48 protein-coding genes and 1 riboswitch are annotated in these 52,358 nt (G+C 45.0%); of the genes, 16 read left to right on the top strand and 32 right to left on the bottom strand.

Annotated features, from left to right (window positions below):
- Nucleotides 1-364: 364 nt before the first annotated feature.
- The 6 genes from fre to trxA all read right to left on the bottom strand — a co-directional run bounded on the left by fre (nt 365) and on the right by trxA (nt 6,185).
- Entirely contained in the window at nt 365-1,078 is a 714-nt protein-coding gene (gene fre / locus R7P35_RS20550; protein ID WP_005382872.1) for an NAD(P)H-flavin reductase, read from the bottom strand.
- Between the two features lie 14 nt (nt 1,079-1,092).
- Complete coding sequence (locus R7P35_RS20545; RefSeq protein ID WP_009696789.1) at nt 1,093-1,362, bottom strand: 2Fe-2S iron-sulfur cluster-binding protein; 270 nt, start codon at nt 1,360-1,362, stop codon at nt 1,093-1,095.
- Nucleotides 1,359-3,212, bottom strand: coding sequence for a 4-hydroxy-3-polyprenylbenzoate decarboxylase (gene ubiD, locus R7P35_RS20540; protein WP_318092543.1), 1,854 nt, complete (start codon nt 3,210-3,212; stop codon nt 1,359-1,361). The genes R7P35_RS20545 and ubiD overlap by 4 nt, the downstream gene beginning before the upstream one ends.
- A gap of 91 nt (nt 3,213-3,303) precedes the next feature.
- Nucleotides 3,304-4,296 carry a hypothetical protein gene (locus R7P35_RS20535; RefSeq protein ID WP_005378756.1) on the bottom strand — a complete coding sequence of 331 codons (993 nt, stop codon included), beginning with the start codon at nt 4,294-4,296 and terminating at the stop codon, nt 3,304-3,306.
- Between the two features lie 106 nt (nt 4,297-4,402).
- Nucleotides 4,403-5,662, bottom strand: a complete 1,260-nt coding sequence (gene rho / locus R7P35_RS20530) for a transcription termination factor Rho (protein WP_005378757.1) — start codon at nt 5,660-5,662, stop codon at nt 4,403-4,405.
- 196 nt (nt 5,663-5,858) lie between these two features.
- Entirely contained in the window at nt 5,859-6,185 is a 327-nt protein-coding gene (trxA, locus tag R7P35_RS20525) for a thioredoxin TrxA (RefSeq protein WP_004745500.1), read from the bottom strand.
- A gap of 111 nt (nt 6,186-6,296) precedes the next feature.
- On the opposite strand from trxA, the gene rhlB reads away from it, so the two are divergent.
- The 3 genes from rhlB (at nt 6,297) to R7P35_RS20510 (ending at nt 10,946) form a co-directional block, all read left to right on the top strand.
- On the top strand, nt 6,297-7,616 hold the full coding sequence (gene rhlB / locus R7P35_RS20520) for an ATP-dependent RNA helicase RhlB (RefSeq protein ID WP_005378764.1): 1,320 nt from the start codon (nt 6,297-6,299) through the stop codon (nt 7,614-7,616).
- 20 nt (nt 7,617-7,636) lie between these two features.
- Entirely contained in the window at nt 7,637-9,130 is a 1,494-nt protein-coding gene (gene gppA / locus R7P35_RS20515; RefSeq protein WP_005382885.1) for a guanosine-5'-triphosphate,3'-diphosphate diphosphatase, read from the top strand.
- A gap of 172 nt (nt 9,131-9,302) precedes the next feature.
- On the top strand, nt 9,303-10,946 hold the full coding sequence (locus tag R7P35_RS20510; RefSeq protein ID WP_205461610.1) for a sugar nucleotide-binding protein: 1,644 nt from the start codon (nt 9,303-9,305) through the stop codon (nt 10,944-10,946).
- Between the two features lie 222 nt (nt 10,947-11,168).
- Here R7P35_RS20510 and R7P35_RS20505 read toward each other — a convergent pair whose 3' ends face one another.
- The 3 genes from R7P35_RS20505 to recQ all read right to left on the bottom strand — a co-directional run bounded on the left by R7P35_RS20505 (nt 11,169) and on the right by recQ (nt 14,228).
- Entirely contained in the window at nt 11,169-11,843 is a 675-nt protein-coding gene (locus tag R7P35_RS20505) for a 7-cyano-7-deazaguanine/7-aminomethyl-7-deazaguanine transporter (protein ID WP_005378770.1), read from the bottom strand.
- 234 nt (nt 11,844-12,077) lie between these two features.
- Nucleotides 12,078-12,383, bottom strand: a complete 306-nt coding sequence (locus tag R7P35_RS20500; protein ID WP_005378772.1) for a DUF3630 family protein — start codon at nt 12,381-12,383, stop codon at nt 12,078-12,080.
- Between the two features lie 9 nt (nt 12,384-12,392).
- Nucleotides 12,393-14,228: an ATP-dependent DNA helicase RecQ gene (gene recQ / locus R7P35_RS20495; protein ID WP_213905068.1), complete on the bottom strand. Its 1,836-nt coding sequence runs from the start codon at nt 14,226-14,228 to the stop codon at nt 12,393-12,395.
- Between the two features lie 178 nt (nt 14,229-14,406).
- Here recQ and rarD point away from each other — a divergent pair, with 178 nt between their 5' ends.
- The 4 genes from rarD to ggt all read left to right on the top strand — a co-directional run bounded on the left by rarD (nt 14,407) and on the right by ggt (nt 18,822).
- Entirely contained in the window at nt 14,407-15,324 is a 918-nt protein-coding gene (rarD, locus tag R7P35_RS20490) for an EamA family transporter RarD (protein ID WP_047102542.1), read from the top strand.
- 71 nt (nt 15,325-15,395) lie between these two features.
- Nucleotides 15,396-16,193 (top strand): AraC family transcriptional regulator, encoded by a 798-nt coding sequence (locus R7P35_RS20485; RefSeq protein WP_213905069.1) that lies wholly within the window; start codon nt 15,396-15,398, stop codon nt 16,191-16,193.
- Between the two features lie 91 nt (nt 16,194-16,284).
- Complete coding sequence (locus tag R7P35_RS20480) at nt 16,285-16,944, top strand: LysE family translocator (protein WP_258458388.1); 660 nt, start codon at nt 16,285-16,287, stop codon at nt 16,942-16,944.
- A 111-nt stretch (nt 16,945-17,055) separates the two neighbouring features.
- On the top strand, nt 17,056-18,822 hold the full coding sequence (gene ggt, locus R7P35_RS20475; RefSeq protein ID WP_047102545.1) for a gamma-glutamyltransferase: 1,767 nt from the start codon (nt 17,056-17,058) through the stop codon (nt 18,820-18,822).
- A 982-nt stretch (nt 18,823-19,804) separates the two neighbouring features.
- On the opposite strand, the gene uvrD is transcribed toward ggt, so the two are convergent.
- Complete coding sequence (uvrD, locus tag R7P35_RS20470; protein WP_005378778.1) at nt 19,805-21,979, bottom strand: DNA helicase II; 2,175 nt, start codon at nt 21,977-21,979, stop codon at nt 19,805-19,807.
- 281 nt (nt 21,980-22,260) lie between these two features.
- On the opposite strand from uvrD, the gene R7P35_RS20465 reads away from it, so the two are divergent.
- From R7P35_RS20465 to R7P35_RS20450, 4 genes are all read left to right on the top strand, one after another.
- Nucleotides 22,261-22,521, top strand: coding sequence for a DUF2282 domain-containing protein (locus R7P35_RS20465; RefSeq protein WP_005378779.1), 261 nt, complete (start codon nt 22,261-22,263; stop codon nt 22,519-22,521).
- A gap of 99 nt (nt 22,522-22,620) precedes the next feature.
- On the top strand, nt 22,621-23,493 hold the full coding sequence (locus R7P35_RS20460; protein WP_318092537.1) for a DUF692 domain-containing protein: 873 nt from the start codon (nt 22,621-22,623) through the stop codon (nt 23,491-23,493).
- Nucleotides 23,490-24,248, top strand: coding sequence for a DNA-binding domain-containing protein (locus tag R7P35_RS20455; protein ID WP_025768965.1), 759 nt, complete (start codon nt 23,490-23,492; stop codon nt 24,246-24,248). Before R7P35_RS20460 ends, R7P35_RS20455 begins: the two co-directional genes overlap by 4 nt.
- 10 nt (nt 24,249-24,258) lie before the next feature.
- The gene (locus tag R7P35_RS20450; protein ID WP_005378784.1) at nt 24,259-24,714 is read left to right on the top strand and encodes a DoxX family protein; all 456 of its coding nucleotides are present in this window, start codon (nt 24,259-24,261) and stop codon (nt 24,712-24,714) included.
- A gap of 31 nt (nt 24,715-24,745) precedes the next feature.
- Here R7P35_RS20450 and R7P35_RS20445 read toward each other — a convergent pair whose 3' ends face one another.
- Nucleotides 24,746-25,027: a hypothetical protein gene (locus R7P35_RS20445; protein ID WP_005378786.1), complete on the bottom strand. Its 282-nt coding sequence runs from the start codon at nt 25,025-25,027 to the stop codon at nt 24,746-24,748.
- 91 nt (nt 25,028-25,118) lie between these two features.
- Nucleotides 25,119-26,312 (bottom strand): multidrug effflux MFS transporter, encoded by a 1,194-nt coding sequence (locus R7P35_RS20440; protein ID WP_213905066.1) that lies wholly within the window; start codon nt 26,310-26,312, stop codon nt 25,119-25,121.
- 107 nt (nt 26,313-26,419) lie between these two features.
- On the opposite strand from R7P35_RS20440, the gene R7P35_RS20435 reads away from it, so the two are divergent.
- On the top strand, nt 26,420-27,361 hold the full coding sequence (locus R7P35_RS20435; protein WP_005378791.1) for a LysR family transcriptional regulator: 942 nt from the start codon (nt 26,420-26,422) through the stop codon (nt 27,359-27,361).
- 203 nt (nt 27,362-27,564) lie between these two features.
- A complete protein-coding gene (locus R7P35_RS20430) occupies nt 27,565-29,355 on the top strand; it encodes an aminopeptidase P family protein (RefSeq protein WP_318092536.1) in 1,791 nt (596 codons plus the stop codon).
- A gap of 132 nt (nt 29,356-29,487) precedes the next feature.
- On the opposite strand, the gene thiH is transcribed toward R7P35_RS20430, so the two are convergent.
- The 10 genes from thiH to R7P35_RS20380 form a co-directional block, all read right to left on the bottom strand.
- Nucleotides 29,488-30,600, bottom strand: a complete 1,113-nt coding sequence (gene thiH, locus R7P35_RS20425; protein WP_025768963.1) for a 2-iminoacetate synthase ThiH — start codon at nt 30,598-30,600, stop codon at nt 29,488-29,490.
- Nucleotides 30,601-30,634: 34 nt separating this feature from the next.
- Nucleotides 30,635-31,402: a thiazole synthase gene (locus tag R7P35_RS20420; RefSeq protein WP_318092535.1), complete on the bottom strand. Its 768-nt coding sequence runs from the start codon at nt 31,400-31,402 to the stop codon at nt 30,635-30,637.
- A 5-nt stretch (nt 31,403-31,407) separates the two neighbouring features.
- The gene (gene thiS, locus R7P35_RS20415) at nt 31,408-31,662 is read right to left on the bottom strand and encodes a sulfur carrier protein ThiS (protein WP_054575515.1); all 255 of its coding nucleotides are present in this window, start codon (nt 31,660-31,662) and stop codon (nt 31,408-31,410) included.
- A 38-nt stretch (nt 31,663-31,700) separates the two neighbouring features.
- On the bottom strand, nt 31,701-32,474 hold the full coding sequence (locus tag R7P35_RS20410; RefSeq protein ID WP_213905065.1) for a HesA/MoeB/ThiF family protein: 774 nt from the start codon (nt 32,472-32,474) through the stop codon (nt 31,701-31,703).
- Nucleotides 32,461-33,879, bottom strand: a complete 1,419-nt coding sequence (locus R7P35_RS20405; protein WP_025768961.1) for a thiamine phosphate synthase — start codon at nt 33,877-33,879, stop codon at nt 32,461-32,463. Before R7P35_RS20405 ends, R7P35_RS20410 begins: the two co-directional genes overlap by 14 nt.
- Complete coding sequence (gene thiC / locus R7P35_RS20400; RefSeq protein WP_025768960.1) at nt 33,879-35,819, bottom strand: phosphomethylpyrimidine synthase ThiC; 1,941 nt, start codon at nt 35,817-35,819, stop codon at nt 33,879-33,881. Before thiC ends, R7P35_RS20405 begins: the two co-directional genes overlap by 1 nt.
- Before the next feature lie 163 nt (nt 35,820-35,982).
- Nucleotides 35,983-36,081: riboswitch (TPP riboswitch) on the bottom strand.
- Between the two features lie 60 nt (nt 36,082-36,141).
- Nucleotides 36,142-36,525, bottom strand: coding sequence for a fluoride efflux transporter CrcB (gene crcB, locus R7P35_RS20395; RefSeq protein ID WP_213905064.1), 384 nt, complete (start codon nt 36,523-36,525; stop codon nt 36,142-36,144).
- 123 nt (nt 36,526-36,648) lie between these two features.
- On the bottom strand, nt 36,649-38,031 hold the full coding sequence (locus R7P35_RS20390) for a multicopper oxidase family protein (protein ID WP_025768959.1): 1,383 nt from the start codon (nt 38,029-38,031) through the stop codon (nt 36,649-36,651).
- Between the two features lie 423 nt (nt 38,032-38,454).
- Entirely contained in the window at nt 38,455-39,327 is an 873-nt protein-coding gene (locus R7P35_RS20385) for a hypothetical protein (protein ID WP_258489465.1), read from the bottom strand.
- Nucleotides 39,324-40,091 (bottom strand): HipA family kinase, encoded by a 768-nt coding sequence (locus tag R7P35_RS20380; protein WP_104975702.1) that lies wholly within the window; start codon nt 40,089-40,091, stop codon nt 39,324-39,326. The genes R7P35_RS20385 and R7P35_RS20380 overlap by 4 nt, the downstream gene beginning before the upstream one ends.
- A 174-nt stretch (nt 40,092-40,265) precedes the next feature.
- On the opposite strand from R7P35_RS20380, the gene R7P35_RS20375 reads away from it, so the two are divergent.
- Nucleotides 40,266-40,475, top strand: a complete 210-nt coding sequence (locus R7P35_RS20375; RefSeq protein ID WP_262657943.1) for a DUF3892 domain-containing protein — start codon at nt 40,266-40,268, stop codon at nt 40,473-40,475.
- Nucleotides 40,476-40,668: 193 nt separating this feature from the next.
- Here R7P35_RS20375 and R7P35_RS20370 read toward each other — a convergent pair whose 3' ends face one another.
- The 5 genes from R7P35_RS20370 to R7P35_RS20350 all read right to left on the bottom strand — a co-directional run bounded on the left by R7P35_RS20370 (nt 40,669) and on the right by R7P35_RS20350 (nt 45,722).
- Nucleotides 40,669-43,551 (bottom strand): DNA polymerase, encoded by a 2,883-nt coding sequence (locus tag R7P35_RS20370; RefSeq protein ID WP_318092534.1) that lies wholly within the window; start codon nt 43,549-43,551, stop codon nt 40,669-40,671.
- 193 nt (nt 43,552-43,744) lie between these two features.
- Nucleotides 43,745-44,020 (bottom strand): hypothetical protein, encoded by a 276-nt coding sequence (locus tag R7P35_RS20365; protein ID WP_017084385.1) that lies wholly within the window; start codon nt 44,018-44,020, stop codon nt 43,745-43,747.
- Nucleotides 44,021-44,039: 19 nt separating this feature from the next.
- Nucleotides 44,040-44,501: a hypothetical protein gene (locus R7P35_RS20360; protein ID WP_262657936.1), complete on the bottom strand. Its 462-nt coding sequence runs from the start codon at nt 44,499-44,501 to the stop codon at nt 44,040-44,042.
- A 462-nt stretch (nt 44,502-44,963) separates the two neighbouring features.
- On the bottom strand, nt 44,964-45,158 hold the full coding sequence (locus R7P35_RS20355) for a hypothetical protein (RefSeq protein ID WP_262657960.1): 195 nt from the start codon (nt 45,156-45,158) through the stop codon (nt 44,964-44,966).
- Nucleotides 45,159-45,455: 297 nt separating this feature from the next.
- A complete protein-coding gene (locus R7P35_RS20350; protein WP_017086930.1) occupies nt 45,456-45,722 on the bottom strand; it encodes a hypothetical protein in 267 nt (88 codons plus the stop codon).
- 264 nt (nt 45,723-45,986) lie between these two features.
- On the opposite strand from R7P35_RS20350, the gene R7P35_RS20345 reads away from it, so the two are divergent.
- Nucleotides 45,987-46,868 (top strand): WYL domain-containing protein, encoded by an 882-nt coding sequence (locus R7P35_RS20345; RefSeq protein ID WP_104975708.1) that lies wholly within the window; start codon nt 45,987-45,989, stop codon nt 46,866-46,868.
- A gap of 601 nt (nt 46,869-47,469) precedes the next feature.
- Here the strand turns inward: R7P35_RS20345 and R7P35_RS20340 are convergent.
- The 5 genes from R7P35_RS20340 to R7P35_RS20320 form a co-directional block, all read right to left on the bottom strand.
- Nucleotides 47,470-47,910 (bottom strand): DUF2787 family protein, encoded by a 441-nt coding sequence (locus R7P35_RS20340; RefSeq protein WP_031779442.1) that lies wholly within the window; start codon nt 47,908-47,910, stop codon nt 47,470-47,472.
- Nucleotides 47,911-47,970: 60 nt separating this feature from the next.
- A complete protein-coding gene (locus R7P35_RS20335; protein ID WP_031779441.1) occupies nt 47,971-48,399 on the bottom strand; it encodes a hypothetical protein in 429 nt (142 codons plus the stop codon).
- A 12-nt stretch (nt 48,400-48,411) separates the two neighbouring features.
- Nucleotides 48,412-48,795 (bottom strand): hypothetical protein, encoded by a 384-nt coding sequence (locus R7P35_RS20330; protein WP_262603110.1) that lies wholly within the window; start codon nt 48,793-48,795, stop codon nt 48,412-48,414.
- 82 nt (nt 48,796-48,877) lie between these two features.
- A complete protein-coding gene (locus R7P35_RS20325; RefSeq protein ID WP_262657933.1) occupies nt 48,878-50,113 on the bottom strand; it encodes a site-specific integrase in 1,236 nt (411 codons plus the stop codon).
- A 76-nt stretch (nt 50,114-50,189) separates the two neighbouring features.
- Nucleotides 50,190-51,113, bottom strand: a complete 924-nt coding sequence (locus tag R7P35_RS20320) for an FRG domain-containing protein (protein ID WP_063517808.1) — start codon at nt 51,111-51,113, stop codon at nt 50,190-50,192.
- Nucleotides 51,114-51,565: 452 nt separating this feature from the next.
- Between R7P35_RS20320 and R7P35_RS20315 the strand changes: the two genes are divergently transcribed.
- A complete protein-coding gene (locus tag R7P35_RS20315) occupies nt 51,566-51,988 on the top strand; it encodes a DUF6530 family protein (RefSeq protein WP_063517809.1) in 423 nt (140 codons plus the stop codon).
- Nucleotides 51,989-52,358 lie beyond the last annotated feature (370 nt).

Below are 52,358 nucleotides of genomic sequence, written 5' to 3'. Positions count from 1 at the left end.
TGAAGCCGAAGCTTCTAATTGGATTATCATCAACGAGTGCCCACACAGATTGATAGGTCTATATTGTTAAAGAGCTTGCTTTGCGAGAAGTTTTTCTTCTCAAAGCGGAGGTGCATTCTAGCGATTTAATTGACAGTGTCAAACACTTTTTCAATTTTATTTTTCGTAGAAGCTTTCACCTCTCCGACCCTGCTGAAGCCTTATCGCGTCTGCCGTGTCGGTGGATGCGCATTATAGGGAACTCAGTTCCGTTCGCAACCCTTTTTTGAAAAAAAATGGAAAAAAATGACTGTTCGATGACTATTTCATCAAAAAAGCAAAAAAGAGGGTAAAAAACCCTCTTTTTCTGCCTTAAAAGCCGTATTTAAATGAATGCGTACGCGTCTGCGAACATACGTTCGCTCTTCGCTTTCTTGTTCTGAGTGAACTGTTCACGTGCTGCGCCAGCCATTTCAAAACGACCTGCAATATAGATATCGTAGTTTTCTAAGCTTTCGAAATCTTCAGCTACAGCTTGTAGCACGTTACCAACTTTACCTTGCCAGTCTGCAGGAGCTTCTTCTACTACTGGCACAAAATGAACATTGGCAAACTTGTCGGCAATCTCGACCAGTTCGTCTTTAGCATAAAGCTGGCAGTTATCGCGCGCGCCCCAATATAAATAGATAGGATTGGTTTTATTCTGCGCTACGCAGTGATCCAGAATCGAGCGAACGTAACTGAAGCCTGTACCACCAGCAATTAATAATAATGGGCGTTCGCTTTCTTCTTGAACCCAAGCATCGCCATGTGGCGCATCAATTTCAATCTGACCATCAGTTTCAAGCGCCGCTTGCATTGCTTCGACAACTTCTTGTGCATAAGCGTTGTGTTCCGCAGCACCGATGTGCAGTTCAAGTTCACCTTCATGACGACAAGGGCTGCTTGCGATAGAGAAAGGACGTTTGTCTTTTTCACCCATCACCACCATTAGGTACTGACCCGCTTTAAAAGGCACTGGTGATTCTGGATGAAGAAGGATTTGGTAAGTATTACAAGCTAACGGCTGAATAGACTTTACTTTACATTGGATGGTCATGGTGTTCCTCTCGCTTACTCGTCAAAAGTAAGCACTAAATTACTTTCTGTATAGGCTTGGCAAGGGAATATCCAACCTTGCTGTTGCTCTTTTTCGGTTAGCATAGGTTCGAGGTGATAGCTCACCTCGCCCGTTAGCTTTTTACACATGCACATGGCGCAAGCGCCAACTTGGCAACGGTGTGGGAAGCGAATATTGTTGTTGAGCGCAGCTTCCAACACCGTCTCCCCTTCTTTTACTTGGAATGTAACGTCCATTGGTAGAAGGTGGACTTGATGACTCATAGAATACCTAACTGGTCCCAAATCTCATCGACTTTAGCCACAAGTTTAGGATCTTTTTTGATAGGCGTACCCCACTCGCGCGTGACTTCAGATTCGAACTTGTTGGTCGCATCCAGTCCTAATTTGGATGAACTCTCAGTCTTACCAAGCACTTGAATCGTGTCTCTATCTGGGTCCATTCGAGTTGTCACCGCCCAAATGATGTCATTCCAATCTCGTGCATTAACGTCATCGTCGCACAAAATGATGAATTTGTTATCCGTGTACTGAACAAAGAAGCCCCATAGATGTTCCATCAATTCTTGGGATTGACCAGCTTGGTCTTTCTTCATAGTCACGACAGCAAATTGGTTGTTTGCTGTAACTGGAAGATAGACGTCAACAATCTCAGGGCGTTGCTGTTTCAACTCATTTAGTTCTGCTTCGGTAATCGCTTTGCTGTCTCGCTCAGTAACCTCGGTTCGCGTCGCCAGCTCGGCATCCCATTTAATGGTCGCATCCAAGCCCATTTTGGAGCCAAGCCCAACCACTGGTGAAGCAAAGTCGAGCGAGTCGATTGGCGTGTTATCTATCATCAAGGTATCACGTACAGGATCCATATGCTCTGACATGGCTTTCACGACATCATTCCAATCTCGTGCGTTTACCGATTCATCGCACACAATAACAAACTTGGTATACATGAATTGACGTAAGAAAGACCACACGCCCATCATTACGCGCTTGGCATGTCCTGGGTACTGCTTCTTCATGGTGACGACGGCCATTCGGTACGAACAACCTTCTGGCGGAAGATAGAAGTCTTCAATCTCTGGGAATTGCTTTTGCAGAATAGGCACAAACACTTCGTTTAATGCCACACCCAATACAGCTGGTTCATCTGGCGGACGACCTGTGTAGGTGCTGTGATAAATAGGGTCTTTACGCATAGTAATGTGCGTAATAGTAAATACGTGGTGCTTTTCTTTTTCGTTATAGTAGCCAGTGTGGTCACCGTAAGGACCTTCATCAGCAAACTCGTTCGGGTCGATATAGCCTTCCATCACGATTTCCGCGCTCGCTGGCACTTCCAAATCGTTGCTGACTGACTTCACGACTTCCGTTTTGCTTCCACGTAGCAAACCTGCAAATGCGTATTCCGATAGCGTATCTGGCACTGGTGTTACTGCGCCAAGAATGGTTGCTGGGTCTGCACCAAACGCGACCGAAACTGGGAAAGGTTTACCTGGGTTGGTTTCCATCCAATCGCGCAGATCAAGCGCACCACCACGATGGGCTAACCAACGCATGATGATTTTGTTCTTGGCAATTTTCTGCTGACGGTAAATGCCTAGGTTCTGACGTTTCTTATTTGGACCTTTGGTTACGGTTAAGCCCCAAGTAAGCAGCGGCGCTACATCTTCTGCCCAGCAGCTCATTACCGGAATTTTATCCAAGTCGACTTCATCACCTTGCCAAACAATGTCTTGGCATGGTGCTTTACGTAAACGCTTAGCCGGCATGTTCAATACTTGTTTGAACACTGGCAGTTTTTCTAAAGCGTCTTTGAAGCCTTTTGGTGGCTCAGGTTCTTTTAAATAAGCCAGCAGCTTACCGACTTCTCTTAATTCTTTAACATCTTCACGTCCCATACCGATTGCGACACGCTCTGGTGTACCAAACAGGTTAGTCAAAACAGGTACGTCGTAGCCGATTGGGTTCTCAAACAACAGCGCAGGTCCACCAGCACGCAAGATGCGGTCGCTGATTTCTGTCATTTCATAAGCGGGATCGACAGGGTGAGTGATGCGTTTAAGTCGACCTTTCTGTTCTAGGTGGTCGATAAATTCGCGTAAATCCTTAAAACTCATAGGCCTTCATGCTGGCTGATTAAACTGTCCGCAGTATAACAAATAGGAGGACGCTAAGATCCTCCTATTTTGTGTGGGTATGTGAGCCAGATTACTTTAATACTTGTTCAATCTGCCGAGTCTTTATCTGATGGTTCGAAGATACTAACTCTTCCAACCAGGTTTGATGCCCTTGTTGAGCAAGCTCTCGAGCAACCATGGTTGCTTCTTCTGATAACGCCATTTTTCTAACTAGAAACTGCTTTACTTGCGGAGATAGAGGGTTAGATTTTGTAAGTAGACTAATAGCTTCTGGCTTGAGTGATGGGTTAACTGTGGCATTCATCAATTGCTGAATGGAAAAAACGTCTCCAACCGCAGCTAAACGCTCAAGCTCGGACTGGCTGTTGTAATCGGCTTTCATCCGCCAGAGTAAGTTGTACACTTCCTCATCCTGACTAACTTGTGCCAACCTGACTATCACGGCCGTCGAGGGTAACCAACTGGTCACATTTGCTTTGGTTAACTGGGCCGTTAATGCAGCAAGCGCGTTGGGTGATAAACTGTCTAACTCTCGAATCAAAAGCGCTTCACGCGCTTGAGCTTGTTGAGATGGCCCTGTAAGCCATTGCTTTAAGTTAAGCTCTCTTCGTTCAGCTTGTAAGACAAAGTCCAAGGTACTTTGGTCTTGTTTCCAACGCTTAATCAAGCGACTCGCAATAACGGGAAAGTTAAAAGCGGGTACACTAAATTCATACCCATCACCTCGCTCTAACACTTGATAAGTCGGGGTCATACGGATCTGGGACTCAACAAACAGAGCCATTCGAGGCGTGAGAATCACATCTTGCTTTTCAAGCTTTTCCAACAATTGAAAGCGCACCACCTCTTGTTGAGGCAAAGCAAGTCGATCAAGGGCAAATTTAAGCGAGTCGACTTCATCTCTGACAGCGTAATCAAGCAGTTCAGAGACTTTAGTCTGTATTTGAGTATCCTGAAGCCACTGTTCTACTACAGACTCATGCATTTCCTTGGCAGATAATGTCGCAGGTAGAGTGATAAGTGACAAGCTCAGGAGTAATGACGACAACATTCCTTGTTGCATGTTAACCTCCCGATAACATTTCCTTCATTCTGATACTTCTATCGGGAGAAAGCAATAAAAAAGCCACCGATATACGGTGGCTTTTCGCAGAATAACTTATCTGAGACTATTGACGACGCATCGCATCGAAGAACTCATCGTTGGTCTTCGTCATCGCTAGCTTATCGATTAGGAACTCCATTGCGTCGATTTCGCCCATTGGGTGAACGATCTTACGCAGAATCCACATCTTCTGTAGTTCGTCAGTCTTCGTCAGTAGCTCTTCACGACGTGTACCTGAGCGGTTAAAGTCAATCGCAGGGAATACACGCTTCTCAGCAATCTTACGGTTCAAGTGCAATTCCATGTTACCTGTACCCTTGAACTCTTCGTAGATAACTTCATCCATTTTAGAACCAGTATCTACTAGTGCCGTTGCAATGATAGTTAGGCTGCCGCCTTCTTCTACGTTACGTGCAGCACCGAAGAAACGCTTAGGACGATGTAATGCGTTTGCATCCACACCACCTGTTAGTACTTTACCTGATGAAGGCACTACGGTGTTGTAAGCACGAGCTAGGCGAGTGATAGAGTCAAGCAAGATAACCACGTCTTTCTTATGTTCAACAAGACGTTTTGCTTTCTCGATCACCATTTCCGCTACTTGTACGTGACGAGATGCTGGCTCATCGAAAGTCGACGCAACCACTTCACCTTTAACTAGGCGTTGCATCTCGGTTACTTCTTCTGGACGTTCGTCGATAAGAAGAACCATCAACTCACACTCTGGGTGGTTGTACGCGATGCTTTGCGCGATGTTTTGCAGAAGCATTGTTTTACCCGCTTTAGGCGGAGCAACAATCAGACCACGTTGACCTTTACCGATTGGCGATGCCAAGTCTAAAACACGTGCTGTAATGTCTTCTGTTGAACCGTTACCACGCTCCATCACCATGCGCTCATTCGCATGTAGAGGGGTAAGGTTTTCAAATAGGATCTTGTTACGGGCGTTGTCTGGTTTATCGTCGTTAACGGTATTGACTTTTAGAAGGGCAAAATAACGTTCACCGTCTTTTGGTGGACGAATTTTACCAGCGATAGAGTCACCAGTACGTAGGTTAAAGCGACGAATCTGACTTGGTGATACGTAGATATCGTCCGGACCCGCAAGGTATGAACTATCTGCACTGCGTAGGAAACCAAAGCCGTCTTGCAGAATTTCCAGAACCCCATCGCCAAAGATGTCTTCGCCGCCTTTAGCGTGCGCTTTTAAAATCGCGAAGATGATGTCTTGTTTTCTTAAGCGAGCTAGGTTCTCTAATCCTAAGCTTTCGCCCAGTTTTACAAGGTCAGACACAGGTCTGTTCTTCAGTTCGGTAAGGTTCATGGTGGTGGATTCTTGTTTAGTCAAAATAAGATCTGTTTTCTAGTTAAGATGGATTTGGTCTCAGGATCGACCAAGAAGAGAAATTTGTTCAATTAACGCGCGATAAGTTAGCACTAATTAGTATTCTAGTCCAGAGTTAGAAAAACAAAACCGTGCATTGTAACTTTGCACGGTTTTATCTGTAATCACTTGGTGATTATAAGTTTGCGTCTAGGAACTCTTTTAGTTGAGTTTTAGACAGAGCACCTACTTTCGTTGCCGCTACGTTACCATCTTTAAATAGTAATAGCGTTGGAATGCCGCGAATACCAAACTTAGGTGGTGTACCTGCGTTATGGTCGATGTTTAGTTTACCGATAGTGAGTTTGCCTTCGTACTCGTCTGCGATTTCGTCCAAAATAGGAGCGATCATTTTACAAGGACCACACCATTCTGCCCAAAAATCCACTAGAACCGGGCCTGCAGCGTTGATTACATCGTTTTCAAAACCGTCATCAGTTAGCTGCAAAATCTTATCACTCATCTTCCACTCCAATGTGTTTTTCGAAACTGGTTGGATGATAACCAGTAATTAGATGCCCTATTGGAATGTATTTACTTTCGTATTGCAAGCTTTAGCTGATATTCTATAGCCATGAAAAAGACGCATATCACAGAGCAAAAGTTCGCCGATTTGGGCTTAAAGCCCCAAGTTATTGAAGGATTGGACAAAAAAGGGTTCGAATTTTGTACCCCTATCCAAGCCTTGGCGTTGCCGGTCCTGCTCACCGGCCAAGACATCGCAGGCCAGGCCCAAACGGGTACTGGTAAAACGCTCGCGTTTCTTACTGCTACGTTCAACCACCTTCTGACGACTCCGGAACATGAAGGTCGTAAGCCTACACAGCCACGCGCAATTATTATGGCGCCTACACGTGAGCTCGCTATTCAGATTTACAATGATGCAGAATCATTAACTGAAAGCACAGGTCTAAAAACCGCTCTAGCTTACGGTGGTGAAAGCTACGACAAGCAACTTGCGAAACTGCAAGACGGCGTAGATATTCTGATCGGAACAACAGGCCGTATCATCGATTTCTACAAACAGCGCGTATTTAACCTCAACAACATTCAAGCTGTTGTTCTGGACGAAGCCGACCGCATGTTCGATCTTGGCTTTATTAAAGACATTCGCTTCTTGTTCCGTCGTATGCCTGAGCCAAAAGAGCGTTTGAACATGCTGTTCTCAGCAACGCTGTCTTACCGCGTTCAAGAACTGGCATTCGAACACATGAATACTCCTGAGCATGTCGTTGTCGAACCAGAACAAAAAACTGGCCACCGTATCCAGGAAGAGCTTTTCTATCCTTCGAATGAAGACAAAATGGCGCTGCTTCAAACACTAATTGAAGAAGAGTGGCCAGATCGCGCTATCATTTTTGCCAATACCAAGCATAAGTGTGAATCGGTTTGGGGTCATTTGGCTGCCGATGGACACCGTGTAGGCCTTCTTACTGGCGATGTACCGCAGAAGAAGCGTGAGAAGATTCTTGAGCAATTCACCAAAGGTGATGTCGACATCTTAGTTGCAACTGACGTTGCAGCGCGTGGTTTGCATATTCCTCAGGTAACGCACGTTTTCAACTACGACCTTCCTGACGACTGTGAAGATTATGTTCACCGTATTGGCCGTACTGGTCGCGCTGGTGCGAGCGGTCATTCGATCAGTTTTGCTTGTGAAGAGTACGCGGTTAACCTACCAGCAATCGAAGAATACATTGAGCATACAATCCCAGTTTCAGAGTACGATTCGTCGGCACTGATTCAAGATCTACCGGCTCCGATTCGTATGCGTGCACCACGCAACCAACAGCGCCGCACGAATACTGGCGGTACCCGCTCTGGTTCTGGTAACCGTAAGCCGCAGGGACGTCGTCCACGCCAACCGCGTCAATCGGCACCAAAACAATCGTAATAGGAAACTGAGTTCGTTTTATGAGTCAAGCAGGATCATCACCGCTATATGCCGCCATCGACCTCGGGTCGAACAGTTTTCACATGCTCGTTGTGCGTCACATCGATGGCAGCGTTCAAACAATGGCTAAAATTAAGCGCAAAGTTCGTCTAGCAGCGGGCTTAGATGAACATAATTCTCTTAGTATGGAAGCTATGCAGCGAGGATGGGACTGCTTAAGTCTATTTGCGGAACGCTTGCAGGACATTCCTAAACAAAACATTCGCATCGTCGGTACTGCAACATTACGTACCGCGACCAATGTAGATGTGTTTTTAGAAAAGGCTAACCAAATTCTAGGCCAGCCTATCGAAGTGATTACTGGTGAAGAAGAAGCTGCCACTATCTATAAAGGTGTCGCTCACACCTCTGGCGGTAGTGGTCGTCGCCTTGTAGTCGATATCGGTGGAGCAAGTACCGAACTGATTATCGGGGAAGGTTTCGAAGCCAAAGCACTGACCAGCTTAAAAATGGGCTGCGTGACTTGGCTTGAAAACTTCTTTAAAGATCGCCAATTGAATGCTCGTAACTTTGACGCGGCAATTGAAGGAGCGAAACAGACCATCCAGCCGATTTTAGAACGTTATACAGAAATTGGTTGGGATGTGTGTGTTGGTGCATCAGGCACTGTTCAGGCATTGCAAGAGATAATGCTGGCGCAAGGCATGGACGAAGTAATCACTCACTCCAAACTCAAGCGTCTACAGAAGCAAGCCATGTTGGCCGACCATTTAGAAGAGCTCGATATTGAAGGCTTAACACTTGAGCGTGCATTAGTGTTCCCTAGTGGCCTCTCTATTTTGATTGCCGTTTTTGAATTGCTTGAAATCGATGCTATGACACTGGCTGGCGGCGCACTACGCGAAGGCTTAGTGTATGAGATGGTTGAAGAGCTTCGTCAAGAAGACATTCGTGCCCGCACTATCGCTAGCGTACAAAATCGCTATCAGCTCGATCACCAATACGGCGAACAAGTCGCTACTCTGGCACACACGCTTTTACAGCAAGCTGGGGGCGATGAGTGGATTACAGAGCCTCAGGGCAAGATATTACTCGAGACCGCCGCAAAACTGCATGAAATTGGTTTAACTATCGATTTCAAAAAAGGCGGAGAGCATAGTGCTTACTTGCTGCAGAATTTGGATCTGCCTGGTTACACGCGCGCGCAGAAGTTCTTTATTGGTGAAGTGGCTCGTCGCTATCGCGAACAGCTCACTTCTTTACCTGAGCAGCATGCATTATCAGGCTCAAGTGCCAAACGAGTATTGAGACTGTTGCGTCTTGCGGTTCTACTCAGCCATCGTCGCAATCCTGATCTAGAGCCAAATGTGACTCTAACGGTTGAAGGCGACAATCTAACGTTACACATTGATGCGCAATGGCTAGAGAAAAACCCACTGACTGCGGCTGAGTTGGAAATTGAATCCAACCGTCAGACAGACATCGGCTGGCCATTAAATATCGTAGCAAAATAAGCGAATATCACTGCCTTACAATACTAAAGCCCAGGCGTTCGCTTGGGCTTTTTTGCTTCTACTTCCCCTACAAAACGTGCTGCCCAGCAAAAATCTCAGCTTCTCCGCTCTACATCGAAAAACAGCCATGCTTTATTGATAAGCACGATTTAGCCAACCAAGATGCACCATCATGAAAACCGTTTTAATGACTGGCTTAACTGGCACCCTCGCCCCTAAAGTTGCTCATCAGTTCCACCTCCGTGGCTGGAACGTATTGGAATGGAATCACCACCAAATCCCACCAGATGATCCACAGCAAAGTGAGCAATTTTGGCAACGGCACCACATTGATGCGGTGTGCCACATGGCGATGGGGAGTGAAGCGTGGGCAGCGTGGCTTGGTGAGCACTGCAAACAGCGCAACATTCCTTATCTTTTTGTCAGTACAGCAATGGTATTTGATGCCACAAAAAATGGGCCTTATGGCATCTTTGAAGAAAGAAACACCCAAGATGAATACGGCAAATACAAAGTTCGTTGTGAAGATGCAATCTGGCAAGCAAATCCAGATGCGATGATTGCTCGAATTGGTTGGCAGCTCCATCACCAAGCAGAAGGCAATAACATGTTGGCGCATCTCGACCGCCAATATGAAGAGAACGGCGTTATTACCGCTAGTACAGTTTGGTATCCCGCGACTTCTCATATGGACGATACTGCACTCGCCTTTTTGCAGCTTATTGAGCGGAACGAAGCAGGTTTATACCATTTTGATAGCAACTTAAAGGATAAGTGGAATTTCTACGAACTCGTTTGTGCACTCAAGCAGCATTACAACAAGCCATGGCAAGTGCTGCCAAGCAATGATTATCACCATGACCAACGTCTAACAGATGAACGAATTGCCTTGCCGCCATTGAGTGAACGTTTCAACAAGCCAGAGCAAATCAAACAAGCTGGCATCATAGGAATCAACTGGGGACGCACGCACATTCCCCACTATCGAAACAATGGTGTATCGGTCACAACGTTATGCGCCAACCAAATAGAACCGCTTCAGCAAGCGTGCAGTGAGGAAGCAATCCTAAAGGCAGAAACGAACATCAGCGCACTCAAACAACTCGATGTCGTGACCATCGCGACACCTGCGCATACTCATGCAGAGATCATAAAGACGTTAGGTTCAACCAAGCTGATTTGTGAAAAGCCATTGGTGGGATTGAATTCCGACATCACTCACTGGCAGCAACCGAACTCCAACCTATTGGTTAATTACGCCTTTGCTCAGCTAGAGACCGCCAAGACGATAGAGAAATGGCTCACCTCGCAAACCCAACCTTGTGTGGTCAATCTAATCACCCAAGTTAACCTACCGGGCACCTTCACACTCAAAGAGTGGTTTCTTGAAACAGCCAGTCACCCTATTTCTTGGTTGCTGCACTGCTTCGGAGACTACTCTCAGTCAACACTGATTGAGGAAAACGGCCAACTGATCGTTGAGCTGCAATGTGGCGACCACCAGCTAAGATTTGTATTTGAATTAACAGGTGAGCCGGGCATCGAGCACAATCTAACGATTCAATCCAACCAGACTTTAACCAGCAAAGGCTACTATCGTGTCGGCGAAAAATGGCGTTTCGAGCCCATTCTCGTTAATGGCAACGCGATAAATGATGGAGAATACAGCGAGTCTGATTGCTGGCAGGACGCCAATCAACGCAGTGTCGGTTTGATGTTGGCGATGTTCAATCAAAGCATCAGTTGGGAGAAAGGCCTGCAACTTGGCGCCTTCGATGCGCAAAAAGCCATTTTGATTGAGAAGATGCTCCGTTAGCCATTTCACCAACTAGCTTCCTCTACGTTCCGTAACTTCGATAAAAAGGTCTCACTCGGGACCTTTTTTACTGCTCATTTTTACCTTCGTACAGCTCAGGGAGCTTTTGGACACCCATGATCTAATTACTCCCCACGCTGTACAAAACCCTCTAAACCCAAGTAAACAGGTACAAAAAAGCCGCTTGATTTAAGCAAGCGGCTTTCGGGGTTCCCACTGATATTAAGACTGAACGCTTGTCGTCACCTTAAAGTCAGGGTTCACCGCAGTCAGCTTCTTAATTAGGTAATTCAGTAGTACGCCATACATAGGAACGAAAAGACCAAGACTGATAATCAGTTTGAAGCCGTAATCCACCAGCGCGATTTCCGTCCAATGCTCCGCCATAAATGGATCTGGGCTTTGGTAGAACGCAATGGCGAAGAAAGCGATAGTATCAAGTGCATTACCGAAAAGCGTTGAACACGTTGGTGCCACCCACCATTGCTTCATTTGACGTAGGCGGTTGAACACGTGCACATCCATGATCTGACCAAGTAGGTACGCCATGAAGCTAGCAATCGCGATACGAGCAACGAATAAGTTAAATTCCCCTAGGTGACCAAAACCTTGGAATTGACCTTCGAAGAACACCACCGATAAGAAGTAAGACACTGCCAAAGCAGGCAACATCACTAAGAAGATAATCTTACGCGCCAACTGAGCACCGAAAATACGCACGGTTAAGTCAGTCGCTAAGAAGATAAATGGGAAAGTGAATGCACCCCAAGTGGTATGGAAACCGAATATAGTAAACGGTAGCTGAACTAGGTAATTGCTAGATGCAATAATGACTAGGTGGAATAGAACCAGATAGATAAGGGCGTTGCGCTGCTGCGCAGGGGTAAAGTTACTCATGCGATACCTTTTTAGTTTGGTTTGGGGGTGAGGGAACCCAAATCGAGTCACTGAATAGAGTGGCTCTTACCAACAATGTAAAATGAAAAATAAACTGGCTTGGCTCATTCTGAGCGAAGCGGTGGGCGATTATACATTAACCACTTTTCGCCGCAAGTCGTCTGTTTTACGCAAACGTTTGAGCATAAAAAAGGGTGTTTCATGTGAAACACCCTTTCAAGAAAAATTCTATTTTTAGAAGCCGCGCTGGAACAATCCTGCAAGATAATCCAACTCTTCCCTGCTCTCTTCAATCGCTAACGCTTCAAACCAAATCGCTTCGCTGTAATGCTCTGCTTTCATAAACAGTCGGCAACCTTCAAAGTCAATCAGCCAAGAGTGAATGTCCGCATCCCACTGCTTTTCCACCACAGTAGCGGAAAGCAAGCCGACTAAACGCTCACCTAAGGCAGGAAAGCTATCAAGGTCAAAGCTCGGCGCGGTAATGATTAAGCGCCCTTCTTGTGCCATGTAATCCGCTAAGCCAAATTCCTTTTGCATCTTGGTTCCTTATCCGTGGTGAGTAATGTGTTCTTGAATCAAATCGAGGAATGGGTCGGCGTACTTCTCTAGTTTGCGCTGACCAACGCCACTCACTGCCAGCATTTCGCCGTAAGACGTTGGCAAGATCTCCGCCATATCAATCAGAGTCGCGTCACTAAAGACCACGTATGGTGGCAAACCATCTTCATCAGCAATCGATTTACGCAGCTTGCGTAACTTAGCAAACAGCTTCTTGTCGTAGTTCTTACTGGTCAGTTTTTCCGACTTCGCCGCACGTGCTGCGGTGTCTAAACGTGGAACCGCTAACTCCAGAGTCACATCGCCACGCAACAGCGGACGCGCTTCTTCGGTAAGTTGTAGCGTTGAATTGCGTGTAATGTTTTGGAACAACAGCCCTTTGTGGATTAACTGACGGAAGATACTCACCCAGTAATCGTGGCTATGGTCGCGCCCTATCGCGTAGGTAGAAATCTTATCGTGCCCGTTTTCACGTACACGAATGTTTTGCATGCCACGTAGCACTTCCACTACGTAACCCATACCAAAGCTCTGATTAACACGGTACACACAAGATAGCGCCTTACGCGCTTCTTCCGTGGCATCAAAATGCTTCGGTGGATCTAAGCAAATATCGCAGTTGCCACATGGCTTCTCACGATACTCACCAAAGTAATTCAATAGCACCTGACGACGACAAGTCTGCGCCTCAGCAAAGGCACTCATCGCATTCAGTTTGTGGGTTTCCACCTGCTTCTGTGGACCATCGTCTTTCTCATCCAACATACGGCGCAGCCAACTGATGTCCGCTGGGTCATACAACATCATCGCTTCTGCAGGTAAACCATCACGCCCTGCACGACCCGTTTCCTGATAGTAAGACTCGATGTTGCGCGGGATATCAAAGTGAACCACAAAACGCACGTTTGGTTTGTTGATGCCCATACCGAATGCCACGGTCGCCACTACAATTTGGATGTCATCACGTTGGAAAGCTTCTTGAACGTAAGCGCGCTCATCAGCGTCCATACCTGCGTGATAACCAGCAGCACGAATGTGGTTGTTGCACAGCTTCTCGGTCACCATCTCAACTTTCTTACGGCTACCACAATAGATGATGCCGCAATTCCCCTTTTGGGTTTCAAGATAACGAACGATTTGCGAAACCGGCTTGTGCTTCTCAACTAAGTTGTAGCGGATGTTGGGACGGTCGAAGCTGCCTAGGTAAACCTCTGGATTATTCAGTTGCAGACGCTCAAGAATATCTCGGCGCGTTGCGTCATCTGCGGTCGCCGTCAGCGCCATAAATGGCACATGGGAAAACTGCTGCTTAAGCTGACCAAGCGCGGCGTATTCTGGACGGAAATCGTGTCCCCACTGGGAAATACAGTGCGCTTCATCGACAGCAATCATCGATAGCGGCAAGTTTTCCAAGCGCTCAATGAAATCACGCATCAATACGCGTTCTGGCGAGACGTACACCAACTTAAGATGACCAGTGTGCATGCGGTTATACACGCTGAGCAGCTCTTCACGAGGCATGGTCGAGTTAATGCACTCAGCCGCTACACCGTTGGCTTTAAGCTGGTCCACTTGGTCCTTCATCAGCGAAATCAGCGGAGAAATCACCAAAGTAATGCCAGAGCGAACCAAAGCAGGAACTTGATAACACAGCGACTTACCGCCACCAGTAGGCAGGATAACTAAGCTGTCGCGACCTTCTATCGCGGCGTCAATCACCAACTGCTGACCATCACGGAACTCTTGGTAACCAAACACATCCTCCAACACACGTTGAGGCGTTACAGGCGAATCAGATTGTTCGGCTAACAAGGTCGAGGTCATGAAAAGTCTCAGATTGGGTCTTAAAAAAGAGGTGCTTATGCATACCACTGGCACACAAAGTGAGGGCACATTGTAATGGGGTTTCATGGTGAATAAAACCGCAAATTGTTAGGTGTTTCGCATCACGACTCGTATACTGATTTTCTGCTCTATAAAACACACAATTAGGTGACACTTCATGACACCAGAAGACGAACAACAACGCGCGCGGCAAGGTATCTTGCTAGCGATTGGCGCGTATACCATGTGGGGCATTGCGCCGATGTACTTTAAGTCCATCGCACAAGTATCTCCTTTGGAAATTCTAAGCCACCGAGTGATATGGTCTTTCTTTTTGCTTGCTGCACTCCTCCATTTTGGCCGTCACTGGCGCTCGGCTTACCACATCGCGAAAGACAAAACGAAAATCGCTTACCTGATCGCAAGTTCCATGCTAATTGGCGGCAATTGGTTGATTTTCATTTGGGCGGTAAACTCGAATCATATGCTCGACGCCAGCTTAGGTTATTACATTAACCCACTGATCAACGTCTTACTCGGAATGGTCTTCCTTGGTGAGCGACTGCGTAAATTACAGTGGTTCGCGGTTGTATTGGCAGGTTGTGGCGTACTCGTTCAACTGATTGTATTTGGCTCCGTACCTGTTGTTGCGATGGCGTTAGCAATGAGCTTCGGCTTTTATGGCTTATTAAGAAAGAAAGTCAGTGTCGATGCAAAAACTGGCTTGTTTATCGAGACATTACTTCTGCTGCCGGTGGCCGCTGTTTATTTGCTTTTTATTGCCGATACACCAACCTCAAATATGTTTACGAATCCACTTACGTTAAATAGTTTGTTGATCGCAGCTGGGGTTATAACAACCCTGCCACTGCTGTGCTTTACGGGTGCAGCAACAAGACTCAAATTATCGACTTTGGGCTTTTTCCAATATATAGGCCCAAGCTTAATGTTTTTACTTGCAGTATTGATGTATGGCGAACCCTTTACCATGGATAAAGCGATCACTTTCGTCTTTATTTGGGGAGCACTAGTCGTGTTTAGCTTTGATGGATTACGTAATAACCGTCGCTCACGCCGAATCGTTCAGCCACAGTGATCGTTTTTTACAAGACAAGTTAGAAATAGCCAGATAAGCTTGGTCATAATGTGACCAAGCTTTTTAATTTAATGGAACATATTCAGTACTACGCAACCGACCATGACAACTTGAGTCTAATAGAGGCGAAATACCAGAAATTTGCTTTTCAAAGGCATTACCATCTGGATTTTCATCTCGGCCTGATCACGCATGGTGCGCAGAAGTTCCAATACCAAGGTAACAGCCACCAAGTTGGTCACGGGCAAATTGTGATTATGCCGCCGGATGAGCTGCACGACGGGCAATCTAAGCTCGAAAGTGGCTACGAAGTGAATGTGTTTGCGATCGAACCTCACCTATTGAGCGATCTGGCTGATCTTAAGCAAAACGGTCAAATAATACACTTCAACGAGCTGATCATCTCAGATCCCCAGATATTTTCACAACTTAGTAACTTACACGGACTACTTCGTCGTGAAAACCTCAGCCAACTCACCAAAGATTGCCTTCCTTTTGAAGGATTTAACCAGCTTTTTGATCGCTACGGATCGCTTGAGCGACAAAAAGTGGTGCCGTTAGGAAGTCAATCACTTGGAACGTTAAAAGATTATCTAATGGCGAACCTCGACCAAGCGGTGCGTTTGGATTCGCTATCAGAACTGTGCCAACTGAGCCCAACTCAGTTCCAGCGCCACTTTAAAGCGCAAACTGGAATGACGCCTTATGCATGGTTCGCACGCCTGCGCCTCGAACAAGGCATGAAGTTACTGCAAGCTGGTCAATGTGGTACCGACGTCGCCCATCAAATCGGTTTCTATGATCAAGCGCATTTCAGCAAAGCGTTTAAGCAGACCTACGGCGTTTCCCCTTCTCAAGTGACTCGTTAATTTCATTTACCGAGAAAGCTGTCAGTTTTTTACAAGCGCCACAGGTGACTTACCACGACAATAGCCGCATTGGTTAAATTTGAGATGTGTTATGAATGAATCCACCATATTGCTGACACTCGCCAGCATTCACTTTATTGCCCTAATGAGTCCAGGTCCGGACTTTGCACTGGTCGTACAAAACGCGACGCGTCATGGTCGTCAAACGGGCTTGTACATTGCGTTGGGATTGTCCGTCGGTATTTTGCTGCACTCTTTGTTCAGCCTGACAGGTGTGAGTTTTGTCGTCCACCAGCACCCAGTGCTGTATTCCGTGGTACAACTGCTCGGTGGTAGTTACCTGCTCTACTTAGGAATTGGCGCATTGCGTGCCGTGATCTCGATGATCCAAAAACCACGGACGGATCAACCTAAGAAGCAAAATAACCTAGTGATCAGCAATAAGCGTCAAGCGTTTGCTAAAGGGTTTGCGACCAACATTCTTAACCCAAAAGCCCTGGTGTTCTTTGTCAGTTTGATGTCGAGTTTAGTCCCAGCAGGTATGTCGATTACTGGCAAAGGTATTGCACTGGTCATCCTGTTTGGCTTGTCGCTATTCTGGTTCTCTAGCCTTGCATGGATGCTATCGACACAGCGCTTACAGCGTAAATTGCAACAAGCGGGTATCTACATCGACGGTCTATGCGGCGTGGTATTTACTCTAGTGGGCGGCAGTATTCTATACCAAACTATCAATACTTTTATCGGATAAAGTACTGATTTAAAAGCGTAGCACAATCGACATTTCTAAGATTGCTGACTCGACGTGACTCTCCATAACTGCCAAGCTCAAAGCACAAAACTGGCAACATGGAGAGTCATCATGCATTGGACGTTCAACCGACTCGTGACCACGGGTCTTTTTCTTACCTCCCCACTAATCTTATCTACATCAGTCTTTGCTAACCAAGCAGCAGATGCGGTTGCGCCGGAGCACAGCACTGGCTTCGAGCAAAAACAATTGATCAAAGCGAAAGATTATATGGTTACCGCTGCTAACCCAATTGCAACCCAAGCTGGTGCGGATGTTATTGCCCAAGGGGGCAATGCTATTGATGCTATGGTTGCCGTGCAGCTGATGCTAGGCTTAGTAGAACCCCAATCTTCAGGCATTGGTGGTGGCGCCTTCTTAGTGTATTGGGACAGTGAGAAACAAAAACTGACTACGTATGATGGACGCGAAACCGCACCGCTCGCCGCAACGCCGAAACTCTTCCTAGATGACAAAGGACAACCACTGCAATTTTACGATGCGGTTGTCGGTGGGCGTTCCGTTGCCACTCCTGGTACAGTGAAACTGCTGTGGGACACGCACCAGAAATACGGCAAGTTGGAATGGAAGAAGATCATCCAACCCGTGATTACCTTGGCTGAGCAAGGTTTCGAAGTCAGTCCTCGCCTCGCGAGTCTGATTGAGAAAGATGCTAAGCGCCTATCACGCTTCCCTGCGACTAAGGCTTACTTCTTCAATCCAGACGGCTCACCAAAAACCGAAGGCACGTTGTTGAAGAACCCTGAATACGCGCAAACTCTGACGGCAATTGCAGAGCAAGGGGCAAAAGCTTTCTATCAAGGCGATATCGCCACAGACATCATCAAGACAGTACAGAATGCACCGGGCAATCCTGGCGTATTGGCACAACCTGACTTTGATGCGTTCCAAATCAAGCAACGTGAACCGGTTTGTGCGGCTTACCAAAGCTATGACATCTGCGGCATGGGACCACCTAGCTCTGGCGCATTGACGGTTGGACAGATTCTCGCGATCACCGAGCAATACGATCTTAAAGGTTGGGGAGCCGAAAGCGCAAAATCATGGCAAGTGATCGCCGATGCATCGCGCATTGCGTTTGCGGATCGCGGTAAGTACATGGCTGACCAAGATTATGTGCCAATGCCAACCGAAGGCTTGCTTGATAAAGATTATCTCAAACAACGTGCTGAGCTCATTCAAGTCGGTAAAGCCTTGAGTAAGGTTGAAGCCGGCAACCCTCCTTGGTCGCACGCGATGAACTTAAGCATGGACCAATCGATCGAGTTGCCTTCCACCAGCCATTTCAATATCGTCGATAAGCAAGGCAATGTGGTTTCAATGACAACAACCATTGAGAACGCCTTTGGCTCACGCTTGATGGTACGCGGCTTCTTGCTCAATAACGAACTGACCGATTTCTCTTTCCGCACGCATCAAGATGGTGTGCCAATCGCGAACCGCTTAGAACCGGGAAAACGCCCACGTTCATCCATGGCACCAACCATTATGATGAAGGATGACAAACCTTACATGGCAATTGGCTCACCGGGTGGTAGCCGCATTATTGGTTACGTCGCACAAGCCATTATCGCCCACACGCAATGGGATATGGACATCCAAAGCGCGATTAATCAGCCACGATTGCTGAACCGTTTTGGCACCTTAGATATTGAGCAAGGTACCGCCGCAGAGGGCTTACAGCCTGCTCTGGAGAAGATGGGCTTTAAAACCGATGTTCGGGATTTGAACTCTGGTCTGCATGCGATACGAATAACAAAAGACGGTCTTGAAGGCGCTGCGGATCCAAGACGTGAAGGTGCCGCTATCGGGCAGTAAGAGTCTTTCGCTCGACCCCTTGTGCGAGATCTCTCACAAAGGGTTGAGCAAACCTCTCTTTTTTAATGGTAAAACCGCACAGAAAAGAGCATAAGCCATTGAATTTAATACTCATGTATCTTTTTTGAACGCTAAGAGAGTTAAAAAATGTGAGATTAGCCCGTTGTTGGAAATCGTTAAACACGTAATATTAAACCTGTCGGAAGGATGCTGACACGGAACAGGAAACACCACGGACTTGGTGAACTTCAGGAAGAAGAAACGGTTATTCAGGATGAATAGTCGGGCATGGATTGCAAAATTGGACATTGAACGGAATCAATAGTGACTAGGATGGTTGCTACTAAGGACGGGAAATGGACACCTCTGGACGAGGCAAGGATTTGAACATCAGGATGATGTCAGGGACACCGCTCAGGGAACAAGTGATGAGAGCTAACGAGGATAGTTAGCAGACCAGGATAAGGTCACTAAGGACACCGCTAGGAAGGCGACGTAAGGATTAAGCTGACGGATTCAGCACACTATCATGGATTAGATGCATGGAGCACTTTTAGTAGCTGGATTGCTGCGAGTAAGACTATAACCCCGATGGGCGCAAGCCCTCGGGGTTTTTCTTTGCCTAAAGTTTTTCTCAGTAGATCTGCTGAAAACAGGCATTCACCCACAACGCCCACCTTTCACTTCAAACGGCATCGTTAAGTCGCGCTTTTGTACTCCATTTATCATTCCATTTTCTCCTGCGTTAGCGACACCAAAACTGCACAAACAAAAAGAGCCGCCGAAGCAGCTCTTAAGTTGATGATACCAATCACAGTAAATAAGTGATCAGAAATAGCGTAGGGAAAATGCTTGAGAACAAGGCGCAATTTTTCGATAAGTAGTTATTCTACAATCAAAAATTGCAACGCAGTTATCGAGTATTTTAACAAGCTAGAATGACCAGTTATTTACTACGATTGGTATGAGTTTTGGTCAAGCCTTACAGTTTCTCTAGTCGTGCGTAAGCAGTTACCAACCATTTGATGCCTTCACCATTAAAGGCAATCTGTACACGGCTCTGTGGACCACTGCCTTCGAAGTTGATGATGGTGCCTTCACCAAACTTTGGATGCATCACACGAGAACCTAGCGTAAAGCCGGTTTCATTAAAGCTCTCTTTCACAACAGTTTGGCTAAATCGACCACTGCTTGAAGGACGGCTAACTTGCGCCTTCATTCGTACTTCATCCAAGCATGTTTCTGGCAGTTCACGAATAAAACGAGACGGTTTATGGTATTTATCCTGACCGTACAAACGACGCATTTCAGCATAAGTGATGTACAGTTTCTGCATTGCACGGGTCATGCCTACGTAACACAGACGACGTTCTTCTTCTAAGCGCCCTGCTTCTTCTGCCGACATTTGGCTTGGGAACATGCCTTCTTCCACACCGACCATAAACACCAATGGGAACTCTAGACCTTTCGCACTGTGTAATGTCATGAGCTGAACCGCATCTTCAAATTCGTCCGCTTGTCCTTCGCCCGCTTCTAGTGCTGCGTGGGTTAGGAATGCCGTCAGCAGTGACATGTCTTCGGCTTCTTCTGGTTTCTCGAATTGGCGAGTTGCGGTCACCAATTCCTCCAAGTTCTCAATACGTGCCTTAGACTTTTCGCCTTTCTCTTGCTCGTACATCGCGAACAAGCCCGAGTATTTAATCACATGGTCAGTTTGGTGATGCAGCGGCATCTCTAAGGTGTCGTCTTCTAGCGCGGTGACAAGCTCGATAAAACGGCTCAGAGCACCAGCAGCGCGACCAGCAAGCACCTTCTCGTCCAACATTGCCACACTCGCTTCCCACATGGTGCAACCACGATCACGAGCCGCAAAGCGGATGGTTTCAAGCGTCTTATCGCCCAAACCACGCGTTGGCGTATTCACCACACGTTCAAACGCCGCATCATCGTTACGGTTGGCAATCAGACGCATGTAGCTCAAGGCATCTTTGATTTCCTGACGTTCGAAGAATCGCATGCCGCCGTAGATACGGTAAGGCAGACCGGCTTGAATTAACGCTTCTTCCAGAACACGCGACTGGGCGTTGTTACGGTAAAGCATCGCAGCGTCATTCAGAGCACCGCCCTTGTCTTGCCACTCTTTGATTTTGTTCACCGCAAAACGGGCTTCATCTAATTCGTTGTAAGCGCTGTAAACCGAGATAGGCTCACCGACCACGCCATCCGTCCACAACTCTTTACCCATACGCTCGGTGTTATTCGCAATCAGGGTGTTAGATGCTTCCAGAATGGTCTTGGTTGAACGGTAGTTTTGCTCAAGACGAATGGTATTTACGCTTGGGAATTCGAGCGTAAACTTCTCAATATTCTCGACTTTTGCACCACGCCAACCATAAATCGACTGGTCGTCATCACCTACGATCATCACGTGACACTCAGGACCCGCCATCATACGTAGCCAAGCATATTGAATGTTGTTGGTATCTTGGAACTCGTCCACCAAGATATGCTTAAAGCGTGCTTGGTAGTGTTCACGGACGAACTTGTTATCACGCAGTAGCTCATGTGCGCGCAGCAAGATTTCCGCAAAATCGACTAAACCAGCACGGTCACACGCCTCTTGGTAAGCGGTGTACAACTGCAGATATGTCTTGGTCACTGGATCATGGTACGCATCAATGTGCGACGGGCGCAGACCTTCGTCTTTCTTGCCGTTAATCCACCATGCCACTTGGCGTGCTGGCCATTGCTTCTCATCGAGGTTTTGCGCTTTGATCAAACGCTTTAGCAGACGCTGTTGGTCGTCACTGTCGATGATTTGGAAATCTTCCGGTAGCTTGGCATCAAGATAGTGTGCACGCAGAATACGGTGACAAATGCCGTGGAAAGTACCATTCCACATACCGCCTGCACTGCCCATCATTAGCTCTTCGATACGTCCACGCATCTCTGCCGCCGCCTTATTGGTAAAGGTTACCGACATGATTGAAAACGGAGAAGCTTGCTCGACCGACATCAGCCAAGCGATACGGTGAACAAGAACGCGTGTCTTACCACTTCCTGCGCCAGCAAGAACGAGCAAGTTTTCTAGAGGTGCTGCAACGGCTTCACGTTGTTTATCGTTCAAACCGTCGAGTAATAGAGATGGATCCATCATGATGAGAGCTACTGGTTATTTATACATAAAAACCGATTATAACCTAAACAACCGGGTGCTGTTTAGACAAAACTTGATAAAAAAATTGATGTTTTTTTGCCCAATACATCAATTAGTTATACCTATTTGACCCTGCAAACCCATTTACTTCAGAAATTTTTCTGAAAGTTTTTTAGCCAGTTTCCTATCTTTTAAGTTAAGCAAGTTGATAACAAAAACGCCAAAACAGGCGATTCATCTTGCCAACTTAAAGTAAAGGAAATCATTCAGAGGAATTTATTATGAAAAAGTCGAATCTAGCTGTTACTGCTGCTGTTACTGGTCTTCTAGCTCTTGGTGGCACAATGCTAACTGCAGCTCCAGCTGTCGCTGCTGAAAAAGAAAAGTGCTATGGCGTTTCTAAAGCAGGTAAAAACGACTGTGCAACAAAAAGCAGCTCATGCGCTGGTACTTCTAAAGAAGATAACCAAAAAGACGCATTCGTAGTCGTACCAAAAGGTCTTTGTGACAAGCTCGCTGGCGGTAGCACTTCTTCTTCATAATCTTTTATCGCTAGCTATTGTGAGGATGCGTTGACGCTCAACCAACGCAAAGCCAAGACGCATCCTTCTCTTCCCGCACGATTTGAAAAGGAGTTTCACGTGAAACACCACACCTTCCACGACCTTGTTGGAGTTGGATTAAGAACCCCTCACCTCGATTACTTTAGCCAAAACCAACCCGAGTTGTCTTGGTTAGAAATCCACAGTGAAAACTATTTCCAACCCAATGCAGCAGAGCGCCATCAACTACAAACGCTTCGCGAGCAATATCAAATTAGCTGCCACGGTATTGGTTTGTCGTTAGGTTCGGTGGAACGTGTTAGTCAAAAGCATCTTGCGCAACTTAAGTCACTGATTGACTCAATCGACCCAATTCTTGTTTCTGACCATTTAAGTTGGAGTGAAAACGGCGGTCACTACTTTAATGACCTGCTTCCACTTCCGTATACGGAAGAAGCGCTCAACGTGTTCACTCGTAACGTGAATGAAGTGCAGGAATATTTGCAACGCGAGATCTTGATAGAGAACCCATCTAGTTATGTGAAGTTTCAACATTCGACCATCAGCGAATGGGAGTTTCTTACCGAAGTGCAAAAGCGCACTGACTGTCGTTTATTGCTTGATTTAAACAATGTTTATGTTTCGGCGTTCAACCACGGTTTTGATTGCGACACATACCTAGATGCGATTCCAGCCGACAAAGTGGATGAGATTCACTTGGCAGGTTTTACCATTAAACAACTCGACAAAGGTGAGATATGGATTGATACCCATAGCCGCCCAGTTAGCGATGAAGTTTGGCAGTTGTTTTCACAGTGGACAAAAAAACACGGTCCACGTCATACGTTGATTGAATGGGATTTGGATATCCCCGCGCCAGAAGTCTTATTAGGAGAAGCACAGAAAGCATCGCAACTACTGTTGCAAGGCACACTTCCAAGTGAACAAAGCGAACCAAGGACGGCATCATGAATCTAGCCACCTTACAAAGCCAGTTTGCTAAAGCCCTACACTATCAAGCACTCGGTGAAGATTGCGATATTGCCAGTGATACGTTTACCGCTGATGAACGCATGCAGATTTACCGCAATAACTTTATCGTCAGCTTAAGCGAGGTGTTATCCGCGACCTACCCGATGGTTGAAGCGCTGCTTGGTGAAGAATGCTTTGAACAGATAGCTCGCCAGCATGTTCTTTCTTACCCATTAGAAGAAGGAGATGTGGTGCATTATGGCGACGGCTTTCAAGACACCATCATGCAGTTTAGTCAGGTGATCGCACAAGCACCTTACAGCCCTGAAGTCGCACGCTTCGAATGGCATATCGACCTCGCTCGTCAAGCACAGTATGAACAATCCAATGCGGCAGCATTAAAACCGCTTGCGTTACTTGGCGAAGTGAGTGAGGAGCAACAACCCGCTTTGGTTTTGCACCTTAAACAAGGCTGCCGCAGCTTTGACTCCAGCTACGCAGTATTTGATTTGTTCAGCGCGATTCAAACTGGCCAATTCGAACAACTTAATATCAACCAATTACAGCAAGGTGTCATCTCGATTCAAGCCAATGGAGAAGCCTTGTGTCACGCACTCGATGCCGATGTGTTCCAACTGCTGCAATGTTTAGAGCAGAAGCAGAGTTTGAGCGAAATACCTGAAGTTTTACTCGCTCATCTCAATCGCATCATGGCACTCGATATTGTTGACGGCTTTACATTGCAATCAATCTAAGGAGCACTCTATGACGGATACGGTTAAAAACTTAGTGAATCGGTACGACGATTTAATCAGTACCCTACAAGCTGGCTTTGTCCCTTTACTACTTCTCTTTTGTCGCTTGTGGGTAGCCTGGGTGTTCTTCAATTCAGGACTAATCAAAATCTCATCTTGGGATAGCACGCTGTACTTATTTGAGCTGGAATACCAAGTGCCAATCTTGCCATGGGAATTGGCGGCTTATTTAGGTACGGCTGCGGAGTTGGTTCTACCGGTGTTCTTGGCACTGGGATTGATTACCCGCCCGATGGCAGCAATGCTGTTTGTGTTCAACATCATCGCAGTGATCTCTTACCCACTGTTGTGGGAGAAAGGTTTTTATGACCACCAACTTTGGGGATTGATGATTCTTATCGTAATCGTATGGGGGCCAGGACCGCTGTCTTTGGACCACATCCTGAAAAAGAAAATGACGAGCTAAAAAAATCCCCGCATCATGCGGGGATTTTTTATTATTTATTCAAGTAAGCCAGTAGCTCTTCTGCTGAGATACCTTGCTGAGCGAGGTCTTTTGCCATCTGCTCGACTTGTTCATCTTTGCGTGACTCAATCACTTGCTGAAATTGGTACACGATATCACGCAAAATTGGCAGAGGTACTTGTTTAGCCGCACTACGAATACGCTCGGAGCTTTGATTACCCAGCTCATTAAGCAACTTGCCAAACATCACCTTTTCTGGTGAATCTTCCATTTGCTCTAGAATACGAGCCATTTCATACGTGGTTAACGACATTACTTTTTGAGTTCCGTTATGGTGTCAGGAAAAGTCTGAGTGACAAATATACACGCCTTACTTACATTGGAAAATACTAAATTACACTGATTTACGCTTTCGCAAAGCTCGAGTGCCAGTTCTTCCCTGCTTTTGTAAACAGAACGACCAACGCAGGTAATAGGACCCACATATGAATTGCGATCAAGGTTTGTGGATCCAGAGATAAGCGTTGCAGTGTACCCACCAACAAACCAGAGCCACTCATTTGGAACAATCCAAGCAGTGCAGCTGCCGTGCCCGCCTTATCACCAAACGGTTCTAACGCTTTCCCTGCCGCTGCACCCAGAATGAATGCAAAACCTACAGAAGACATAAAGATAGGTAACATGAAAGAAAGCGCGGTATTCTGACCATTCATCACTAGCATGATCACACCTGCGAGACCCAGAGTTGAGATCCCGGTGACTAAGGTGTTGTGAGTTCCAACGCGCTCCATAAACTTAGGCGCCAGCATACATGCCGCAATGTTTATCACCGCATTTACACCAAACCAGAAAGTGAATTCATTCATCGACAGCCCCATCCCCGTCATCAATACCGACGGTGCTGAGGTAACGTAAGCAAGAATAACCGCCATCGCCATCAAGCATAATGACGCATGGAAAACAAAAGGTGGTGTGCTAAGCACTGCCCAATACCGACTAAGCTTAAACACGGCTTGCTTTTCTGTTGACGGGTTAGTCTCTTTCATCATGAAAAACATCAATGATCCAGACACCACAGCAAAACCAGCCATAAAGCTAAAGTTAGCACGCCAGTCAAATTGCTGAGTTAACCAGCTACCTAGAATTGGAGCTAAAGCCGGAATGAAACAAATCGCACCGTTAAGGTAGCTGATCATTTTGCCGCTTTTTTCCGGGCCAAAGATATCGCGAACTGTTGCAAAGGCTGCTACCGATGTCGCACACGCACCTAAGCCTTGTAGCAGTCGGGAAACCAACATCCACTCAATATTTTGAGCACTCCACGCCAATAAAGCGCTCATCGCGTAAATGGTGATACCGCCCAATGCAACAGTTCGACGTCCGAGTTTATCTGCTAGGGGACCTGCGAATAGCTGACCAACACCCATAGCAAATAAGAACCAAGTGATCGTGTCTTGTGCTAGCGCATTATCGACCTGAAAAGTGGAAGCAATAAGAGGTAAAGCAGGTAGATAAATATCAATCGCTAAAGGACTGAAAAGAACCAAAAGGGTCAATAACGCCATCTGTTTTTTACTATTAGAAAACTGGCTAGACACACAACACTCCGAATTGGATAAAGAACTTTGGGTAAAGCTTAATCATCTGATGATATGAATGGAAATGATGTATAATCATGAGCATTATTCCTCAGAGGAAATTCACTGTGAACGTCGAAAAACTGGCTCGTATCGATTTAAATCTATTGGTCTGCTTTAAAGTGCTGATTGAAGAGTTAAACGTTACTCGTGCGGCCCACCGATTGTGCTTAAGCCAATCTGCCGTAAGTAAATCACTGGCTAAACTGCGCATTCAATTTGATGACCCGCTTTTCACTCGAAACTCACATGGATTAACACCTACGCCGCGCGCATTGTTTCTTAAACCGAAACTGGATCTGTTGATAAATCAGTTAGAAGTGCTGACTCAACCCGAAGAGTTTTCTCCCCAAAGCAGTGAATACCGTTTTCAAATAGCAGCGGTAGAGAGTGTCTACCCTCTCATTCTACCCCATTTCTTACCGGCGATTTTTCAACAAGCACCTGGCGTGACAATTAGCACACACCCGTGGTCGGATAATACATTTAAAATGCTTCAACGCGGCGAACTGGATTTAGGCTTAACTGGAAAAGATATCGATATAAACGATGCCAAGCTGACTCTTCAACCACCCGATGACATTTGCGAGTTGGAAATTTATCGTGATTACCAAATGTGCATCATTCGCAAAAACCACCCTGCGCTAAAACAACCTTGGAATCTGGAAGCCTATCTCGCCCTACGCCATGTACAAGTACGTTGTGATGGCAACGACCGTTGGTTGCTGGATTATCGCCTTGCAGATATTGGCGCCGACCGCGATATTGCCGTCACCGTGCCCGACTTTAACAGTGCCGCAAGTTTATGTTCATACACCGACTTTATCTTTACTGCGCCAAGTCATTTTGTGCAACTTGCGGCCAAACAGCTTGATTTGGTCGTGCTGCCACTACCGTTAGAATTCCCACCTATGGCTTACACTTTATTCTGGCACCGAGACAGAGAAAACGACCCTGCATTAGGCTGGCTACGTACGATGATCACACAAAAAACCGATCACCTTAGATAAAAACACCGCGCTCAATTTGCGCTTAGCGGCTAAAATGAGTAGCTTAACTGTCGTAGTCCTTTTTGGCTCATCTATGGCCTAGTTGTACTCCGACTCTATTGAAGTGATTGCGAACCTCAATGGAATCGTAAACTGCATGAAGCAGATGGAAACAGCTCCCACACCTGAGCATGAAGGAGCGGTAATTTGAAGGAATAACACAGATGCACAACGATACCCAAAGCCGCGTGAATGCAATTCGCGAATGGCTAGCACAACATAATATTGATGCCCTACTTGTCCCACATGAAGACGAGTACTTGGGCGAATACGTACCAGCGCACAACGAGCGTTTACATTGGCTAACTGGCTTTACTGGTTCTGCTGGTGCTGCGGTAATCACCAAAGACAAAGCCGCTATCTTTGTTGATGGTCGCTACACAGTACAAGTAACAAAGCAGGTTCCTGCTGATCTATTCGAATACCGTCACTTGATTGAAGAGCCTGCACTAGATTGGATTAAAGACCATCTTGCAAATGGCGCGTCTGTGGCAATCGACCCTCACATGCACAACTCTGCTTGGCTAGACATGGCACAAGCAAAACTTGCAGGTACCCTTGAGCTTAAGATTCTCGATAGCAACCCAATTGATGAACTGTGGCACGACCGCCCTGCTCCTGTGGTTTCTGATGTTCGCCTAATGGCAACAGAAACAGTTGGACAATCAAGTGAAAGCAAACGCCAAGAAATCGCAGAGCTCGTGAAAAAAGCCGGTGCAGACAGCGCAGTGATCACAGCACTTGATTCTATCTGTTGGTTGCTCAACGTTCGTGGTCTAGATGTATCACGTCTACCAGTTCTGCTTTCTCACGCGATTCTGCACTCAGACTCAAGCGTGGAATACTTCCTAGATCCTGCTCGCCTACCTGCTGAGTTTGACGCTCATGTTGGTGCCGGCGTGACGGTTCATCACCCAGAAGCATTGCAAGCACGACTAGAAAACCTAACTGGCAAGAATGTACTGGTTGACCCTGCAACAAGTAACGCATGGTTTAAATTGGTTCTACAAAATGCTGGCGCATCTGTGGTGAGTAAAGCTGACCCATGCCTAATGCCAAAAGCGGCGAAGAACGCCGTTGAAATCGCAGGTATGAAAGCATGTCATATCCGTGATGGCGTGGCGATGAGCAAGTTTCTATCTTGGTTAGATGCTGAAGTCGTTGCTGGTAACCTGCATGATGAAGCGACGCTGGCAGACAAACTGGAAGCGTTCCGTAGCGAAGACCCGACACTTATGGATCTTAGCTTCGATACCATTTCAGCTGCGGGCGGCAACGCGGCAATGTGTCACTACAACCACGAAAACCAACCTGAACCTGGCAAGCTAGAACTGAACACACTTTACCTAGTGGATTCAGGCGGTCAGTACCTAGATGGCACTACAGACATCACGCGTACAATTGCGATCGGTCAGCCTTCACAAGAGATGATTAAACAATTCACTCTTGCGCTAAAAGGTCACATCGGTGTTGCACGTGCACGTTTCCCGAAAGGCACACGTGGTTACCAAATCGATACGCTAGCTCGTCAGCACCTGTGGGCGGAAGGCTACGATTACGATCACGGTACTGGTCACGGTGTTGGTCACTTCCTAAGTGTTCATGAAGGTCCAGCGAGCATTTCGAAGAAGCAAATCGACGTGCCTCTAACAGAAGGTATGGTGTTGTCCAACGAGCCAGGTTATTACCGTGCAGATGCGTTTGGTATCCGTATTGAAAACCTAGAGCTTGTTGTTGAAACACCAACTAACGGTGACTTCCCTGTTCTGTCATTTGAGTCGCTAACACGCTGTCCAATCGACAAGCGCAATATCAACGTTGATATGCTAACTCGCCCAGAACTTGCTTGGCTGAATGACTACCATCAGAAAGTATGGGATGAGATCAGCCCGCTGGTTGAAGGTGATGTGAAAGAGTGGCTTCGTCAAGCAACGCTACCAGTAGCACACAGCTAGAAGCTAGAAGCTAGAAGCTAGAAGCTAGAAGCTAGAAGCTAGAAAAAGTAGAGGGTTGATGTTTTACATCAACCCTCTTTTTTGCTTATGTTTCACGTGAAACATAACGATGACAGTGGCTTTATTTGTTACTTAACCGGAATACGCCGAGTGCCAATCTCGCCATACAGGGTCAAAGCCTTTGGCTCGAATCATATCTTCCACAGAACCTGCGCTTCGCTCATCGCTGATCTCAAACTGCTCGAGTTCAACATCATCCATCGCATAACCCCCCGGCTGAGTTTTCGATGCAGCAGACATACTGGTGATACCTAACGGTAATGCGTTGTCTCTGAACTTCGGTGATTCACGAGTCGATAATGACAACTCAACTTCTGGATTCAACAAACGATAAGCGCAAATCAACTGAACAAGCTGCTTATCCGTCATGACTGATTTTGGTTGGAGCGCGCCCTCACAAGGACGTAAACGCGGGAAAGAAATCGAGTAACGAGTCTGCCAATATGTGCGCTCTAGATAGTCCAAGTGCGCTGCCACATAAAAGCAATCGGTACGCCACTCTTCCAACCCTATCAAAGCACCAATACCAATCTTATCGATGCCTGCTTTTGCAAGACGATCGGGTGTATCCAATCGGTATTCGAAATCCATCTTATTGCCACGCAGATGGTGCTCGGCGTAAGTCGAAGGATGATATGTTTCTTGATAGACCATCACCGCATCCAAACCCAATGTCTTGAGCTCTGCGTATTCGTCTTGATCTAGCGGCTGCACTTCCATCGCCAAATAGTTAAAGCGCTTCTTAATCATCGGCACCATTTCGCGAAAGTATTTCATGCCCACTTTGGTTTCGTGTTCACCAGTCACCAGCAATACGCTATCGAACTTCATGCGTTTAATGGCTTCGACTTCTACAGCCACTTCGTCCCGATTCAAGGTACGACGCTTGATTCTGTTCTCCATCGAAAAGCCACAATAAGTACAAGCATTGGCGCACAAGTTAGAAAGGTACAGTGGAATGTAAAGCGACATGGTATTACCAAAACGCTTACGCGTCGCCGAGTATGACAGTTGCGCCATTTGCTCTAAGTACGCTTCAGCCGCTGGTGAAATTAGCGCTTTAAAGTCTTCCAAATCACGCTTGGGTTTATTCAATGCTCGCTCGACGTCTTTTGCCGTTTTCGCGTAGATCGACATCGAGATGTCATCCCAATTCAGCTGCTTAAATTGTTCAACGAAGCTCATGTTTTCCTCGCTTAATAGCTAAACCAATCTAGGACTAAAGCTCATCTAGGAATGACGTCAGTGGACTCGACGCAACCGCATGAGAAACCTTACCAGCAAGTCCGGCTTCATAAGCCATACGCCCCGACTCTACCGCCAACTTAAATGCCTTCGCCATCGCAACGGGATCGCTCGAAGCTGCAATCGCAGTATTAACTAGCACGGCATCCGCGCCCATTTCCATCGCACGCGCGGCATGTGAAGGAGCACCAATACCCGCATCAACAACGACAGGAACATTAGCTTGGTCGATGATGATCTCTAGGAAATCGTGAGAAACTATCCCTTTGTTGGAACCGATCGGCGCACCTAATGGCATGACTGCAGCACAGCCTACTTCTTCCAATCGTTTACACAGAACCGGGTCAGCATGACAATAAGGAAGGACAATGAAGCCTTCACGAACCAGTTGTTCAGCGGCTGCAAGTGTCTCAATTGGATCGGGCATCAAATACTTCGGGTCTGGATGAATTTCCAGTTTTAGCCAGTTTGTACCTAACGCTTCTCTCGCCAATTGTGCTGCAAACACAGCATCTTTAGCATTCTTTGCACCTGAGGTGTTCGGCAATAAGTTCACGCCCGCTTGTACTAACGGCCGCAAAAGATCGTCTTGTTGGTCGTTCACATCCACACGCTTCAACGCCATGGTCGCAAGTTGAGAACCCGATACTTGAATCGCTTCTGCCATTAATCGGCTGTTGGCAAACTTCCCTGTTCCCGTGAACAGTCTTGATTCGAATTGTTTATCACCAATTTTAAGCATCGACTTTAACCCCCTGCGATCGCTTGAAACAAAGAGATACTATCTCCCTGTGAAAGAACTGTGCTAGCCCACTCACTGCGCGGCACAACATTGTTGTTAATTGCAAAAACACAGCCCATTTCGGGCAGCGCAAATTGACTAATGATTTGCCGTAGATTCGACTCACTGGCAACTTGATGTGACTGGTCATTGATGACAATAGTGATCACATCTAAGGCAGCCGCAGTCATTTGTGTTGTTTGTTGTTCTGATAACGTCATTGCTTCCAACTCTCTTAATTCTGCCCATTACTCGTAAGCTAAATCTGAGCACACACTTGGCACTGTTTATCTTTGCTTATCACCATGGTTTGCCATTGCAGTTTCAACCCATCAAACAGATGCAACTTGGCAGTCTCGACATGAAACTTTCCCGTCGCCAGTTTTTGAATTGCCGCTATCGCTTGGTAGTTACCAAGTGTGCCCACCACCGGACCGACGACACCGCTCTCACTGCATTTTTGACTTTGTGGTAGTTCGTCAAACGGATACAAGCAGCGGTAACAGGCTTTACTCTGCGCTTCTTGTTCACTTGGTGTTTGGTAATCAAAGACAGCGAATTGCCCTTGCCAACCAATTGCTGCCGCTGAGATAAGTGGCGTATTTTGCTCGAAACAAACTTGGTTAATTAGCTGGCGCGTTGGCATGTTATCGGTGCAGTCGAGCACCACATCCGCTAGCATCACCTCAAGCTGCAGCTGTGCTTTGTCTAATCGCTTATTGAGAGCACGAATTTGAACCATAGAATTAAGGTCAGTGAGTTGCTTTACAGTCGCTTTTGTTTTCGCAACTTGGAGGTCTTGTTCACGATAAATGATCTGGCGTTGCAGGTTACTGCTATCAACTTCATCGTCATCGACCACAACCAATTTACCAACACCCGCTGATGCCAAGTACAAACTCGCTGCGCTCCCTAATCCACCACAACCGATGATCAGCACATGCGATTTGCTCAAACGCTCTTGCCCAATTTCGGCAATTTCAGGCAGAGCGACTTGGCGTTGATAACGAAGAAACTGCTTATTCGTGAGCATGCTCGCCTCTCTTGGTATCCGCAAATTCACTATTCAGATCAGTAAACGTTAGTTGTCTTTCCTTCATCAGTTGTGCAAAAAACTCGATAACGGACTGAGGTGATTCTGCCAACGTAATAGCACGCACAACCGCCAAACTAGAAACACCTGTTTGCCAAACTTGGTCTGCATTAGATTGATCAATGCCACCAATTGCGACCGTCGGAAAGCCAAGCACACAGTCACTACCTGCTTTGTCTTTTGCAGGTCTGAAAGCAGCCTCTGTATTTTTTGTATAAGGAATGCTATCAATCAGCTTTTGATACAAAGCCAAGCGCACCAAACCTTGTGGTTTCGATGGCATCTGTTTTGTGGTGGTTGGGAAAATATGCCCTAGTGCGATGTAGCTAGGATGAATTTGTACGATGCGAAGTAGTTCGTAATAACCATGCGTAGAAAGACCAAGACGAATGCCGGCTTTAGTTATCTGAGCCAAATTCGATTCTTCTATGTCTTCTTGTCCTAGGTGAACGCCATAAGCGCCATGCTTGATTGCCAACTGCCAATAGTCATTGATGAACACTTGTGCTTGATACTGACGACCTAGCTCAATTGCTCGAATGATCTGTTGTTCTAAATCGGCTTGTTGTGGGTTCTTGATTCGCAGTTGAATAGTGTTGATGCCTAGTGGCAGTAGACGCTCAATCCAAGCAACATCATCAACGACTGGATAGAGCCCCAGACTTTGCTTAGTTAGAGTTGGAAAGCTAACGCTCTCGCCTTGTGCAGACCAACCAACTTGAATACCTAGTCGGTTATCCTCCAGTACAGGCGTGGGTAAATCATCAAATTGGTCAGCCCACTGAGTAGTTCGTCCCTCGTCAAGGTTGTCATTCAACAGTGTTTCACGTGAAACATTCGCTTGTTGAGTTAACATTCCTCGAGCAAGTGTTAACGCATCTTCGATAGGAAAATCGAGTACTGTCAGCGTTACTATCCAAGCAAGGTGATATTTGGGAGCGAACATTGCGTTGAATTTGGACTTAACGGAAAGCGCTCTCACTTCGTTATTAATTGGGTGACGCCAGATATCAAGCTGAAGCACTTTCTCCTTTTCATCGGATACTTGCGTATCAGCAATGCCAATATAAATCGCTTTCGACGGTTGCTTAGCACACGCTTCTACCGATAAAGCAGAGCGGTAATAGAGCACAAATGAACTCTCATTCTCAGAGTCATAACCATCAATAAGATCTGTCGTTATGCGCGTGGTCTGTTGGTCGCGAACAAGCTGAATAGATTGAGTTGGGCTTACACCCAACTCAATGTCTTCGATGCTAAAACCCTGTTCTTTCGCCAACAACAAACATTGCTGAACTAAACCAGTCAGTTCAATCAATGATGACGGAATAAGGATTTTGCTCATTAGTCACTTACCTCGGCATGTGCTGCTGGGTGGTATAGTTCAGAACCTGACTCTCTAAATTCTTGCGATTTCTGACGCATCCCCTCAAGAGGATCATCCAGCATTTTGATCGATATAGCTTGGTCCGCAACAACTTGCTCAGTGTCTTTCGCATACTCTCGTACCTCTTGCGAGATCTTCATCGAGCAGAACTTTGGTCCACACATCGAACAGAAGTGAGCAACTTTGCCGGACTCTTGAGGCAAGGTTTCATCATGGAAAGCACGAGCAGTATCTGGGTCGAGCGACAAGTTAAATTGATCTTCCCAGCGGAACTCGAAGCGAGCTTTAGAAAGCGCATTATCACGAACTTGAGCGCCAGGGTGCCCTTTCGCTAAATCAGCGGCGTGCGCAGCAAGCTTGTAAGTGATCATGCCTACTTTCACGTCTTCTTTGTTTGGTAAGCCAAGATGCTCTTTAGGAGTTACGTAGCAAAGCATTGCACAGCCATACCAACCAATCATGGCAGCGCCGATGCCTGAAGTAATATGGTCGTAACCAGGAGCAACGTCTGTCGTCAGCGGACCAAGGGTATAGAAAGGAGCCTCATGACAGTGCTCTAACTGCTCTTCCATGTTCTCTTTGATCATATGCATTGGAACATGACCAGGGCCTTCAATAATCACCTGTACGTCGTATTCCCACGCAACCTTGGTCAATTCGCCAAGAGTACGAAGCTCTGCAAATTGCGCTTGATCGTTAGCATCAGCAACCGAGCCAGGACGCAGACCATCACCAAGAGATAGTGCAACATCGTACTTAGCACAGATTTCACAGATCTCTCGGAAATGGGTGTATAAGAAGCTTTCTTGGTGGTGCGCTAAACACCATTTCGCGATGATAGAACCACCACGAGAGACGATACCAGTCACACGTTTTGCAGTCATTGGAACATAACGAAGTAGTAAACCGGCATGGATAGTAAAGTAGTCAACGCCCTGCTCTGCTTGCTCAATCAGGGTATCGCGCATCACTTCCCAGTTAAGGTTTTCCGCAACACCGTTCACTTTCTCAAGCGCTTGGTACATTGGCACGGTACCGATCGGAACCGGACTGTTACGTAGAATCCACTCGCGAGTTTCATGAATATTGCGTCCAGTAGAGAGATCCATAACGGTATCGCCCCCCCAACGTGTCGCCCAAACGAGCTTCTCTACTTCTTCCTCAATCGAAGAAGTGACCGATGAGTTACCGATGTTTGCGTTCACTTTGACCAAAAAGTTACGTCCAATGATCATTGGTTCGGATTCTGGGTGGTTAATATTGGAAGGGATAATAGCGCGACCTTCGGCGACTTCTTTGCGCACGAATTCGGCGGTAATATCTTTTGGTAGGTTCGCTCCGAAGCTTTGACCCGGATGCTGTTGATTCAGCACTTCATCGCGATACTTGGCACGCCCCATGTTTTCACGCAGCGCGATATATTCCATTTCTGGGGTAATAATACCTTTGCGAGCATAGTGCAATTGAGTCACACAATGGCCATCTTTGGCACGTCGAATACGTGGTAAATTACCGTAACGAAGATCGTCTAGTGTTTCGTCTTCTAAGCGTTCTTTGGTGTACACCGAGCTTACTTCATCAAGTAGCTCAGTATCGGCGCGCTCTTCAATCCACCCTTCTCTCAGCTTAGGTAAGCCATTATAGAGGTCTATGGTGTGCTCTGGATCTGTGTATACACCCGACGTATCGTAAACGCGTACTGGCTCATTAGGTTCGAATATAGGCGCTTCTTTTGTGCCTCCAATAAGGCTATCAGCGAGTGATATTTCACGCATTGGTACACGAATATCTGGACGTGAGCCTTCTACGTAGACTTTGCTTGAATTGGGGTACGGTTGTACCGAGAGTGTATCAATGAACTGTTTTGCTTCCAGTCTCGCTTGTTTGCGACTCGACATAGCATTTTTCCTTGCTTTGTTATACTAGATAAAAAGTAATTGGATAAAAATGCTTGGCGGATAGATGCGACAAGAGGAGTCAAATTAAGGCTAGTTAAAGCTTACGATATTTGCCTGTAACAACATTCGACTTTTGATAGGTCAACCAGAAAGAACTCCGGTGTGAATATCTTCTCTTGTTCCCTTCGCAGATTCTAATCTGATCAGGTTCAACGGATCCCGAATTAACGGTCTCAGCCTTATGGCACTCCGACAAGTGATATCAGTATATAAAAACGGCTTGGTGAAACCAAGCCGACCTGTTCAATTTTTAACTACTTTGCTAGCTGCGCATCAATAATTGAAAGCCTAGCCACGCAGCTGAAATACTTAACACGACATTCAACAATACGTTCAATCCCATCTTAAAGAAAGCGCCCTGCTGCATGAGCAACACATTATCCATCGAGAAGGTGGAAAACGTCGTTAGTGCGCCTAAAAAACCCAAGCCAATCACTTGTCGCCAAGGTTCCGTTGCCAAAAGTTCATTATCGAAAGCTGCTATCAATAAGCCCATCATAAATGAGCCAACAACGTTAACGGTTAACGTACCATATGGAAAACCACGCCCCAATAAAATGACACAAAGTTCAGAAATTAAGTAACGAGAACATGCACCAAATGCACCACCCAATGCAATAAAACCCAAAACGGATAGTTGTCCCATAATTCCCCCAGAAAAGTTAATGGCGACATTGTAATCAAATTTACGGCAATAGTGATTATACAATCTTAGAATTCAGCAAAGTATAGCGCTTAAAACTTATCAAGATTTTAAAAGTTACAGGAGTCACTTTACTTCGATGTAACCCATCAAACCCGTCTTCATATGTTCAATTACATGACAATGGTACATCCAACGCCCTGGGTTATCTGCAACAAATGCCGCTTTCGCACTGCCGTTTTTTCCAAGTAAGACCGTATCGGTATGAAACGGTTCGTCGAGTTTTTTGCCATCTAACTCAAGAACCGTAAATGTGTGTCCATGAAGATGAATAGGATGATGATATTGGGTGACGTTCTTTAGGTTGAAGATATAGGTTTTTCCAATCTCCAATGTTGAAAGCGGCGCTGGAATATTATCTTTGCTCATTCCCTCCCAAGCCCGTTTGTTCATCAGCCAGAATTGGGGGATCGCTTTGCCCGATTGATCAGCAGGAGTGATCGCCCCCTCCCACTCAAACACATAATCGATTTGCTCTGCATTTTTCAAATCGAGATCTGGCACAGGGTTGAGAGGTAATAAAGGCAGTTTCTGGTTGTTCGACAGGTCAGACTCAACAACGTCAAACTCGCACAAAGGGAATGGGAAGCGTCCTTTCATTTGACGCACATAAACACGTGTTCCAGCCTTCGGAGCAATCAATCCGATATCTAACCTCATTCCCGGACCAATTTTGTGCTGAGTGAGCTTATAAGGCGCTTTAACAGGATTACCATCAATAGCAATAACCCAAGCCTCTGCACCTTCAATAGCGATCGGGTAAGTAATGGTATTATCGACATTAGCAATTCTTAATCGCGTAGTGGCATTCTGCTTCAGCGTATAAACAGGTTCATGCACACCATTGACGCTACTCCACTCTCCGGGAGTCCCCATACGAGCGCTCAAGCGCGGCACCATAAGGTTCTTCCACTGACCTAGTTTGTCTAAATGCCAATGCTTGAGGACGACTTCATGCTCTTCATCAAACTGAACCGGCTCTGCCTCTTCAACGACAATTAGCCCGACTAAGCCCATACCAAGCTGCTTCACACTATTCATATGTGGGTGATACCAAAATGTGCCCGCATCTGGTGGTGTAAATTCATAAACGAATGTTTCACCTGGCATGATAGGCTGCTGGCTCAAGAAAGGGACACCATCCATTTCAATAGGGATTCGCAAGCCATGCCAGTGGATTGTAGTCGGCTCTGAAAGCTTGTTAGTAAACCGAATTATAACTTTCTCGCCTTGGCGACAACGAATCACAGGCGCTGGAATCGAACCATTAAATGCGAGTACGTCTGTGTTAAACCCAGGGACCAATTCTGCAGTAGAAGGTTCTGCAGTGATATCGTATATATATTGCCCCTGCTTATTAGTGCTCCTAGATAGAGAACATGCAGGTAGAACGGCAAGCGCGGAGATTGCTAAGGATGATTGAAGAAAGCGTCGACGAGATATATCCATACATAGTTACTCATTAATCCAGATCGGTTGAGTGTAACTAAATATAAATAGTGATTCCCCTTTATTATTAAAATTTCGGGCCACTGATCATTACAGCTAACTGTAGTTTCGTTCGTTCAGTAGATTAAATGCAGCCAAAGTACAGCAGAAAGCCATACTTACGGGATAAGAGTAGAAATAAGCTATAATAATGAGAAGAAACCAGATACAAAAAAGGCTCTGACCTAAGCCAGAGCCTGATATATGGCAGGGGTGGAGAGATTCGAACTCCCAACACGCGGATTTGGAATAAATAATTTCGCTGCATTAAAGACATAACCAAACTACAAACCTGACTATGTTGGCATGAGCCATATGGAAACTTCGCAAGCAAATATGCACTCGCAGATTAGTCACCACAACCTATACTACCAGTAATGCAAACTATGCAGCCATTCGGTTTATATGCTTAGCGGCATCCAAAGCAGTCTCCGCACGAAACACATTAATATTTTCCTTTAGAGCAATCTCTTCAACCATCTCTAAAGTGTCTTTCAATCTTACTATCGACTTATCAGATAACGTTGGATCAGAAAATGAGGGGGTACCTATAATCACTTCAAACCTCTCGGGCATCATCAAATAAGACGATTTCTTTAACGCTTCAATATCAAAAATCCGCGCTTTGATAGCATTTAAAGAACCCGACATTCTCGTAGGTACAAGTAAACCAAAGTTCGAAACATACCTATCATTCATAAACCCAAATGCTGTTAAAACATCACTTTCAGAGACTTTGACTTTTTGGTTAAACGCATCATCTAATGAAGAGTTAATATTGTACAATTCTGTCTGTATATTCTTCGAAAATTTTGCAGAATACCGTTTAGGTTGTACATCTTCATCTTCGTCCCTGTCAGCATCCAATGCCAACGAACTTAAGCTAGATGAAAACCGAATTGCTTGCTTAAGTATTCCCGTTAAATCATCATCTAAAGCACGGGTCAACTGACCAAGAAACACACCATCAAAAGGAGCTCTCCAACCTTGAAGAGTCTTTTCACTACGATAGTAAGTTCTTGATGATTGGAGCACCATATCAATCATACTGCGAATTCTAGGAGCATTTATGCCGTATAAACACTCCAATAACTCACTTCTTATTGACTGTATAATCTGACACTCACCTGAAACACCAAAAGCAGCTACAGCTATAGTCACACGCTCTCCAGAGCCAACCACGGGCTCAAAATAGATAGCTTGCCAAGAGCCCTCATACTGGGGCATTTCTGGAAATATCATATCTATACTGCTCATATGGCAAAACCTTGTTGCTGGATCCCAACTCTTAGACCGAATAACGTTTTAATACTACTCACTCTATCCGACAAGAAACTTATTACCTGAGTAATTTCACTATCACTTAGGTAATGTGAAGCAAGGGTTTTCTCCGAAAGTAAAGCATACGGTATCGCCCTAAGTTTTGGAGCAAAATCGTTATCAACTCCTTTCCCCAACTTATGCTTTTCAAACTCACTGAGGTTAGAATACAAACACCTCAAGATTTGATTGTCTTTGGCTGGTAAGTGGCATTCTAAATCTTGGGGTACCGCATTTTCATGATCTATAAAATAAAAATCATCTTTACCATCATAGAGCATATTACCTATGTTCCGGTCCCAATTGGCAATCCACTCATCAAAAATACCGACATCAATAGTCTTAGAGAAAGCCGCCAATTTTTTCATTGCTTCTGCACAGTCACTATTTATATAACGTCTAAAGCTTGGATACTTAGCATCCTCAGAACCAAAAGCAAGTATTGCCTCTCCAACAGGAACACTACTCATAGCAGCGTTAGTAACCCTAACTATTAGTGGTGCGGGAATTGATAAACCTAAACTTCTACCTATAACTGCGCATACACATTCAACGTAGAGAGAACGAGGGTCTACAAACTTCACAAATGCAACCTTCACCCCGTCAGAGGTTTGTACGTGCGCCTTCCAAGTCGGATTAACATTACTGTCATTGAAAGGCACACCACCTGGGAGCATGTTAGCTACAGTTACTTTTTCCATATGTAACTCCTTTGAGTACATTCAGTTATCACTGATAGTTTTATCTATGCTACTACAGCAGGATATGCCTAGTAAGAAGCGATTAATAAAATGCAAACAGATATCACACCAGTAGCATAAAAATCAACTATATTAATTTTACCTTAGAGTAATCAATATAATTGGAAGGCAGATATGGCTAACAACATCAAAGGCAACCAAGACGGTGAGAATGGTGAAAACCAAACATACACTATTCCCGGTAGAGGCGTTGTTGACAGAAAGACCCTCGTTAAAGAAGTGGAACAAGGTAAGCATCCAAACTTTCATACGGTTGAAGTTGAGGGTGATAAATACGTAAGAGCTAACCCAGACCGCTCAAAAGGCAATAATGTGGATAATTAAATTTCAAACCCCGATAGTAGCAGTAGTAGAGTGCGTGATTACTTCAGCAAGATTGCTACTCTACTATCTTCGGACAATCCACCAGCACACGGCAGATAAACAACAGCAATCGTTCCACTACATTGCTACCACTGGTTCTGAAATATAAAGCCAGATCCCTTTCGGAATCTGGCTTTGAGAGTGTTTCGTGATACTACGCAGCGAGTTTTTCAGTATGGTCATGGTTGTATTCTTCAAGCATCGATACCGCTTCATCAACCTCGTCTGGATGGAAAATAAGCGACATATCTACCATCGGATACTCACTAACAAACCAAGACAGTAATGGAAGCATACGTGATGTAATTGGTAACGCTGATTCCAGTAGCTTACGTCCCTTTGCATTTGCGAGATCTTGCTTGGTGATTCCTTCGATACCATCCGCTTCAAACGTAGCGACCATCTTATCGTAATGACCTCGTGGAGCGCGTTTTGGTGCTTCTGGTAGTCCCCATTTACCCTGAGTGATAGCTCGTAACATCTGTACCTTGAAAATGCCCTCTGAGCCATCTTCTAGGTATTTAACACCTGTCCCCTTGAGATAACGACGAACCTTGTAGAAGTCCATCCAATTGTCCCAATCTTCCATCGTTTTTAAGCAGTTGTTTACTCGCCACTCGTCGAAGTAAGTACGAGCATCTAAACCCTCATCAACGGTATTCCATGGAACCGTCTCGAAAGATAGATGCTCTACCATTTCACCGCTTTTAGGGTGACGAACTTCCACCATACGAGGATTTACAGGACGACGCTTGAAGTCATATTCGAGGTTAAGTGTCTGTTCAGTGTGGATAGAGACAAGATCCATCTCTTTTAACCATTGGTCACGTGCTGATGCTAAATGTTTACGTGCGACCTTCTGACCTGGATAACGATCTAAGAACAACTCAACCATCCACTCATTTTCATCAACGCCTTTCGGTGCTTTTATCCCCGCTTTAGCGCATATTGGTTTTGTATCACCCAATTCAGCAGTCAATTGTCCACGAGTCTTCATAGAGATAATCTGTTTAGCATGGTGCTTTAGTTGCATCATGTCTTCGCCACTGACTTCGGTACAGATTTGCTGGAAGCGTTGTGCTAATGGACCATCTAAGCATTGCTCTAGCTGTTCAGGTGCAGCATCGGTCAAAAATCCATCTGTTGTAGCACTAATTAATTGCACTTCTGGAGGCAAACGATGTATGACTTCCAGCATAGTTGCGCGGACAAAAGACGTACAATAGGCACCATAGTGGGCATTAGTTACTGGTGAATATGGAATGTTTTTACTTAACCCTGTTGCCAAATCAAACCCTTTGGAATTGTTACAACCTTGTAAAGTTTTTCCATATAATGTATTCCCAATCAACTTCCACAAATGAGAATTAATCTCATTTCCTTCTTTTTTATACTTAGCTCGCTGCTTACGAATTATCGTAGTGAAGTCCTTATACATAGACGTAGAGCCTTCTACCCATGGGATAACCATCCCATGTAGGATCTCGATTTCGCATCCGATATCATACGCTAACTTGATCTCAGGTGACGTCACGTACGTCTCACCTTCCATAGGGTAATAGATACCACGTAGATCTGTACGGCAAGGCATCACTGGGAACCTGATACCTTCGGGGTGTTTAAAACGAACATACGCAAACCCCATGGTGTGTCCCAAATAGTCTTCGATATTTTTCGATTCAAACGTATTAGCGTAGTCACATTTGAGACAAGATACGAGGCTAGTCGTATACGCTCCTGATAAATCAAAGTCGAAGTAATCTCCTTTTTCACTTACACCAAAGTAAGCTCCGAAGTTACAACCACCATATAGGGCAGACACCGCTAGGTTATCGGTATACTCACGGCTAACTGTTTTAGCTATATCGTAGGAATTACGGATACCATTGCTCTTAGCGTGATAGTACTGTTTCTTGCGCGTCTCATATCCTAAGAAATCATGCATTGCTGCTGTACTGCCGCACGTATGACGGAACAACGACACACCGAGATTGCCTAATGTCGAAGGCAGGCTATTCAGCTCCAGACCGATATCTTTACGAAGATCGACCAACGCAAACTTCTGCATTCGCAACCCATATTCCAAGGCAATATCAGCATCACGAATAGCATATCGATTGAACAAGCTAGTATCCTTACAGTACAAGTCGTCCATGCGCTCTATCATGTTGTCTGGTAGCGTCATCTTGGGGAAACCGACCAACTCTCCGATCTCGTCGAGTGATGCCTTGCTGCTAAGCAGCATGGTATCTACGAAGCGGACTTTGGTTTCGAAAGCATTGTTAGATGCAGAGTAGAACTTGGTGTTTTCTATTTTGTATTTACTGCGACCAATGGAGTCCAGATCGATACCGTAAGCACCACGACCAGATGTGACAGTACCTTGCACCGTTGTCAATGAATTCTTATGGTTCTTGTTGTTTGTACCAATGTTCCAAAACTCCTCGAACGAGGCAATATCAGCACGAAGGAAATGCGCATAGATAAAGGTATGCTCCGGCCATTCATCGATGAAACCCCGCGCTTTAGCTTTTATCAGCAACTCTTGGATGAACTTGTCGAAGCTGATCTTATAGCCTTTCTTGGTAAGCTGTTTACGCTTATCCATTTCCTCGTCCTTCGACAGCCCTTGATCACGACACTGTTTGATCAGTTTCGCCATGTCGGTATGTTTCACGCCACTAAACGACTTATCACCAATGCGAACACTGTATGAGTAGCAAAGAATATCGTTCTTACCTGCCTCTTGGTTAAAGACCCACTCAGAATCTATCGATATGTGGATTGCTTTACCTTCACCACGTATCGCCGCCCATGGAGCAGATTTAATCCCCTCTAAGTATCGATTAATACGTTTATCTATTTCCTTTTTAGCTTCCTCACGCCCTCCCAGCTCGGCTTCGAACTTGCTAACTTGATCATCTAAAAGCAATGATTTTGTATCGAAGAACGTAGATTGAAGGAAGTCTTCTAATTCGTGCTCAGTTTCACGCATCAATTGATATGTTGTTTTCGGAAATGTTTCTAACTCTTTCATCTTTTGTTTATCCATTCGTTAAAATAAAAAAGACGAAGTACATCCATGACCGGACACACTTCGTCGGTTATCGGATATAGAAAGATCGGTAATAAAGAGGTGCTCGGAGATGAGACTAGTTTAGAAAAGACTGGTATTGAATGGTGCGCACGTAGGCAGTGGCTTGCTAGACCGTATTACAGCGATGTTATTCTTACTTAAACTTTGCTGTACGAGCCCATGACTTAACAAACTTGATTAGTTGCACATAACCAATGGTATCGACACCTTTCTTTTCAACGTTGTTATTCATACAGGTACGCACATACTTCATTAAATAAGCAGATTGCTGCATTGTTCCATGTTCATCTTCGCAACTCTCGATACAGTGAGCGAGTAGCCCCCCCATAGTTTTACTATTCCCTCGTGGGCAGTCTTCACCACATTTTTTGATCATTTCGATTAAGTCTTTCAGTTTTAGAGTGTTCATATCATTTACCTGTTTACGATTAGTGAGTGGATAGAATTTCATTTAGATCTGGTTGTACAAACTTACCCGCTTCATAAGAAACCAGCGCATCATGCAATGCATCAGCTACCTTCTCGCGGATTTCCGATTGGGAGATAGGTAAGAAACTCAGGATCGCGTCACCCTCTCCACGAATCAAAATACCTTTGCGTTTTTGACCATTACAGACCTCAACGGCTTCAACATTAGCGCAACGAACGTAATTACCTTTACCTAAATTGATAAAACTGCCCGTCTTAATCACTTCAACAGTACATACATCGGCATCAGCAACCGTCTTACCTTCTTCCCCCGTCAACTTTGCATAGGAAACTTGTCGTCCTTTACTGTCTAGTAGGATATATAGGTTTTGCAATCGGATAATCGAAGCGATCAGCTTCAATGCCAAAGTATGTTTATCAAGGGTCAAGATGAACCCCTTTTTCTTAGTCTTACGTGTCATTTTTTCACCTTTATTTAGTTGCTTTGAAGACAGCACAAAATCGAAATATCAAAAATGCACCGTTAATATAGTGTTCTAAAGTTCAAGGCAAACTTGATAATCGGTAAAGGCTTTCGATATAGGTGTCTAAGCGTGTGACATAGATTAAAAGGCTTACTCAAGTCGAAAAAGACTATAGAAAAAGACTACTTTTTTGATGCCAGACCGTTAATTTCAGAACCTGATATTAGTGCAATGGGACAGTGCTGAATTTAGAACAGAATGAGCACAGCAATGACAAAGTGAATTATCGTGACTAGATAAAGAAACGAACATCAGCAACACTTCTACATTGCTAACACTGGTTGTGAAATTTATCTTTAATATCTTCGTAACTCGACATATCGAAGCCGTCGTCAATACGAACTCTGAATCATCAATGTAAGAAAAAAGAAGTAGAGACACCCCCTACTCCTTCAATAGCTAAAAAACGTCTAGGTCATCCAGAACACCACCGATTAATGCCCCACTGACAAATCCGATTGCACCACCGAGGACAACGCCTTGAGGACCAAACCTAGCGCCCAGAGCAGTCCCGTACTGTGCTCCCTTCAATCCAGTTGAAACGCTTGGCTTAAACCATCTTTGTTGAGGCATGACTCGATCATATGCTTTCATCATGATTCTCCTTTCTTTAGATATGAAAAAGGGGCGTACTCAATTAAGCATACGCCCCTTATATTTTTACCAATACAGCTTTAGTGAGAGTGACCGCACACCTGACAGCTACCATCATCATAAGCACGTTCACCACATGCAGGACAGGTTGTAACGAGTGTTGTAATTGATTTAATCGCCATGTTAAGGCTCCTTCTTGTTGGTTGATTGTGGGTGTTGCGGAGCTCATTGATACCTCAGCCTAGAGAGTTCCAATTTCGAAACTGGGATATCGTGAACCAAGCTCCGCAACAAAACTTATTGTGCTTTACCTTTCGGAGTATCTGGGCCGCATTGAGTCACATCCGTAACATGACCATTCATTGTTCCACAGACATCCGCTTTCCATTGCACGATAACTCCGTAAGATGCTGTGTTCTGAATACCTGCCTTGCCATTCCATTGTGGCTCTAGTAGTTCTTTCATTTTCGAGATATCGCCCGGATTACCACCGAACGTGCCGCCTGCGAATACTGAAGATGCGAATAGCGAAGTTAGACCTAGCAGGATGATTGATTTTTTCATTGTTGTTTTCCTTAAATACGTAATGACGCCACTTATAAGAGACGGCGTTAACGTGAATGATTAGTTTAGAAGGGGTGAACGACAGGGTGTGTCGCTCAGATGTAGAAATATTGAAATGATTGATGAATGCCTTGTAAGACATACCTTGGGGTAACCGATGAAAGCTATAGCAATATCAGTAACCTTATGAAAATTAGCTAGAAATAATCAGGTTCTTTCCGACCACGACACCACCTGACGAGCGACCTATCTACAATGCGTAGAATGAAAGAGCATGACAAACTAGCGAAACGACTTGGCATTATCCTTACCCGTTTAAATACAGGTGAGAAGTTGCATTTGGATGATTTAAGTCGTGAATTTGGGGTAGCAAGAAGGACGTTAAATCGTGACTTCAATGAACGGTTAAACTACCTACCGATTCAGCGTGATGGTGCTTGTTACTCGTTAGACCCCAAGTTCCTAGGCAGACAGACTAATAATGAGCTATCTCTCCTGCTGTTAAACATGGGATTCGATACTTTGTTCTCAGGCAAGCACTACCTAAGCAATGGCGTATTGAACAACAAGACCACACCGCCCTTTCTCTTCAAGAACCCACAAGTTGAGGATATTAGTGAATGTGCTTCAGTGTTCGAGAAACTTATCGAATCGATACAACGACGAAACGTGATTAGCTTTAGCCATGAAGGGGAAACCTACGAGGAGTTCCACAGCTACAAACTGTTGAATGACTCCGGCTACTGGTACATCGCTGGGACACACAGAAACCGTCTAGAGTCTCTCAGAGTGGCTAAGATTCGTGAGTTAGTGCGTTACGAGGATAAATACTATCCTGACCCTAGCATTGAGCAAAAGCTGACTGGTTGTGAATACGAAGGTGAGTTACTCACCCCCATTGATGTCCTTATTCAAATGAGCGCCAAAGGGGTAGAAGCCTTCTTAAATGAAGGTAACGCTGATGACTTCCGAATGTTGAAAGAGCTAGATTCCGGTGATGTGTTAATTAGTCACCAAACCAAGGATATTCCAGAATTACTACGCCAACTTAAAACGTGGCTACCTCATGCAGAGGTACTCTCGCCTGATTGGATAGGTTACTTGTTGAAGCAAGAGCTTCAAGCGTATTTAGATTCAACCAAGTAGAAGGCCAGCACACTGAGTGACGGTGAACAGTACCTTCTTGATGGTAGAGCACTATGCTGTCCAGTTACCGCGACATAATGATGTTTCACTGGGCCACTACAGCCCTCCCTCACCAAGAACTTACCACTATGCTCTGATTTTTAAGTCACCTATGTTGGGTATGGAAAGTGACTGATTTAGCAGAATCACAAACCGATACCGAGCAAGGTAAAACTCAAAACGATGCTGTTTTTAAGCTAACGCTAATAAACTAATAAATAACTGGCTGAGCCAGGTCCGATTAAATGACTAATTTATCAGCAAACTCACAACTAAATGCAAAATAAGTTCACCAATCAAATAATTCGACGTATAAAAACTTTCATTTTAGAACCACTAAATTCACTCCCATTGCCACTGACGCAATGGGAGTTTTCTATCAGTCCATAAACGTTCCAACATGGTGCAACGGATGTACAATCCTTGAGTTAGGTTTATCAATTAAGAGCAAATATCCCATCACTCATTCACCTACTTGAACTAATGAACAGGATAAAGCCGTAGAGCACTTTTCCCTTACTCGCTCCGGTCAAGTTCCTGTTCATCGCAACGCTAATAAGCGTTATGCATCTTCCGCCATTACCTTAATCTCATCAAAGCAGTCCATTGATAGGTAGGACAGAAAATTACTCTCCCACATCGAATAGAACTCAGCGACACTGGATTCAGTAATGGGAACTTCACCCATATATCGGATGTAAGCCACACCATTCCCAAAATCAAAGTCGATTTCTTTCTCTAGCTCAGGCATCAATCCACAGTAACTAAAGTCAGTGATGTAATCGAAAACCCATTGATCATTAAGCCTAGTGATACGAATCTCGACAGGGTGATACCCTCCATTTTCAGGACAGTAAGCACGCTCTCGAAAGTTGACGGTTACAGCTTGAGTTGAAGACGACACCTTTCCCGACTCGTTACAAATACGGTTTAAAGCATTTTGAAGGTCTATGCTAATAGGCAGCACAAATCGCTCAACATCAAATTGAAGAGTTAAGTTCATAATAAATTCTCGTTGTAATAATTAAGTAAACCGCCTCAGAACGAGGCTAGGTATGAAAGATTAGTCAGGGTTAGAGGCTAGTGCTCGAAGCTCAGTCTTCACCACTTCATAGCGCCCAGACACCTGATGTAAGAACACATTATCGGGTACAGGATCGAGGATAGAGATAGTTCGCAGGATAGCCGCTAAGAACCCACACGAATTACTACTTCCACCTGTTATTACGGGTTTCAACGCTGCTGACTTAAGAGTTTTACCAACTTGACCATCAAGTAGCGTAAAGATAGCTTCAAGACGCACCCAACTGTTCGAGAACAATCCCGACGACGAATTTTTAGAAACACGTATATAGAACTCCTGATCATCCTCTTTATAGGCAATCTGGTACTCAAGGAAGCTCTCAGATTTAGGACTAAGCTTTGGACTCTGCCCTTCTTTAACAATGGTGAATAGATCAACTTCGTTCTCAGTTACAGGTTCTTGGCTCATACAAATTCCCCCTTATTCAGCCAGTTCAATTAACGTTTTAATCGCTTGAGTAGTGTTACTCGTAGAACCCACCACAAAACTTCCACTGCCATCGTCAGCATGGACACAGCACGCAAAGACATAGGATTCAGTCTCGTCTGGTAGCAAAATGACAAACTCAGGGTTTTCTAACGCATATGACAGAATGACTTCCGTATCTTCATCAACGTCAACTAAGTCTTGATCGGTATCATTTCGCTCAATCAAAATCAGACAGGTGGAAACTTCCTCCCAAAATTTCTCAGCCTCATCACGATCGCCAGACCAAGGAAGCAATAGCTGATACATCAGTTGCTCTTTAATCGGTAAGGGCAACTCCAACTGTTCAGTATCAATAAGACTTTTCACAATTTTCATTCGATCTCTCCATCTAAATTCCAGATACAAAAAAGCCCCTGAATAGAACTAACTATTCAGGGGCTATCTATTTCATTTAATATTAGTTTTCAGATGACTTAGGTTCGGGTAGCGCTATATTCTCACTGGCTCTCTCAACCATATCAGACAAAGCATTCGCTCCACGTTCTAGCGCTGTCCTATCAAATTTTCGGTAAAAAAGCGTGCTCGACATATCAGCGTGGTTTAAAACGCGCTGAACCGACGTAACATCCATCCCAGAGTTCAGTAGATTACTCGCTACCGAATGCCTCGCAGTATGGAAAACAACCCCCTCAGGGTCGATACCAGCACGATCAAGTATCAACCTCAAAGCTTTACGTGGCGGTGATATATGTGTCCCATCTCGACTACCGGGAAACACATGTGGATTCCCCGGTTTCTTTAAGTCCTGAAGCTCAGAAAGTAACTCCAACATCAGTGGCGATAAATAGACTAAATGGGGTTTCTTATTTTTGGTCGTTTTGATGAAAAGTGTACGATTATCAAAATCAACGTCACTCCATTGCCTCTCCATTAACTCAGATATTCTACAACCTGTTAACCACAATAGCGCAATCAGATTCCCTTTCACTTTACAGTAATAAGTTCGAGCAACCTTTATCAGTAAAGCAGTTTCCTCAACATTTAAGAATCGCTCACGGGCACCATTCTCAGGCAGTAAGCTAACCTTAGTTGCATGATTAGGCAGATCAAAAACCTTAGATGATAGTGAGCAAAATCCCTTAACAAGTGCAATAACCCTGTTATTCGTGGCTACAGAATACGGTTTACCATTATAGGTTTCAGTGGCGAGGTGGGATTGAAGCTTCATGATGGCATGAGCAGAAAGTCTATCCATGGGAATTTTGTAGATGGGCTTACATCGCAAGAACCGTGTTTCATCATCACGCCATGACCTCTTACGATTTTTCGCCCAAGGTAGATATGTTTCGTGGAAAAAAGTGTACACATCTGGCATCACAATAGCAGAGCGGGAATCACGTTCTAGCTTCGGATCAATACCATCAGCAATTTGTACTTTTAGCTTTCGTGCTTTGGTTCTGGCATCGTTTACATCCAAATCTGGCCAGCGTCCTAAAGCGATACTCGTTTTCTTTCTAGTTACCGGGCTGACATAACGTAGAAGGTACCGTTTGTTTCCCGTCCTACCGACGAGAACCTTTAGACCAATGGTCTGTTCATCAGACCATTCAATATCATTTGCTTTACTTGTCGATGGAGGGGCTGTAAGCGCTTTGATAGCAGACGGGGTGAGGTTAATAGTTCGGTTGGTCACATGAAGACTCCTATGTGGTTAACATTAGAATCTTCATATATGTCAGTAAGATAAGTTATTACGATCAACACCCCTCTCAATACGGACGACTAAAAAGGCAAGTACTCTTAATATGCTTAGTTTGATAATCGAGTTCGGGGAAAAGTGTCGCTTCATAGATACCGCAGTACTTCAATTCATGCATAATGGACTGCTTGTAAGCTTTAGGAACTATAAAAGACCTCGAATGACGATCAAAGAAGTCATTCGTATTTACATAAGACGTCCCAAACATCACTTTCCCTGTATGACAGGTAAAGCAACCTTGTTGAGTTATTAATCGTCGGTTAATTCTCTTAGGGGTGTACATAAAGCCAGCATGCACCACTGTATCAGTACAACCGTAATGTATGTCAACGCCGATTGGGAAAACTCTACGATCTGTAGGAAACTCACCTACCATATAATCTCTTAGCGATTTACCATTAATAAAGATCTGATCAAGTACGAGTTCTTTACCTCGGCTATCCATGCCTTCAATTAATGAAAGAAAGAAATGGTCAAAATCATCCGCATCATTATAAGCAATTAGTTTTTCAGTAAACTCTTTACCAAAGTTGTAATTGTAATAATCAAAATCATTCAAATCTTCAATATAGTTAGGTAAAAAGAAAACCCTACCGTCTCTATCCGCATCATTAGCACATGCGAAATATAGTGCGACCAAAGCATTCTCAGACCAATCTAGAAGCCTTGTTGGTAAGCCATAATGCTGTGCATAAGTAAGAAGCTCCAAAGTATCAACGTGCTTTACTCGCGCTTCTGGGTGCATTCGGACAAACTCCTCAATAAGCTTGTTTTCATCGTAGAATTTGCCATTAACAGGACGAAACAATCCAGGAACTAACTTGTGTTGAGCATCTGACTGCCCTCTAAACCACCACGTTTCCAAATTATGCGCAGTTTCAGATTTCGCAAAACTGATAATATCTGCGACAGAGGTTATGATTTTAGTGCTCATAGATTTCTGGTTACCACTCGGAATGTTTTTATTCCAGACTACAAGAAAACAACCAAAGCAACCACAAGCATATAGATTATAGGTAAGTTTCTATCTTAACTTCGTATAGCGAAATGATTGAGAACTACTAGTACACGGTACTCTATCCTTAAATCTCAGATACTGTCTTTAGCAATTGTATATTGCCGTCATTCTCGTGTCGGTTAGCGTTGTAATCCCTTCCTTAATCATCACCACAGCAACAATAAACGAAAACTGGCAACGCTATAGCATTGCTACTACAAGGACTGAAATTTATCTCTGAATGTCTTTACTGATAGCGTCTTAAGGGTGATCACGCATACTACAAGAAGAAATAGCGAGTAACTATAGACCTACTGTAACTTGAAGTTATAACCGTTATGTATTTTACTGAATTTAGTAAATCTACTAAATTCAGTAAGGAAAGTAAGATGAAAGCACCACGTAATCTAAAACACAAACCTATCCTGGAAGTAACAAACTATGAATCCTTGGATGGCCATAGAGCGAATAACACTGATGCAAAGTGCTTATCTATAGGTGTAGCTCAGTGGAATAATGGAATAGGAACAGAGCTGTCTGCGAAGGTTTGGCGACAAGTTGATGACAGATGGTCAAGACAATCAGAAGAACTGCCTTTAAACAGAGTATTGGACCTCGCAACCCTTGTCTGTGAGTCACAACTATATGCCAATGGTGAAACATTGAATAAAAATAGCGACTTGCCTATTGCTAAGGTAGACAGCTCAGAGGTTACCGATGAGATACTTAAATCTGAATTCAAAAAGAATGAACTGTATTTAGATATAAGCTTGAAACGGTTAGCTAACGCACTGAAAAGACTTGGCTACTGAGCAGCTACCGGATATGGACCATACCGTTGTCGAGTTTCTATGAAAGGTATTTGTTGGCAATATTAACTCTAGGTAGCCGCAAGCGCTATTTGTGGCTGTATAGCTCACCACGAAGTTGAAGCTGAAAAGACAGGATATGAACCGGAAGGAAACTTGGAAAGCTGTATGGAGCGATTCTGATGGGTATTTTCGGGTAGGTATGGGTGGAAGATCGGAAAGTATCTATTTTTCATAACGCTAGATAGCAAAAAGCCTCAACCGAAGTTGAGGCTTTTCATATCCCGTAAGGGAAATATGGCAGGGGTGGAGAGATTCGAACTCCCAACACGCGGATTTGGAATCCGCTGCTCTGCCAATTGGAGCTACACCC

It is taken from the genome of Vibrio sp. Vb0304 (assembly GCF_033338995.1).
Taxonomy (GTDB): domain Bacteria; phylum Pseudomonadota; class Gammaproteobacteria; order Enterobacterales; family Vibrionaceae; genus Vibrio; species Vibrio alginolyticus.
This window is presented reverse-complemented; position numbering and strand designations above follow the sequence as displayed.

What these genes read in the sequence shown, in the direction of transcription:
- R7P35_RS20315 (WP_063517809.1), top strand. Translation starts at nt 51,566, where the DNA reads ATGAAAGCACCACGTAATCTAAAACACAAACCTATCCTGGAAGTAACA.
- R7P35_RS20370 (WP_318092534.1), bottom strand. Translation starts at nt 43,551, where the DNA reads ATGAAAGAGTTAGAAACATTTCCGAAAACAACATATCAATTGATGCGT.
- rho (WP_005378757.1), bottom strand. Translation starts at nt 5,662, where the DNA reads ATGAACCTTACCGAACTGAAGAACAGACCTGTGTCTGACCTTGTAAAA.
- thiC (WP_025768960.1), bottom strand. Translation starts at nt 35,819, where the DNA reads ATGTCGAGTCGCAAACAAGCGAGACTGGAAGCAAAACAGTTCATTGAT.
- R7P35_RS20430 (WP_318092536.1), top strand. Translation starts at nt 27,565, where the DNA reads ATGCACAACGATACCCAAAGCCGCGTGAATGCAATTCGCGAATGGCTA.
- thiS (WP_054575515.1), bottom strand. Translation starts at nt 31,662, where the DNA reads ATGACGTTATCAGAACAACAAACAACACAAATGACTGCGGCTGCCTTA.
- R7P35_RS20360 (WP_262657936.1), bottom strand. Translation starts at nt 44,501, where the DNA reads ATGACACGTAAGACTAAGAAAAAGGGGTTCATCTTGACCCTTGATAAA.
- R7P35_RS20450 (WP_005378784.1), top strand. Translation starts at nt 24,259, where the DNA reads ATGACGGATACGGTTAAAAACTTAGTGAATCGGTACGACGATTTAATC.
- R7P35_RS20410 (WP_213905065.1), bottom strand. Translation starts at nt 32,474, where the DNA reads ATGCTCACGAATAAGCAGTTTCTTCGTTATCAACGCCAAGTCGCTCTG.
- R7P35_RS20365 (WP_017084385.1), bottom strand. Translation starts at nt 44,020, where the DNA reads ATGAACACTCTAAAACTGAAAGACTTAATCGAAATGATCAAAAAATGT.
- rarD (WP_047102542.1), top strand. Translation starts at nt 14,407, where the DNA reads ATGACACCAGAAGACGAACAACAACGCGCGCGGCAAGGTATCTTGCTA.
- R7P35_RS20445 (WP_005378786.1), bottom strand. Translation starts at nt 25,027, where the DNA reads ATGTCGTTAACCACGTATGAAATGGCTCGTATTCTAGAGCAAATGGAA.
- R7P35_RS20335 (WP_031779441.1), bottom strand. Translation starts at nt 48,399, where the DNA reads ATGAGCCAAGAACCTGTAACTGAGAACGAAGTTGATCTATTCACCATT.
- R7P35_RS20345 (WP_104975708.1), top strand. Translation starts at nt 45,987, where the DNA reads ATGAAAGAGCATGACAAACTAGCGAAACGACTTGGCATTATCCTTACC.
- R7P35_RS20380 (WP_104975702.1), bottom strand. Translation starts at nt 40,091, where the DNA reads ATGGAAAAAGTAACTGTAGCTAACATGCTCCCAGGTGGTGTGCCTTTC.
- ubiD (WP_318092543.1), bottom strand. Translation starts at nt 3,212, where the DNA reads ATGAGTTTTAAGGATTTACGCGAATTTATCGACCACCTAGAACAGAAA.
- R7P35_RS20480 (WP_258458388.1), top strand. Translation starts at nt 16,285, where the DNA reads ATGAATGAATCCACCATATTGCTGACACTCGCCAGCATTCACTTTATT.
- R7P35_RS20510 (WP_205461610.1), top strand. Translation starts at nt 9,303, where the DNA reads ATGAAAACCGTTTTAATGACTGGCTTAACTGGCACCCTCGCCCCTAAA.
- R7P35_RS20390 (WP_025768959.1), bottom strand. Translation starts at nt 38,031, where the DNA reads ATGGATATATCTCGTCGACGCTTTCTTCAATCATCCTTAGCAATCTCC.
- R7P35_RS20505 (WP_005378770.1), bottom strand. Translation starts at nt 11,843, where the DNA reads ATGAGTAACTTTACCCCTGCGCAGCAGCGCAACGCCCTTATCTATCTG.
- thiH (WP_025768963.1), bottom strand. Translation starts at nt 30,600, where the DNA reads ATGAGCTTCGTTGAACAATTTAAGCAGCTGAATTGGGATGACATCTCG.
- fre (WP_005382872.1), bottom strand. Translation starts at nt 1,078, where the DNA reads ATGACCATCCAATGTAAAGTAAAGTCTATTCAGCCGTTAGCTTGTAAT.
- recQ (WP_213905068.1), bottom strand. Translation starts at nt 14,228, where the DNA reads ATGACCTCGACCTTGTTAGCCGAACAATCTGATTCGCCTGTAACGCCT.
- R7P35_RS20375 (WP_262657943.1), top strand. Translation starts at nt 40,266, where the DNA reads ATGGCTAACAACATCAAAGGCAACCAAGACGGTGAGAATGGTGAAAAC.
- uvrD (WP_005378778.1), bottom strand. Translation starts at nt 21,979, where the DNA reads ATGATGGATCCATCTCTATTACTCGACGGTTTGAACGATAAACAACGT.
- R7P35_RS20465 (WP_005378779.1), top strand. Translation starts at nt 22,261, where the DNA reads ATGAAAAAGTCGAATCTAGCTGTTACTGCTGCTGTTACTGGTCTTCTA.
- R7P35_RS20535 (WP_005378756.1), bottom strand. Translation starts at nt 4,296, where the DNA reads ATGCAACAAGGAATGTTGTCGTCATTACTCCTGAGCTTGTCACTTATC.
- ggt (WP_047102545.1), top strand. Translation starts at nt 17,056, where the DNA reads ATGCATTGGACGTTCAACCGACTCGTGACCACGGGTCTTTTTCTTACC.
- R7P35_RS20355 (WP_262657960.1), bottom strand. Translation starts at nt 45,158, where the DNA reads ATGAAAGCATATGATCGAGTCATGCCTCAACAAAGATGGTTTAAGCCA.
- R7P35_RS20340 (WP_031779442.1), bottom strand. Translation starts at nt 47,910, where the DNA reads ATGAACTTAACTCTTCAATTTGATGTTGAGCGATTTGTGCTGCCTATT.
- gppA (WP_005382885.1), top strand. Translation starts at nt 7,637, where the DNA reads ATGAGTCAAGCAGGATCATCACCGCTATATGCCGCCATCGACCTCGGG.
- crcB (WP_213905064.1), bottom strand. Translation starts at nt 36,525, where the DNA reads ATGGGACAACTATCCGTTTTGGGTTTTATTGCATTGGGTGGTGCATTT.
- R7P35_RS20385 (WP_258489465.1), bottom strand. Translation starts at nt 39,327, where the DNA reads ATGAGCAGTATAGATATGATATTTCCAGAAATGCCCCAGTATGAGGGC.
- R7P35_RS20320 (WP_063517808.1), bottom strand. Translation starts at nt 51,113, where the DNA reads ATGAGCACTAAAATCATAACCTCTGTCGCAGATATTATCAGTTTTGCG.
- R7P35_RS20420 (WP_318092535.1), bottom strand. Translation starts at nt 31,402, where the DNA reads ATGCTTAAAATTGGTGATAAACAATTCGAATCAAGACTGTTCACGGGA.
- trxA (WP_004745500.1), bottom strand. Translation starts at nt 6,185, where the DNA reads ATGAGTGATAAGATTTTGCAGCTAACTGATGACGGTTTTGAAAACGAT.
- R7P35_RS20485 (WP_213905069.1), top strand. Translation starts at nt 15,396, where the DNA reads ATGGAACATATTCAGTACTACGCAACCGACCATGACAACTTGAGTCTA.
- R7P35_RS20500 (WP_005378772.1), bottom strand. Translation starts at nt 12,383, where the DNA reads ATGCAAAAGGAATTTGGCTTAGCGGATTACATGGCACAAGAAGGGCGC.
- R7P35_RS20350 (WP_017086930.1), bottom strand. Translation starts at nt 45,722, where the DNA reads ATGAAAAAATCAATCATCCTGCTAGGTCTAACTTCGCTATTCGCATCT.
- rhlB (WP_005378764.1), top strand. Translation starts at nt 6,297, where the DNA reads ATGAAAAAGACGCATATCACAGAGCAAAAGTTCGCCGATTTGGGCTTA.
- R7P35_RS20405 (WP_025768961.1), bottom strand. Translation starts at nt 33,879, where the DNA reads ATGAGCAAAATCCTTATTCCGTCATCATTGATTGAACTGACTGGTTTA.
- R7P35_RS20455 (WP_025768965.1), top strand. Translation starts at nt 23,490, where the DNA reads ATGAATCTAGCCACCTTACAAAGCCAGTTTGCTAAAGCCCTACACTAT.
- R7P35_RS20545 (WP_009696789.1), bottom strand. Translation starts at nt 1,362, where the DNA reads ATGAGTCATCAAGTCCACCTTCTACCAATGGACGTTACATTCCAAGTA.
- R7P35_RS20330 (WP_262603110.1), bottom strand. Translation starts at nt 48,795, where the DNA reads ATGAAAATTGTGAAAAGTCTTATTGATACTGAACAGTTGGAGTTGCCC.